Origin of the sequence: Psychromonas sp. (genome assembly GCF_047632995.1) — a bacterium.
Taxonomy (GTDB): Bacteria; Pseudomonadota; Gammaproteobacteria; order Enterobacterales; family Psychromonadaceae; genus Psychromonas.
In genome coordinates, this window is sequence record NZ_JBLIEK010000006.1 from 1 (window position 1) to 57671 (window position 57671).

Genomic DNA, 57671 nt, shown 5'->3' on the forward strand with positions numbered 1-57671 from the left:
TCCTACTGATCATACTGCTTATAATAAATTTGCTGTTTGTTACAGTTGCCTTAAAAAGTGGTGTCTATGAGCAATACATCTATATATTGCACGGTCGCTTACTGGAATTTCTGTTCGCCCTATTTTAATAAACAACCTTTTTACCCTTTCTAAATTCGTAAACGACAGTACACAGGTCAAGGGCAATGCTAAATTGTCACTAGTAAGCAATTAACCGTTAGCTTTTACAAAGCCAATAACAAACTTGGCAATCGCCTCAATATTATTAAGATCCAATAAGGGTAATTCACAACCCGCAACTCTGACATCACACGCCACGGCAATAATCGATTCATCTCTTATAAACATAAATGGCTTATTCAGCGCACTGCGATGTAATTCAATTTTATTAAATGGCTGATCGCGAAAGCCCTCCACCAGCACCAAATCCAATCCATCAGTTTGTAATAACGCCAATTGATCAGCCAGTTTGCTCTCTTGCGGCTGTGCATATTCGCAAAACAAAATAGAGCGCTGTGGCCCTGCCAAAACAACCTGTGACGCCCCCGCCTTGCGCAGGCGATAACTGTCTTTCCCCGGTTTATCTAGTTCAATATCATGGTGGCTGTGTTTCACTAATGCCACCTTTAAACCTTGCTTGATTAATAAAGGAATTAACGACTCTAAGAGCGTTGTTTTGCCTGTACCGCTAAAGGCAGAAAAACCCAATACCGGAACAGGAAAGTGAGAAAGATATGTCATAATGCCACCTCTTATAAAACAGCGAATAGGAAAGTGTATCTTAATTAATTATACTCTGGCCTTGAATAATTTAAGCTTAAATACTTTTTAGGGAAAATAATGATCGCACCTTATATTAATGAATTTGCCATGATCACTTTAATTCACTTACTGGCGGTGATCTCCCCAGGCCCGGATTTTGCTGTAGTGATCCGCCAAAGTGTTAGTTTCGGCCGCAAAACAGCGATTATAACAAGTTTAGGAATTGGCGCGGGCATATCAGTACATGTGTTCTATACCCTACTTGGTATCGGCTTTATTCTTACCCAATCAGCAAACGCATTTATGATTGCCAAAATTGTAGGCGCATTGTACTTAACTTATCTTGGCGTGAAGCTCTTATTTAGCAAAGCGCAAACAGCAACGGATACAGAGGTAAAACTCGACAGTAACAAAAATCATAACAGACGCGCCTTTCTACTGGGGTTTATGACCAACCTGCTCAACCCTAAGGCAACGCTTTTCTTTCTGGCTGTATTCACTTCGATTGTGAGCATCGACACGCCACTCGCGATACAGAGTATTTATGGTATTTGGATAACGGTGACCACCGCGCTATGGTTTTCGCTGGTCTCATTTTTCTTTTCACAGGATAAAGTGCGGGCGAAATTTGTTAGCCATGGATATCTATTCGAGCGAGTGATGGGCACTGTATTGCTGATTTTCGCGGCGAAACTCGCGGTTGCTTTTATTTAAAAAAGTTATCTGACAGATAACGCTCCCCAGCTTCAACCGGGGAGTCTTATAACCTCAATCTGTTGGCTTTACGGCACAGCAAAGCCTTTTGATGCCACCCAGACGCGATACCACTGCTCAGTATTCATCTGCAATGCTAACGCAGCGACCGCCTCTTTTACGCGCTCTATCTTACCTGAACCAATTAACCCCACCGGGTTAGAGGGATGTTTTAATACCCAGGCAAAAACAACCTGCTCGATTGAATCAGCCCCCAACTCATCAGCGAGCTCGGTTAACGCGCCGCGCAGTCGTCTTGCCTGATCGGTTTGTTCACTGAAAATACCACCACCGGCTAAACATGACCATGCCATAGGGCGCACGCGATATTGCTGCAGTTGATCACACGTACCATCTTCAAGCGCAGAGAAGTTGATTGGATTGATTTCAACTTGGTTGGTTATTAAGGGTTTATCTAAACGTGACTGTAATAGATCAAACTGAGAAGCTGTAAAATTAGAGACACCAAAATGTTTCACTTTACCGCTTTGCTGCAATTCACCGAAAGCGTCGGCCACTTGATCGGCATCCATTAAAAAATCGGGACGGTGTACTAATAAAGCATCTAGCTGCTCAACGCCGAGCCGTTTCAATGAGTTTTCAGTTGAAGTTAAAATAGCTTGTTTGCTGCTGTCATAATGTGAAACACGTTTTTCACCCACAGTCTGCTCAATACCATTGATACCAAATTTAGAAACGATTTCAATTTTCGAGCGCATAGCAGGATCAAGTCTTAACGCTTCGCCAAACAGCGTTTCACAATGACCTGCATCATAGATAGCCGCATGATCAACCGTAGTGATCCCCATTTCAACATGTTGCTTAAGGAAAGATAAACGCGCTTGTGGATCCATATTCCACGCGCCTAAACGCCAATAACCTTGCACTAATTGAGAAAATTCAGGGCCTTGCGGGGCCATTAAAACTTTTTTAACACTACTCATAACAAACTCCAAATAAGGGAACTTTATCAATGGTTCAAAGAATTAAGTCTAGCACTAAGAATTACAATAAAATGATAAGCAAATAAAAGAGTTACATTTAGATACAAAAAACAGCTGATTATATGATCTGCACTTATTCTTTATTTACCTTCCTAGCAACAAAAAGGTGGGTAAGGTAAATAACTACCGTTGAGGGTGTTACATTCAGGAGTGCTGATAACCAATCATTGCCGCTATATTGACAGCGATTAATATCCAGCAGTGAGACATTCATCTTTTTGACTTTTTTAATTCATACATAAGCATGTCACCATCTGCGAGTAATTCTTCAATAGTAGCGTGTTTTTTGTGAGTGAATTCGACGACACCATATGAGAACGACACGTTGTACGCGCATTTTCTTTCCTGATTGTACGTCTTTAAAGACAGCCTAAATTTTTCGATGGTTTGTTCCGCCTGTTTTTTAGAGGCAGAGTTAAGTAATAAAACAAACTCATCTCCGCCCAGCCGGGCAAAAAGGTCTGAATCTCGAAATGTACTCTTTATCAGATCAGCAAAGGCAACTAATACCGAGTCACCTTCCGAATGCCCAAAATTATCATTAATAGATTTAAAATGATCCAAATCCAGATAAACAAGTGTCACTGGAAATTTATTTCTGACACTAAAATTTAGGCTACTCTGTGCGAGAGCGAGAAAGCCCCGTCGGTTCGATATCCCCGTAAGCTCGTCAAGTGTCGCTAATTGTACTGCTGCAAGTTCGCGCTCAACCATGGACGCCAAATCTTTTAACGCTTCAATATCCTCATTGTCAAAATTTCTTGGTATCTTGTCAATAATGCACAGTGTTCCAAGTCTGTAGCCATGCACAACAAGTGGACACCCGGCATAAAAATGGATATTAGGTTCGTTCAAAACTAAGGGGTTGTCCGCAAATCGTGGATCTTCAGTCGTATTGGGTACGATGAATACATCGTTATCGAGTATGGCATGACCGCAAAAAGAAATTTCTCGAGAGGTTTCGCTTGCGCTCAATCCGACGCAAGACTTGAACCATTGGCGGTTCTCATCCACAAGGCTCACCAGCGCAATCGGCACTCTGAACATACGTTTTGCAATTCGAGTCAGTCGATCAAAACGTTCTTCAGCCTCAGTATCTAAAACGTCAAGTGACCTCAGCGTCTCAAGTCGTTTTTTTTCATTTAGTGGGATGTCAGGTTTTTTCATTGTAATATCCAAAATATGATCTAATCATGCAGCTAACTTGGTATACGTCTAACATCTCGAGTCAGGCTGCAGGCATGTTACTCGCCTTCTACCGCTTTACATGCAACAACTTGCACAACCGCACTTTCTCCCTGATGATATTTTCCTTCAGAAATATTTCTTTCTATTTCAGTTCCAATAATAAATTTTAGTCCTTTAAGCTCAACCTGCAATGCATCGAGAGACATAAACAGAGCCCCTTGCGATGGAGGCGGTCCGCCAACGCCATCCATCTCAAGCTGACGCTGGGTGTATGCTTCTAAAATGAATATTCCATCACTGGTCAGCGCGTTGGCAATCTGACCATGAACTTTCTTGCGCAATAAAGGCGGAACGTGTGCTGCAATTGATACTATCCCCTCCCATGCTTTGCAACCCAGATCATAGTCGTTCAAGTCAGCGACTTCTGTTGATATTTCTACGCCGTACTCAAGCGCAAGGATTTTTGCTTTCTGAAGACCTACCGCAGACTGATCGACAGCAGTGACCTGATAGCCCTGCATCGCCAAGAAAACAGCATTTCTACCTTGTCCCTCTGCTAAACAAAGAACTCGCCCTCCCTTGGGAATTCGCAAAAACTCCTGCTTTAGGAAATCATTTGCAGCGCTTCCATATGCAAATTCCTCTTCGTCGTATCTTTGGTCCCACATGGGCACTCCTCTACTTTAGTTGACCAGCATAAACTGTATCGACTCCGTTGCAGCTATTTTATTTGTATGTATGACTAATGATGCTTTAGTTTCTCCTCGCTTTCTCGAGCTTTTGACAAAGCGGATGCAACTAAACCAGTGGGAATTGCAACAATACCTAAACCGATAGTTAAAATAAAAAACGTAAATAATTTGCCCCCGGCAGTTATAGGATATATGTCCCCATACCCGACGGTAGTTAGCGTTGTTACTGACCACCAAAGACTGTGAAAAACCGATTTAAATTGTTCCGGCTGGGCAGCATTCTCACAATAATAAATACCAACAGCAGACAAATAAAGCATTATTACCGCTACAAAACCGAATAGGATCAATTCCTCTTTAGCGATCACTAATGCACGATGAAATCGATTTATTGCCTGATTATATTTAAACAGCTTTAGTATCCGCACCAGACGAAGAAATCTAAATATCCTAATCGCACGGAGGTCAAAACCAGAAGCGATGTAAAAAGGTAGGATTGCCAACAAATCCACCAGTCCATAGAAACTAAATATAAATTTTAATTTTCTTTCCGCGATTATGAGCCGCAGTAGGTATTCAAGAGTAAAGACCCCAACCGTAACCACCTCGATAATATTAAGAATATTTTTAAACTCTGGCGATAGATCGGGCAAAGTATCAATTGAAAATGTGATAAGTGAAACAACAATTAAAAACTGAACTGTGAATGTAAAAAGTTTACCCAAAAAATGATCCGTACTCACCACCATTTTTCTTATAGTTTCTTTATTGAGCAACAGCGCCCCCTTAAAAGCATAACCGCTTTATAAGCATCACTGCACGAAAAGCAGTAATACCTATCTTATTGAAATTAATCATCACAACGTATATTAGTCTTTATGCAGTCAATATGTTCACTACAATTTCGGGAAGTTGTGATTTGCGATGGATGATACTTATCTGCGCGATTAATTATCAACTGCCAGGTCAAATTCGAGCAGCCTCACACTGCAGTTATTACACGACTAATAGGTAGGATAAAGGCAGATGCAGTGAGCAACCACCTTGTCGATAATGAACGAAGGTTGTTAAATTTTAATACAAGTCATCAAATTCAAGAGCAAATAATCACCAGCATGATGCTACTGCCTTGTTTCTTTACTGATCACTAAAATCACTTCACCCACGGTAAAGCCCCACTTTTTAATATAACTGCGGTTAATCACCACTTGTTGATCAATTTGATACAGCCAATCATCAAAAGTCACCTGATAACTGCTGCCATCCACCAGCAGATCCAGCTGGTAATCCCAGTGCAGTGCAAAACCGGCGCTTTCACCTTGTGCTTCACCCACTATGTCACCTGCGCGGCCGGTATAACGCCCGTCCTGCAACTTATTGATTATCCAGGTTCGCTCACTTTTTTCGCCGTCATCAAAAACAAACCACTCTTCCAGTTTGCCTTGGTTTTCTTCCCAGCTGCCGATCATCTCTACAGTGAACCGGCGCGTTACTGTGCCTGTTCTGTCTAACACTATCCCTTTAGCCTCTAGTGGCCCATTAAAAAAGGTTTTAACATCAAGCTCAGGCGCCGTGCTTTGGTAGTCATTAATGCTTTGGTTACTGCAGGCTAATAAGCTTAAGCTTGCGAGCAATACAAATAATGATTTCATTTTATTCTCCTAGTAACTGTTTGCGCAGCTTCGGTTCACTGCTGTTTTTTGATAACCAAATGGATAAAAATGCGGCGGAAAACTGATCGCTATTAATGCCGCCTAATAGCTGATTATTATGGTAAAAGAGTCCACGTCCATCGGCTTCCACCCTAAACAGTAACTGATCGCCTTTTTTAATATCGGGCCACAACTGCGTTAATTCTGTTAGCCAATTCTGGTATTGCTTGTTATTCAAGGAAAGTTTTCGCCACTCTTTTTCAGTGGCGCTGACTAAATCCTCTTTATCGATATCTTGTTGATAAACGATTTTTAATGCTTGCGGATAAACCTGCTCTTGGTATTCACCGCTTTGGCTATAAAAAGAGGCATGATAAAGGTTGATAAACAGCCAGGACATTTCACCTTGACCGACCATTTTTAATGGCGCAGTGAGTTGATTGCTGGCGTTGGCTAAATTAACCATCAATAACAAGCTAATGGTTAACAGCAAAACTTTAGGGTAAGTGAGTAGTGCCTTTAATATCGTCATCACAGCGCATCCTATTTAATGAAGCTAATAATGTATATACGGGTAACAGAGTCGCCCAGATCACACTCAGTGCAAATAAACTTAATAACAGATTACTGTGCAGGGTAACCGCGCCCATTTTATAACCTGCGTAATAACTTAATGTGCCAAAAACGGCGCCAAAGAGAATGCGTGCATAAAGCGGTAATTTCTCTAGCCAGCTCAGGCCATGATTTAAGGTCACGGCAAAATGCGTCCACAATAAAATTAACCACAGAGGAATAAAATAATGGTCAGTGAAGGTGAACACACCTATATAGGTGAGAAGATAATCTCCAGCGCAGCCGAGAAGAGTGATCGCTAATAGATTTAATAGATCGCTTGCTCGGGTCGGCGATACTAAAAAGTGTGCAAACAAGGATAACAGCAATAATAAAACAGCTTGATCTGTGTAAACGACAGCCAAAAGCCAGATCGCCTGAAACCAAATAAAGCTGACCCAGTAAAACTTCTTTTTGCTAAATTGCATCTTCATAGGATACCTACTCTACCGATGCGCGGTAGCCTGGTTTATCAGCAATCAAATGCACGGCGCTGATATTACGCTCTAAAAAGGCCCCTTCGCAGTAACTAAAATAAAACTTCCATAAACGGATAAAGGTATCGTCATAACCCATGGCTTTAATTTGTGCGAGGGCATCATCAAATCGTTGCTGCCAATGATTTAATGTTCTGGCATAATCTTGGCCTATATCGTGTAAACCGGTGATCACCATGTCGGTTTTATTGGAAACATTATTGGCCATCACACTAACAGAAGGCAAACAGCCGCCGGGGAAGATATAACGCTGAATAAAGTCGACCCCTTTACGGTAACTATGATAACGCTGATCGACAATGGTGATCGCTTGAATAAGCATTTTACCGTGCGGTTTAAGATGGTTATTACAAGTAGCAAAAAAGCTCGCTAAATATTCATGACCGACCGCTTCAATCATCTCAATAGAGACTAATTTATCGTACTGCCCGGTTAATGTGCGATAGTCTTGTTTTAACAAGGTTATTTGATCGGTTAAGCCAAGAGACTCAATGCGCGCTTGCGTATAATCATGCTGCGCATCGGAGATGGTCGTAGTGGTGACATGCACCCCATAATGCTGGGCGGCATAAATGGCCAGCGCTCCCCAGCCAGTGCCAATTTCTAACAGGGACTGCCCTTTTTTTAAATCTAAACGCTGACAGATAGTTTCAAGTTTATGCAGTTGCGCCTGCTCTAAATCGGCATCTTGATCGGGGTAAATGGCACTGGAGTAGAGCATCTCTTTATCAAGAAACTGCTCGTACATCTCGTTGCCTAAGTCATAATGTGCCAATATGTTTTTCTTAGATCCTGCTTGGGTATTTTTGCGCGCCTTATGATAAATCCAACTGGGGATTGCCATAAAACGCGCAAAGCGTTTCTCTAATTTATCCAGTACCGCTTGCTCACGCCCTAAGACCTGAATCACTTTGGTTAGATCGGGGCTGCTCCATAACCCTTGCATATAAGCTTCGCCAGCACCAATACTGCCACCCAATAACATTTTTTTATAACAACTTGGATCATGAATAATGATCCTGCCATGCAAATCTGCAGCAGTATTGCCTAACTGCAAAGGTTCGCCGCCCTCAACAAAGGTTAAACATGCGTTTTTCATATTCGCTAGCAGTGCGACAATCAATTTTTTTGCCATTTTATCGACGATGCCAACGCGCTCACTCACGGTATTTAATGATACATTTTCAACTGACATGGTTTTCTTCCTTTTTTGAATGGCCGATATAAGGCACGCCTTTGAGATATAATTTAAGTGCCTGCCAATAGATGCCGAGCACAGTTTTTGCGCTCATCATGGGGATCGCCAAGAGATTTTTTAAGAGGTTTTTATTAGTGAAAGGCTGCCGCGTCATAACAATGCTGGCACGAAAAAGTTTCTCTTGCGCTTTATCTTGAGTGCAATTTTCAATACTCAAATTTAGATGATCAGCCGGTGCTTTAATGCGCCAGTGATAGTTCATGCCCATATCCATAAAAGGCGAAACATGAAATGCTTTTTCACACACGGGCTTATTGTTTAGATCAATCAAATAATAGTGGCGCTCATTCCAGGGCGTATTGCTGACCTCCGCAAGCAAATAACTTAATTGCCCTTGTTGGTCGTAGCAGTAATAGCTATTAATTGGGCTAAAATAGAGGCCAAAACAACGCATTTGACCGATAAATAAAACCCGCCCCTGCTTATTTTTCCCACCTAATTCGCTCACTTTATCCCATACATCTTTTGTAGTGATAGTGCTTTTATGCTGTAGATAATCGGGCGCAAAAAAACGCAAGGGCGCAAAGCGTCCGGTTTTAAAGTAAGGTCCCATTTTGTTTAATAATGGCAACTCATCAAGATCAATGGCCAAAAAGAAAATCTTATAGCTGAATTTATGCTCGCGAGGGGTGAAACGCTGATGAAAAACCTCCCCCCGATAGATAGATGAATGGATCACTTGATCATGACTCATAAACTTGCTCCAAAACGTTTACACACATCTAAGGCGCTATTAACGCCATCTTCATGGAAGCCGTTATACCAATAAGCGCCCGCAAAATGGGTGTGTTGCTGGCCGCAGATAAGGGCGCGTTGTTGCTGCGCCGCAATGCTTTGCGCATTAAAAACCGGGTGTTCATATTGATAGCGCCCTAATATTTTTTTACTATCAATTAACTCCGTTTGATTGAGAGTCACACAAAATGTCGGCGCATCTTTTTTAAGGCACTGCAGAATATTCATATTATAAGTCAGGGCAGTTGGGCGTTTGTTGTCGCTATTAAGATGATAATTCCACGCGGACCAGGCGCGTTTTTTATTCGGTAGCAGGCGAGTATCTGTATGTAATACCACTTCATTACTCTGATAGGTTAAAGCCGCCAACACGTTCTCTTCATCAGCACTTATATCACTGAGCATCTGCTTGGCCTGAGTACTATGACAAGCTAAAATAACTTCATCAAAGTGCTGCCACTGGCCATTATTCACTTGCAGACGAATACCGTTTTCCAGACGTTCAATGCTTGTTACCGGTGAATTTAAAGAGATTTTATCTTTAAAGCCTGCACAAAGCGGCGCGATATATTGCTTTGAGCCACCGGGAATCACATACCACTGCGGACGATTGCTGATGCTCAATAAACCATGGTTATAAAAAAAGCGGATAAAGAAATAGAGCGGGAATGCCTGCATATCATGTAAAGTGGATGACCAGATAGCAGCGCCCATCGGCAGGATATAATGGTTGGCAAAGTAATCATTAAAATTATGCTGCTTAAGAAAGCCGCCGAGGCTTTGTTTGCTATCAATACTTTTATTTAACCAGGCATCATTACATAAGCGGTTGAAACGTAAAATTTGTTTAATCAAGAGTAAAAATTTGGGATTAAACAGATTACGCCGCTGGGCAAACAAGCTATTAATATTGGTGCCGCTATATTCCAGTCCACTGTCTTGATTGCTGACACTAAAACTCATTTCCGAGGCTAAACGCCCGACGCCAATCTGTGCTAATAATTTTTCAAAATTAGGATAGGTGCGATCATTAAAGACAATAAAGCCCGTATCAATTTGCCAAGACTGCCCCAGGGCTTGAACCGTTTTAGTGGCAGTATGTCCACCAATATAATCACCCGCTTCAAATAGGTTAATATCATGTTTTTCATTGAGTAAATAGGCACAAGTTAAACCTGAAATACCACTGCCGACAATCGCTATTTTTTTCATTTTTGTAAGATCCTTGTAGAGATCAAGCGCCACCAGCTGTCGGGCAGTAATGACAAGGTTTTTAAGATCAATGTGAATCGTTTTGGGAAATGGATATCAAACGTTCGTTTTTGTAAGCCAGTTACTATCCTTTTAGCCGCTTCCTGCGCACTAATCTGCATCGGCATAGCAAAATCATTTTTATCAGTTAACGGGGTTTTTACAAAACCTGGGCTCACCAAACTCACATCAATATGCTGACTTTTAAGATCTAACGCTAAACTGCGTGCTAAATAAGCCACAGCCGCTTTGCTTGCACCATAAGCCTGCGCCCGTGAAAAAGGCAGATAACTGGCACTCGAACCGACCAAGGCTAACTGCCCGCCTGCTGGAATCTGTGGCAATAAAGCCGCTAAACAATATCCCATGGCAATTACATTGCTATTGATCACCCGGGCAAATAGTTGTCCGTCAAAATGCTTTACATCATCCATATATTCGCAGCTCCCGGCATTTAAAATAACTAAATCCAGGCTGCCGAGTTGCTGCATTTTCTCTGTCACCTGTTGCTGATCACAAAGATCAACGGCAATAGTCGACACATTGTTATAGCTCTCTAGTTGCGCTAACTTATCCGGCTTTCGGCCACAGGCGATAACGTCATAACCTATTGCTTGATAATACAAACATAATGCCTCACCAATACCTGAGGTTGCCCCGGTAATAAGTACTTTTTTCATTGGCTTGCTCGCTTTTTAATGGTTTTAATCACCGGGCCAATCAGGGGTAATTGCTCATATAGCATCTGCCCGAGATCTAAATAATCACGATGACTGTCTATTTTTTCTGAAAACTGCAGATGCGAGGCGCCATCGACCACAATACGCTGCCCTTTTTTAATTTTTTGATGGGCATATTCCATGCGCCAGACAATGCAGGCCTGCCCCTCCTGTTCAATCACTTGCTGTATATGAAAATTGCAGTGCTCCATATTTTCATAAAGATGAGTAAAATATGCAGTTAACGCGGTAATACCTGTGACTTGATGCATAGGATCAACAAAGACCACGTTATCGCTGTAAATTTCTTTTAATAGCGCCAAATTGTCCTTGTTAAGAGATTGATAAATAGTACAAAACTTTTCTAACAATGGCGTTTTCATAAATGGTCCTTATTGAACACTGCAAGTTATTAACCTTTAACCTTTAAAACCGAAAAAGCCAGCAGTGCGCGTTGTCTGGCAAATTGATGATCAACAATAGGTCTAATGGGTTGATGCAGCGCTTTACCACTGAGTTTATCTCTGTCGTGTAGATAGTTACGAATGAACTCACCATCTGGATCAAATTTTGTGCTTTGTAAGGTAGGATTAAAGATCCGAAAGTAAGGTTGCGCATCACATCCCGTACTGGCAGCCCATTGCCAGCCGCCATTGTTAGAGGCAAAATCGCCATCGATTAAATGTTGTTTAAAATAACGCTCCCCCCAACGCCAGTCGATGAGCAGATGCTTGCTTAAAAAACTGGCACAGACCATACGTAAGCGATTATGCATCCACCCGGTTTGCTTAAGTTGCAGCATCGCCGCATCGACAAGCGGGTAGCCTGTTTGTCCATCACACCAGGCTTTAAAATCATCCTCGTCATTTGACCAGATAATATTATTTGCAGATATTTTGTAACTTGCCCCCCTTCCCAGCGCGGGGTTGAGCACCATAATATGGCGGTAAAACTCTCTCCACAGCAATTCATTAAGCCAAATCACCGGCCCGCCATCACTGCTATCCAATAACCGTGGAAACGCCTGTAGCAGATAAAAAACAACCTGTTTTACGCTGATGATGCCTAATGCTAAAGAGGGACCTAACTGTGATGTTGCCGGCAACGCAGGAAAATCCCTTTGTTGATCATAATCCTCAATATGAAAATCGATAAACTGCTGCAATAGATGATAGGTCTGCGCTTCGCTGGCGGGCCAGCCTACACTGCTTTTTTTAGCCAGTGGCAATTTCAGCAATGGATTATTAACGGTGCTATTTTGTGCTTGTGGGGCGGGATAAGGTTGTAAATTAATCTCCTCTCTTAATATTTTTAAACAGCGATTTTTAAACGGGGTAAATACTTTAAACATCTCACCTTGTTGCGTCTGCACTTGCCCGGGATCTATCAAGCAATCAGCCTGATAAAGACGCAGTGCTAATCCGCTACTTTTCAGTGCCTTATCGACCTTAATATCACGCTCAATTTCATTGATTTCAACTTCACTATTGGCATATACACCGGTGATATTTAAGGACTGGCAAAATGCTAATAAACGCTCAGGTATCGCGTTAAAATCATCGACTTCAATAATGTGGAATTGGATGCCTAATGATCCTAAATCTGCACTTAAATGGTTTAATGCGCGTTCCATCAGATCTATCTGGATCGGCGCAATATCATGTGCCTGCCATTGCTTCGGCGTGACAAAATAAACCGCCCTACAAGGCCCATCTAAACAGGCTTGATAGAGCGCGGGGTTATCATTGAGTCGTAAATCTTTACGAAACCAGACAAGTTGCATTGTCGCTCCCAGGTTAATTAATAAGTTAATGGCTATAACGTAATTTCAATTGGTCAGGATGCGGGTGCAGGTAGAGTTGCTTCGCTAAGTAAGGATCGGGATAGATTTTTAAATAGTGATTTATTAATGTCAGCGGTGCCATCAGTGGTAATAAGCCTTGTCGATACTGATCAATGATGTTTGCTAAATCAACACGTTGCGCGCTATCTAAGTGTCGCTTAAAATAGCCTTGCAGATGTGACAAGGTATTGCTGTGACTCTTACGGTTAGGTAAACATCCGATGGTTTGCATAAATAGGTCAATATATTGAGGCGCTATTTGCTCCGCCCGTTCGCCGGTTCCCGCCAGCATTGGACCAAGCTGATAATAAAGCTTGGCGTTATGCGCCATTAACAGATACTTATACTGAGCGTGGAAGGCGATAAGCTTGGCCATGCTGACACCTGATTTCATTAAAGATTGCCATTGATAATAGGCGAATACGCGGGTAATAAAGTTTTCACGTAACAAGGGATCGTTTAAACGTCCATCTTCTTCCACGGGTAATAGCGGGTGATCTTTCATTACTTGCGCTGCAAATACGCCAACGCCATTACGCTGACCATTATTGCTGCCAGCGTGATAAAGCGTGACGCGCTCCATACCGCAACTAGGTGATTTAGCACAAAAGATATAACCGCTTAAATGGGCTAATTTACTACTGCTTTGCACTGAAAAATCATTTAACTTTTCAGTGACATCAAAACTACCATCACTGGCCACAACGCGGATCAGATCTTTATCTTTTACTAAACGGATTGCGCGGCGAGGCGTACCTAAACCGATTGCCATTTCTGGGCAGAGAGGCTCAAAATCAAAGTAGTTTGCCAATATTTGCTGACAATATTTACTCTGTTTATGTCCGCCATCAAAACGTACTTTTTGCCCGAGTAAACAACTACTGATACCGACTTTAATATCTGAAATTTTTTCCTCTACCATAATGAAATTCCTTAAAAATTAATAGATAAGCTTGCCCAACGGATTTAATACCTTGCTCATACCTCGGGTAAAATGTAATGGCGCATCCTGCACCGTATAACATAAACAGCCTTTATCTGTTTTGGGAGAATGGTTAACGTCACCCTGCAATAAAATAAAATCACCTTTGTTATAACTGCCCTGTTCATCACTAAAGCGGCCATCTAGTAGCAAGGTTAGTTCATAGCCTTTATGCTGATGGGCCGGGATCTCCCCGCCTGCGCTGATATGTAACAAACTGGCGCGGACATTTTTCTCATTACGAATAACTCTTGCTCGATTGACAGGGCCAATCCCCGACCAATTAAAACCGTTAAAAGAGCGAAACGCATGAGGAAGGGTAAACTGCTCACCCGCTAACGCTATACTTGCTGCTGGCTTAGCTATTGTCTGCACAGGATCGATGGGCGTCGCTAAAATACTCTGAAGCAGATCGCCAAGATCCACCGTTTCTGTTTTAATTTCATCCCAGATTTGCGTCGCTTGTTCAGCCTCTCGTTGTTTTTCGCTCGTTTGACAGTGCGGGCACATCTCAATATGCGCACTGAGTGCAATGGATAATGAAAAAGGTAGTTCACCAGCACAATATTGCGCTAACAAGGATTCACTTGGATGATGTTTAATCATGTTCAATCTCCAATATTGCTTTTAATTTCGCGAGCGCCAAACGCAATCGCGATTTTACCGTTCCCAAAGGAATGCTTAACAAACGAGCGACCTCCTGCTGATTTAACTCTTGAATATAGAGCGCTTCCACCACCTGTTTTTGCTGCAAAGGAAGGCTTTCAATGTGCGTTAATAGATGACGAGACAACAGATGATCATCCTCTGTCGTTTGCTCCTCTTCCAAAAAAGGCCATAGATCATCACTGACCGGATCCTCTTTTTGAATCTGTTTTTTTCGCAACATATCAAAGCAGAGGTTACGCATCAGCGTATATATCCAAGTACTTGCTTTACCTTTATCAGCATTAAATAAAGAGGCCTTGCGCCACACCAATAACATAGTTTCCTGCACCAGCTCTAATGCTTGCGCTTCTTGCCCAAAGCGCTGTAAACCAAAAGCGCGAACTTTTGGTGAAAAATGGTTAAACAAAAGTTCAAACGCTTTTTTATCTTGCGTATTAGCAACGGCAGATAACGCACCTTGAATATTACTTTCGCCATCATTGGGATCACTATAATTTGAATTGTTCAATCTGTTGTCCGTAATCATATTGGCAATACTAACCATTTATAAACCCCAAGTAGTATTTAGACAACGCGTAAGGTCCAATACGCGAGGAATACTACAAAGGATCACTATTATTTAAATAAAACCTAGCCTTAACAATAATCCATTAACCTTAAAAAGGTGACAAACATTCTCATAAAACATTCTCAATACCCTTGCTATCTCACAAAAAAATCATTTTATACCATTTGCCCCTAATCCACTGTTAATTTGGATTATTTTCCTGTCGCACTGGTGGGATAAATGACCGAGTCAGCATCTTCTGATGAACTACCTATTCTCTTGATATCATAATTGTCATTATGTTGTCACGCACCTGTAACCTTACCCCGTTATTTTCAACTAACTGTACTTAGCAGTTAAAAACATTTTCAATGGAGTGACGAAATGAATATCCGAAAAAGCTTAATATCTACCTTGGTCGCGATAGCGATTAACTCAAACGCATCGGCTGGGGTGCTACCGTAAAATCAGAAAAATAATATCTGGTTTCAAAGTGCTAATACTGAAATAACCCAAAAACTACAGCAAACTTATAAAAACAGAGCAAAAAATGTCATCTTATTTGTTGGTGATGGTATGGGGATATCAACCAGAACAGCAGCACGTATTTTGGAAGAGCATTATCGACAAAGAGGCTCTTGCCCCTTTAATTATTTAAGGAGTCTCTTTTGAAACTATCTATTTTGAAACTAATGACGCCCTCTTCTCTCTTGCCGTTTCTATAACGGCTCACAGTTCGCAGCTATACTAGGAAAGCTTCCAAAAAATCGGCGCGATTTATGAAATTACCGAGAGTCAATTAGACAATGAATCTGCACATCAAAAAAAACAAACCCTCGAATTTTGGCGCCCCCAAACAGGTACTTTATAGCTATCCAAAGCAAAATATCAGCGAACAATGGCGTTTACTTGGCAATCAACAGATACAATTGACACGCTATTTTGAGCAATACCAACGCGGTATTGAATACCAACCCGCGGATATGCCAAACATCAAGCAAGATGGTAAACTCTGGCAGAGTAAGTACCAACTTATTTCGCCAGCATTATTGGCACAATTACAGCAGCTACAAACTATCAATACAGGCTGTGCTGAAAGCATTATTTATCAAAGTCAGCCAACAGACGTAAAACAGATACTTTTACACTGGAACCCGCACTATCAGTTACCGATCAAGCTAACTATTAGGCAAGGCAAGCAGCTTATTGTCTGGGAGATGACAGAATTAATTACCGATCCACAACAGCTACAACTCAATCACGATAAACACGATCACTACCAATTAACCGATTACAGTGATATTGGTGACAGCGAAGCCGATCCGTTTTTGGCAAAGATGATCAATCAAGGATTTATCGAGCATCCACATGGAGGTTTCTATAATGCAGATGGCCAGCATATGTGAGAATGACTAAGTATATTACGCAGGATGAATCAGTCTAAAAAAAAATAAAAGTCTTTTTTCTGCTCAGTTACATTACTTTGGAGACTAATAAATTACTATATTCAATAGTGGCAAGCGATAACGTGGTCTGATTAACAATCAGTATTTATTAAGCAACGCCTCAAAATCATAAATTGGTACGGGCTTACTAAATAGATAACCTTGATAATGCATACAGCCGTTATCAAACAGATATTGTCTTTGTTCTACTATCTCTACACCTTCGGCAATAACGCTAATACCTAAGCTATGCGCCATAATAATTATGGTGTCTACAATCGCCTTATCATTGGAATCTGTGACAAGGTCACGCACAAATGACTGATCTATCTTTAATTGATCGATTGGCAATTTTTTTAGATGTTGTAAAGAAGAATAACCCGTCCCAAAGTCATCTAATGAAAAACAAATACCTATTTTTTTCAGTGTGTTCATTTTAGTAATGATGCCGTTGATATTTTCCAGCAACATACTTTCGGTTAGTTCTATCTTGAGTAGTGCAGGGGTAATCTCATGCTTTTGTAGAGTTTTTTTGACTTGTTCTACAAAGTCTTCTTGATGAAATTGCCTAGCACTGACATTGATGGCGAGTACAAGGTCTTGTGTCAGTGGGTTTTGTTGCCATGTTTTAAGTTGAGCACAGGCAGTGTCTAATACCCATTGCCCTATCGGTAAAATAAGTCCTGTTTCTTCGGCTAAGGGAATGAAGTTAAGTGGAGAAATCAGACCACGTGCTGGATGCTGCCAACGGATTAAGGCTTCAGCCCCTAATGCTTGACCAGAACTGTTAACTTGTATTTGATAGTATAATTGGAATTGATTGTGTTCAATCGCTTTGCGTAGTTCTATTTCCATGTCTGCACGGAAAGTGAGAGCTTCTTGCATCGTTTGATTAAAGAAACGAAAGTTGTTGCGTCCTGCGGCCTTGGATTGAGACATAGCAATATCTGCTTGCTTTAAGAGTTCCTTTGATGCCGATTCATGCCCACTCAATAGTGTTGCGCCGATACTGAAGGCTCCGTGATACGGGTGCGTATTGAGCGAGTAGGGTTGAGTCAGTGAAAATATTATTTTTTTGGCCATCTCTTCTGTTTCGGCGGCTGCTTCAATGGCTTGCTGGCTCAGGTTTTCTAGCACCACCACAAATTCATCACCGCCGAATCGTGCAACGGTATCACCTTCTTTTACACCTTTAGTTAAGCGAGCGGCTACTTGTTGTAAAAGTAAATCTCCCGCATCGTGGCCGTGGGTGTCATTAAGGGTTTTTAAGTGGTCTAAATCAATAAATAGTAATGCACCACGCTGATTGCTGTGCATGCTGGTAGTTAGGGCTAGATCAAGCCTATCAAGCAATAGGCGGCGATTGGGCAATTGAGTGAGCAGATCAAAGTAGGCGAGGTTATTGATTTTTTCTGAGGCAGCTTTTCTTATCGTAATATCTGCGAGCGTGGCAACATAATTAGATAACATCCCACTCGCGTTTTTCACTGCAGTAATAGTGAGGTGCTCAGGATATATTTCACCGTTTTTGCGGCGATTCCAGATTTCACCTTCCCATGTGTCGGTGGTGTTGATACTGTCCCACATAGATTTATAGAACTTTTTTCCTTGAATACTTGAGCTAAGTAGCTTAGGTGACTGCCCAATAACCTCTTCAGCACTGTAGCCTGAAATTCTGCTAAAGGCCTTATTCACACGAAGAATACGGCTCTTGGTATCTGTAACAAACATGCCTTGTTGAGATTCAAAGACGATGGCGGCAAGACGAAATTCATGAGCAACGACTAACTCGGCAGCCAGCTTTTCTTTTTCTTGATTAGCAACGACTAACTCGGCAGCGAGCTTTTCTTTTTCTTCATTGGCAACGACCAACTCGGCAGCGAGCTTTTCTTTTTCTTCATTGGCAACGACTAACTCGGCAACCAGCTTTTCTTTTTCTTCATTTTGAAAAAGTAATTCTTTATTCGCGTATAAATTCAAAGTATTAACCTTTCTTTAGGTTTTAGCATCATGAAACAGTATCTGGTTACGCCCGACATTTTTAATTCTTACGGTAGTACTTACTTGTGTGGTTCTTTTATTCGCAATGCTTAAAATATTATGATGAAAGATAAGGGAGAGCAACCCTAATTATTAAGTATTCTCAATAAATGCTATCTGCTTGTCGTGGTTCAGTAAATTTAGTGACATACGGTCTATTGAACACACATAATAACTCGTCAAGTAGGTTGTAATAAACGCCTGATGATTCGTGTTCCTTCTGCCTTCATTTACCATAACCGCAAGGTCAGCCAACCAACCAGCCTGGAGGCTACCTACTAAATGGTGGCCTTTTTTGTATCTATCATCTTTTCTGAATTTTTAACGTAAAAAGTCGATCATATTATGCTCGCTTTTTCCCGAAAGTAAGCAAAATCTCCCGCAAGAGGCGAACAAAGTTGTCAAACCTATTTGTGCCCTTTCTCAAATACGAACATAGAGAACCAAAGCTAATCCAGACAACTTGTTAATAACCGTTCCATTAATCAACTTCAAAATGGGTCAATAAACAGTGACCACAAACCATAAAACCACAAACTCAGAATGAGCACCTAAATTAGACCGTAAACTTTCAAAATTAACTGCAACTGTCGATGCTGATACATAGCCCAACGCTTTGAAACGTTACGGGCTTTTCTAAATATGGTCGGTCGTCGCAGGCTCCTTATCCTTTCAGGGCCGCCGTCGTTCCTCCTGCGTTGTCTCGCGGCGCTCGGCTCGAACCAATAAACAAGTCCCACTGGTCCAACTCTTTTCTCAAATTCAGAGGCGCGCTATCAAGCTGCGCTAATTTCCGAGAATCTTTTTTTTACATCTGAAAAAGATGGGGCGAATGACGGGGATTGAACCCGCGACAACCGGAATCACTGTACTGTTGGCTCCAGCCAAATAGATTGAAAGTCAAACCAACCCAGATTATTCAAATGGATCCCTTGAGCCTGTTCCGGTCCTTTCAAGCGCATCCAATGATGAAATAGAGGCTGCAACCAGCCTGATTGTATCACTTGCCAAACCAGTACTTGCGAGTCTAACTCACCCGCACGCCACGCTTTATGTAACTGATCGAGTTGCGGGAGGTCTCCACCGGTTATCGACTGGCGAAGTAACTGGGTTCCGAGCAGCCAGGCGCCGACATGCCAAGTCTCGGGTACGGGGAAGTTAACTGTGCCTAACCAAAAATCCACATCAGCATCACCCAGTGCCCACTCTTGGTAATCGAGCTCCACCATTACCAGCTCTATATTCTCACTGGCTAAGATCGTTTTCATCACCTTCGCCAGCATTGGGAATTCGGGGTGCTGTTGATGATAGGCTAAACGGAGTATGGCTCTTGGCTTCTCACTAAAGTCTGCTGTTTTAAAAGGATTCTCAGGTACGCATGGCTCTATACCGTGACACCATTCCGGTAAAACACTTGCGGCAGGAACCCATAAATGGCGGATCGATGCGCTTATGTGCTGGGCAATAAGATAAGGATTAAGCAATTCATGCAACCAACGGCGTCGTTCTAATGATTGCCAGTGCGGCGAGCGGCTGTCACAGAGTAAAAAATAACCGCCTTTTTCTAGAAACATCTCCTTAAATAGATCAGAAGTGCGACCCGCAATACCTGAGGCGATGCCTGATGCATACTCGGTATCACTAATACTTGAACTTAGCCACGTTGTGCTGCCGCTATTAATGATCGAGTTTGTACCTGTTGAAGCTGAAGTAGAAGAATTGCCCGACGTTTTTTGAGCGGCATGATCAGGAATATGGGGCAGATCCGGCCACATTAAGACTTCGACTTCATAGAGCAAAGCGCGCAGGCCAAAATAACCATCAAAGGCTTTAAGACGCAGATGCCATTGATCATTATCGACCACACGATAAGGGCCTGTACCCACGGGAAATGAGGCGAAATTGGCGCGACTGGCATGATCTGCAGGCAGAATAAGGGCGGACAGGCTAGCCAACAGCGTGGGAAATAGCGGATCCGGCTCCGATAACGTGAACTCAACGATCAACGGACCCGCTGCCTGCACTTTTTGCAGATGAGAAAAAAGGGGCAGTTTTGCCGCCCGGGTCAGTGAAACAACCACATCGTTTGTATTTAGCTCTTTACCATCGTGAAATTGTACCGCCGGGCGCAGATAAAAACGCCAATTCAATGCATCTAATTGCCGCCAGTGGTGTGCTAAACAGGGCTCGACTTCCTCCTTTTCCTCTTTTATCCGTGTCAGTCCATTACATATTTGGCGCAGTAAATGGCGCTCCGAACGGCGTAAAGGCGTGCCGGGATATAAGTTTCGCATGGCTCGGTAATAAGGTACCCGCAGCACCTGCTGATCAGACCGAATACTAAAACCCAATCGCCCTTTAAGAAGCGGTGCAATCAGATATTTTTCCTCGCCAAGCAGTTTAACTGCATCGGCAAAACGCCCTGATTCCAGTAGCTGATCGGCTTTATCACTGAGTAATTGCTGTTCATTTTGCAACAACTGTAAAGTAGATCGCCGTCCTCTACCCGTCTGGGCTTGCCAAGAGATCCAGCCTTCCTGCTGCATTTTCAATAGCAGATTGCGCATGTGCCGTTTACTGCAGTAGAGCTGATCTGCGAGTTCCTGCAGGGTGATAGCTAGCGGCTGAAAACCATGGCGATGCAAAAGTTTCAGATACTGTTGCTCCAGACGTTGAGAATACATAAAAGAGGAACTCCTTTTTCGTTAAGACAGCAATTTTTAATTACCTCAATTTAGTGCATTGTCACTTCGCCAGCAAGTTTTATCACTTAAGTTGCATCATGATGCTGATAATATTCCAAATAGAGCAGAGTCTCGGCGGCTGCACTGAACGATGCAGCAATATTATTTAAGGAGTTCCAGCAATGAGTAAAGTAATCAATAAAGACACCAAAATATGTATGTCCCTCGCCGCTAGACCGAGTAATTTTGGTACCCGTTTCCATAATTATTTATATCAGGCGCTTGACTTGGATTATCTGTACAAAGCGTTTACGACCAAGGATTTACCCGCCGCTATTGGTGGCGTGAGAGCCCTTGGTATCCGCGGCTGCGCCATATCTATGCCGTTTAAAGAAGAGGTTATCGCTCTGGTGGATGAATTGGATCCGTCAGCAAAAGCAATCAATTCAGTGAATACAATAGTCAATGAAGATGGCTACCTTAAAGCCTATAACACCGACTACATTGCCATCGCTACTTTGTTATCACAATACCAGGTAAATAAAGATCTGGTCTTCGCATTAAAAGGCAGTGGTGGGATGGCAAAAGCCGTTGCCTGTGCGCTAAAAAATGCAGGTTTCTCTCACGGTTACATCGTTGCCATTGAGGAAAACACAGGTAAGCAATTAGCGCAATTGTGTGGTTATCAGTGGGTCCGCGATACACAAGGTCTGCAAGCCGAACTACTGATTAACGCAACACCGATTGGCATGTCCGGCGGCCAGGATGAAAACGGCTTCTCTTATACTGAAAATGAAGTTGACAATGCACAGTTTATCTTTGATGTCGTTGCGCTGCCCGCTATTACACCAGTGATCCGTTATGCCAAATCACAAGGGAAAACAGTGATCACTGGCAGTGAGGTTTTTGCATTGCAGGCGGTAGAGCAATTTGCCCTGTATACCGGTATCCGCCCTAGTGCGGAGTTATTTGAGAAAGCGGCAAAATATTCTAGAATAAATCTAAGTCATGAGGATTGATAGAATCCATATTGGGAGCACATAAACACTATTTTTTGGGGAGGATAAAGATCCTAACTCGTTTGAAAATATTATTAAAAGCATAAATTTTAGAACATGTTAATTAACAAGCTTTCAATATATCCCATGAAATATGTTTGATTTAAGATATCCATCTATTTAAGGAGATTTTTAAGATGAAGATAGCAATTATTGGACTTGGTGACATCGCCCAAAAGGGCTACTTACCCGTTCTTACTGAAAAAGAAAATATAGAGCTTATACTCTGTACTAGAAGCAAGGAAACTTTAAATAAACTATCAAAAAAATATAGAATTACACAATGTGTGCAAACGGTTGATGAATTAATAGATAAGGGAATAGATGCCGCTTTTATCAGCACTACCACTGAGGTTCATTTTGAAATAGCAGAAAAGCTTCTTGAAAATGGAATTAATATCTATGTAGATAAGCCAATTTCATTAAATTTTAATGAAACTAAAAGGCTAGTAAAACTTGCTGAGGAAAAAGGTTTAGTTGCTATGGTAGGGTTTAACAGAAGATTTGCCCCTATGATAAATCAATTAAAAACGCATGGTAAAGCAGATATTATAATCATGCAAAAGAATAGATTTCAGTTTCCTGACCACACTAGACGGGCTATTGTGGAAGATTTTGTGCACGTTGTTGATACTCTTCGTTTCCTTATGGATACTGAGGTGAAAGAAATTCAGGTTAAATATTTAGAGAAGAATAATTTACTACATAACGTGGTTATTCAACTAATTGGAGAAGAGTGCACTGCTATCGGAATTATGAATCGAGATAATGGGGTGACTGAAGAAATAATAGAATACATGACTGCTGAAAATAAATTTATAGTCGATAATTTTATTGAGACAATTCATTTACATAACAAAGATAAACAAATATCTAAGTTTGGTGATTGGGAGTCGACCCTCTATAAACGTGGGTTCTATCAAATAGTAGATCATTTTATTAGTTGTGTTGAAAATAACAAAACACCGTCTCCGTCTATTTCAGATTCTTTAATTACTCATGAAATCTGTGAAAAAATTGTAATGATGATTACAGAATAAAAGTAAGGGATTGTTGATACTAAAATGTCAACAATCCCTTGCCAATAAACATGTGAGGGACAATAAATATTTTTGCAACTACAAAATACGGGGATGTACCAGTATCTTAAAGCATTACTACCTATGACGAAGCAGATGGCTTTTTGATATTTGTTGTTATTAACCTAGATTAGGAAGATTCGATTGAACTAAAGCTTGGCCTTAAGTAATTTTGCGATCTGGAAGTTGTGGGACATCATGTATTAATGAGTGAAAATTTGTTTACTGATAACACTTTTGAAGAACCTGAGAAGATCATTTTTTTTTGAGGGGTCGATATTAGTGGATTAAAAATTTCAACCTCTCATTGCCCAAATGCTCATGGTACATGCTAATATCAAAAATATTTAATAGATACTGATCCTGGATAAAAAAACTGAAATCTAATGAGCTAAAGTAAGCGCCTAATTCAGCCCACATACCAATGAATAGTAGATTTTGTCATGCTTTCCTTTTTAATTAGAGCATCATTATGACAACTGAACGACACACTTATTGGAAAGGAATTATTGGTTTAAGAAAATCAATACTCAGGCAAAAACACACCGTAGCCATATTCTGCCTGTAGTGATCACACCTCATTCATCTAATATAAACCACAAACTCAGAATAACTCCCTAAATCAGACCGTAAACTTTCAAAATTAACTGCAACTAATCTGCAACTGACGATGCTGACACATAACCCAACGCGTTAACTTTTATTAGCACTCATTTGCTTTATTTTGAGTTCTTTGAGCACAGGAGCAATTTATGATTAAGATATTTTTCTTCTGGAAAAGTGTTCAAATAATATGATGAAGAAGTGCTTTCTGGAATAGATAATATTAGCTAGGAGAAGTAATACAAGTAGCTGATTGTAGTAGGCTTAAAAGCAAAAAGCCCGTAACGCTTTGAAACGTTACGGGCTTTTCTAAATGTGGTCGGTGATAAAGGATTCGAACCTTTGACCCCCTGGTCCCAAACCAGGTGCGCTACCAAGCTGCGCTAATCACCGAAAATTGTATTTACAGTTTACATCTGTGGGGTCATACCCCCTGGTCCAACTCTTTTCTCAAATTCTGAGGTGCGCTATCAAACTGCGCTAATCACCGAATATCTTGTTTTACATCGAGAAAAGATGGGGCGAATGACGGGGATTGAACCCGCGACAACCGGAATCACAATCCGGGGCTCTACCAACTGAGCTACATCCGCCACTAAAACTAATTTACGCTATTAACTTTACCTACCGAAAGATGGTGCACCCGACAAGATTCGAACCTGTGACCTTTGCCTCCGGAGGGCAACGCTCTATCCAGCTGAGCTACGGGTGCTCATGTCTTTAGCGTGGCGCGAATGTTACTGTTAGTTGATAATTCTGTCTACTGTTTTTTTACTATTTTAACAAAAACAGCTGCAATAGACGATTCTCTGAACAAATTGCTCAATTAATCATTAATCGATTGAATTTATTATTAATACACGGCGCTTCTTGTTTTCAGATATACTTTAATTAATTTCCTTATAAAGAGCATTCAGCCATGACACTAGATCCTATATTAGATCGCGAATCACAACCCTACGAGCATCCAGTTCCAAGCCGTGAGTTCATTTTAGAACATATGAGAAATCACGCCAAGCCTATTAGCCGTGATGCACTGTTCAGCGCTTTTTCATTAGAGAGTGAGGAGGAAGCGGAAGGTTTACGTCGCCGTTTAAAAGCGATGGAGCGCGATGGCCAATTAGTTTGGTGCCGTAATGCCACTTACGCCCTACCTGAAAAGCTGGATCTGAAAAAAGGTAAAGTAATTGGTCATAAAGACGGTTTTGGTTTCTTAAAAACCGAAGAGGAAGGAGCCGATCTTTTCCTACCGGCGCATCAAATGCGTTTATTATTTCACGGGGATAAAATCCTTGCACAACCGGTAAAAGTAGATGCACGCGGTCGCACTGAAGCACGTTTTGTGCGTTTACTGGAAGCTCGCAAAGAGGCCATTGTTGGTCGCTATTTTGTTGAAGATGGTATTGCGGTTGTAGTACCTGATGACTCGCGCATCAATCAAGAGATCCTGATCAGCCAAGATAATAATGGCGGTGCACGTCACGGACAAATAGTCGTTGTGGAAATTATTCAACGCCCCAAACCGCGCTTTACGGCTACGGGTAAAATTACCGAAGTGCTTGGTCAAGAGATGAAGCCGGGTATGGAAGTGGAGATTGCACTGCGTACCCACGATATTCCCCATCAGTGGCCTGAAGGGTTGGAGAAAGAGCTAGAAGCCTTTAGCGAGTTTGTGCCAGAGCATGCCATTAAGGGCCGTGTCGATCTGCGCGAGCTGCCTTTAGTTACGATTGATGGCGAAGATGCACGCGACTTTGATGATGCAGTTTTCTGTCAGCGTGAACCCGACGGCGGCTGGCGCTTATGGGTAGCCATTGCCGATGTCAGTTATTACGTGCGCAACGATACCATTATAGATAAAGAAGCGATTAACCGTGGTAACTCTGTGTATTTTCCTGATCAAGTGGTTCCGATGCTACCGGAAATACTGTCTAACGGTTTATGTTCGTTAAATCCGCAAGTGGACCGTCTATGTATGGTCAGCGAGATGGTTATTTCCAAAAAAGGATTGTTAACCGACTACAAATTCTATGAAGCGGTGATGAATTCTCACGCGCGTTTCACTTATACAAAAGTAGCCGCCATTTTAGAGGGTGATCAACCGCTCAGAGAGCAGTACAAACCTTTAGTCCCACACCTTGAAGAGTTAGAGCATCTTTACAAAGCATTCAAAAAAGCACGTCATATCCGTGGTGGTATGGAGTTTGAAACAGTTGAAGTGCGTTTTCTGTTTAATGAAAACCGCAAAATTGAATCGATCGTACCCTTAACGCGTAACGATGCGCATAAGATCATTGAAGAATGTATGATTCAGGCCAACGTTGCCGCAGCGCGCTTTATTGAAAGCGCACAAGCAGCAGCGCTGTTCCGCGTTCATGAAACGCCAAGTGATGAAAAGCTAGTAAACTTCCGTTCATTTTTAGCCGAGCTAGGTTTAAGTCTGGGTGGTGGGGATAAGCCGGCACCGCGTGATTACGCTGATTTAGCAGAAACATTTGCAGGTCGTGAAGATCAAGAACTGCTGCAAACCATGCTACTGCGTTCCATGAAGCAAGCGGTTTATCAAAATGAAAACCTTGGTCACTTTGGCCTGGCCTTAGATGAATATGCACACTTCACCTCGCCAATTCGTCGTTATCCAGATTTGATTCTGCATCGCGCCATTAAATACTTGGTCGCAGAGCAGGACAAAGGTCAGCAAAAATCGAAATGGACCAGCACCGGCGGTTATAATTACCAGCATGATGAGGTGGGCTTCTTAGGTGAGCATTGCTCTATGACAGAACGTCGCGCTGATGATGCAACCCGTGATGTGGGTGATGCGCTGAAATGTGAATATATGCAGGATCATGTTGGCGATCAAATGACAGGTACTATTGCTGCCGTGACAAATTTTGGTTTCTTTGTACGTCTCAATGATATTCATATCGATGGTTTAGTGCATGTCACCAGCCTACTTTCTGATTATTATATTTTTGATGCCGGCAAACAGACCCTTAAAGGTGAGCGCACTGGCCGTACATACCGTATTGGCGATGTATTGCAGGTAAAAGTGCTGTCAGTTAATTTAGATGATAAAAAAATCGACTTTGAGTTGGCAGACCAAGCAGCAGCAGGACAACGTAAACGCGCACGCACAACCGCAGGCAAAGAGAATGCCCGTCCGATTGATAAACGAGCAGGTGCTAAATCGAGCGGCAAAGCCAAGGATAAAAAAACGGATAAGCCGCAAAACAGCAATAAGCCGAAAAATAAAAGAAAAATAAAACAGGGTGAAAAAAACACCCCCACATCTCAGAAGAAAAAAGTGACGCCGAAAACGAAACGTTAAGGTCGTGCCGAACTCGTACTAAGGCAAAAACGTCAGAGAGCTAGACGCTCTAAGATACTCAAGCGAGCAGAATATGCATATTCTGATAGCTTGGGTATCTGTAATCCGTAAATAGAATGAGAGAAGAACAGATAATGAGTAAAAGTGAATTAATCTATGGTATTCATGCGGTTGATGCCCTGCTAGAAAAACAACCGGAACGGTTTATTGAAGTTTACGCACTAAAGGGCCGTGATGATCAGCGTTTAAACAGCATTATTAGCAAATTAAATGAATGGGGAATTTCGGTTCAGTTGATGCTGCGTAAATCAATGGATGAAAAATCAGAAGGTGAGCAGCATCAGGGCATTATCGCGCGCGTAAAAACGCTGAAAGTACTTAACGATAATGACTTAGATCCGATTCTTGATGCATTAGAGGTCGCGCCGTTTTTATTGATTTTAGACGGTGTCACAGATCCGCATAATTTAGGCGCATGCTTGCGTAGTGCAGATGCGGCGGGCGTACATGCGGTGATTATCCCCAAAGATAATTCTGTAAGCCTGACACCTGTGGTGCGTAAAGTGGCTTGTGGTGCAGCTGAATCGGTGCCCTTAATTCATGTCACTAACTTAGCGCGCACCATGCGTGCACTGCAGGAGAAAGGGATCTGGATTTACGGCACGGCGGGTGAAGCCACAGAAGATATCTACGACTGTAAATTAGCCGGCGGCATGGCCTTGGCAATGGGCGCCGAAGGGAAAGGGTTGCGCCGCTTAACGCGTGAACACTGCGATCAGTTGATTAAACTGCCAATGGCAGGTGCAGTATCAAGTTTAAACGTATCGGTAGCCACAGGTATCTGTCTGTTTGAAGTAGTTCGCCAGCGCCGTTAGCAGAGCTTTGCAAGCGGCCATACGCTAGACAATAAGTAAAAGGGGCTAATCAGCCCCTTCTTTTTGTCTCTAAAATGCGTACAGTAGTTTGAGCCCCGTAGAGACCTCTTTATTTAAGGTGTCAATCGGCACGTTTTGCATATATTTATAGTCAAAATCAAAGATTAGATACAACTCGCGATAGATTTTATTCTGCGCTTTAAGATTCACGCTATAAATACTGTTTTCCTTGCCCATCTCCCACACAGTGCTAGCCATCAACTGCAACGATTCGGAAACCACACGTTCATAATTAAAACGTGTGCGCACGATAAACTCATCAACGGATAGCGCATTCTTGCCATCATTTGGCACAGCCATGCGGTAACCCGGTCCAATTTCCATATTAAATTTATGTCTGTTCTCATCAAACAGGATGCGACCATAACCGACAGTATAAATATCCTCTTTTTCATAACTGGCAAATTGATTGCGTTTAATATCGCTACGCGCAAACACCAGGTTACGCAGATCTAAATAATAATCGCCTTGCAACTGCCAGCGATATTTCTCGGCGGACTTCTCACCATCCTCGTCAGACATTTCAAACTTGAAATTACTATTGAATTTATAGCGACTCGCTTGCTCATAATCCAAAACAAGCCGCCCATTAATTGCGCGCGTTACTTTATTATCCTGCTCATATGAAAAGCCGAACTCTACAGAGCCCGAAAAATCATCCGGCTGTGCAACGATAATGATCGGCAGATTCTGTTCACCCGGCGGATCTTTTTTCTCCACCGATTTATGCTCAATCAAATCAGGTTGGCTTTGAATAGTCGTTTTTAGTAAATCGATATCTGAAGCAATTTCCGCCGGCTTTTTACGTATGCTTGTTTGTAGTTCGCGGTTGTTTTTTTCCAACGCGGCTATCTGACTGCTTCGTGTTTCCACCTCGCCTTCAAGATGATTTATCTGCGCCTCTAATCTATTATTTTGCTGCAGGGCTAAAGCCAATTGTGCTTGTAACAACCCTCTCTCTTCTGCGCTTTTCTGTTTTTCTTGCAAGAGTCGTTTTATCTCTTGTCTATTTTCTTTTTTTTCTATGACTAACGGTGGCGGCGCTACGGGGGTAAATTGAAACTCAATAGCAGAGCGGCTATTTTCAGCAATAACGACTGCTTGAGTATCGTTTTCTATGTTTGCCCGCTCATCGTTTATTATTTCAGCCACACTTTCATCATCCACAAATAACGCAGTGCCAAGCGTAAATAGTGTGAAATTAGTAAATAAAATGAGAAGTAATTGCGAATTAAACAAGGCACGCTCGTAAGTGGTTAAATAGATAAACAAGGTCAATATAGTACACTCTTTATATCGTTCTAATCGAGTAGATGCAATACTTACCGCTTTAGATATAAATATCTTCCTTTATTATTGCAATCATCACTTGCGCCGCTTCACACTAAACTGTATTATTTCTCGCCTTAAATCAGCCACCCTTTTTTGTTCCTTGCTTCTATTTGGTACGGCTGAGCCAATCTAAGAAGCTACTAACCCGTAAGGAGCGATTTTTATATGCGTCATTATGAAATCGTATTTATGGTTCACCCAGATCAGAGTGAACAAGTTAATGGTATGATCGAACGTTACACAGCATCTATTACAGAAGCTGGCGGTATAGTTCATCGTCTAGAAGACTGGGGCCGTCGTCAATTGGCTTACCCAATCAACAAACTACACAAAGCACACTATGTTCTTATGAATATTGAAGCTGAACAGAACGTAATCGATGATTTGGAAACTGCTTTCCGTTTCAACGATGCAGTGATCCGTAACATGATCATGCGTACTAAAACTGCTGTGACTGAAGTTTCTGTAGTGGCAAAAGCAAGAGAAGAACGTGTTGAACGTGCTCCTCGAGCTCCTCGCCCAGAAGCACCAGTAGCACCAGTAGCAGCGGCACCAGCCGAAGCCGAAGCAACAGCTGAAGCATAAGCTACTTAGTGACTGATAACTTTTTGCGACTTGCTGGTGTAGTGACTGAAAAGCCTACATTCAAAAATAGTCCTGCAGGTATTGAACACTGCAATTTCGTGATTGAACATCGTTCAATGCAAAAAGAAGCTGAGTTACCACGCAACGTTTTTTGTTATATGCCCGTTGCAGTAAGTGGAACATTAGCTGATCAGTTAAAAAATAAATTATCGAAAGGTATGCAGATAAGAGTAAGTGGTTTTATCACTTATCACCAAAGTAAAAATAACCTTGGTAAATTAGTTTTGCATGCTCAGTACATAGAACAAATTTGAGGAAATACCATGGCTCGTTACTTCCGCCGTCGTAAGTTCTGTCGTTTCACCGCAGAAGGTGTTAGCGAAATTGATTACAAAGACGTTGTTACGTTAAAAAATTACATCACTGAAAGTGGTAAAATTGTACCTAGCCGTATTACTGGCACATGTGCTAAATACCAACGTCAACTAGCGCGCGCTATCAAACGTGCACGTTACTTGTCACTTTTACCATACACAGATTTACACAAGTAAATAGGAGCTATATATTATGGAAATTATTCTACAAGATACAGTTACTAACCTTGGTAAACTTGGTGATAAAGTTGAGGTTAAATCAGGTTACGCACGTAACTTTCTTTTCCCACAACAAAAAGCTGTTCCAGCAAACAAAGCAAACTTAGCTGCTTTTGAAACACGTCGTGTTGAATTAGAAGCTAAACAAGCTGCAAACCTTGCTGCTGCAGAAAAACGTGGCGCAACATTAGCTGCATTAGAAGCGATTGTAATCACTTCTAAAGCGGGCGATGAAGGTAAATTATTTGGTTCAATCGGTACGCGTGATATTGCAGATGCAATCACTGCTGCTGGTGTTCCTGTAGTTAAAAGTGAAGTTCGTCTTCCTGAAGGCGCGCTACGCAACACTGGTACTTACGAAATTGCTGTAGCAGTACACAGTGACGTATCTACTATTGTTAACATCGAAGTTACAGCTGCAGAGTAATCTCTCGCTGACAATTTAGATGACAAAAATACCTGCTTTTAAGCGGGTATTTTTTTGCCTGAAATTTACAACCAGGTAATACAAAACTGCTATAGCCTATTTGCAGACACTGGCTCTGATGTATCTACTATTGTTAACATCGAAGTTACAGCTGCAGAGTAATCTCTCACTGACAATTTAGATGACAACTCCTTATGACAGGACAGCCTGCTTTTAAGCGCTTATTTTGTAACGAAAGTTTTTTGCCTGAAATTTGCAGCTGCAGAGTAATCTCTTGCTGACAATTCAGATGACAGCTCCTTATAACAGAACAGCCTGATTTTAAGCTGGTATTTTTTTGCCTGAAATTTACAACCAGGTAATACAAAACTGCTATAGCCTATTTGCAGACACTGGCTCTGACGTATCTACTATTGTTAACATCGAAGTTACAGCTGCAGAGTAATCTCTCGCTGACAATTTAGATGACAACTCCTTATGACAGGACAGCCTGCTTTTAAGCGCTTATTTTGTAACGAAAGTTTTTTGCCTACAATTTAGATAACAGCTCCTTATGACAGGACTGCCTGCTTTTAAGCGCTTATTTTGTAACGAAAGTTTTTTGCCTAAAATTTGCAGCTGCAGAGTAATCTATTTAGATGGCAGCTCCTTATGACAGGGCAGCCTGCTTTTAAGCGGGTGTTTTTTGCCTAAAATTTACAGCTGCAGAGTAATCTATTTAGATGACAGCTCCTTATGACAGGACAGCCTGCTTTTAAGCGGGAATTACATTCCCAAATCGTTTGCGGATATTATTGTAAAATAAGGCGATAACCCGCACCATAAACGGATTGGATTAAATCTTCTCCCTGACTAATATCCGCCAATTTTTTTCTTAACTTTTTAATGTGGCTGTCAATGGTTCTATTATTAACAATACGGTAGTCTGAGTACATATTTTGCATAAGCTGCTCACGTGTAAATATGCGGCCGGGTTTACCTGCTAAGGGTTTCAATAATTGAAATTCCACGGATGTGAGTGAGACTTGCAGAGCATTAAAGCTCACCAGCAAACGATCTTCATCAAGAGTAAGAGCGAGATTAATAATATCTGTTGATTGTGCTCTTCTTAAAACGGCTTTAACTCTCGCCACCACCTCTCGAGGACTAAAAGGTTTACAAATATAATCATCAGCGCCTAGCTCTAACCCCAATAGCCTATCTATTTCATCAACTTTTGCGGTAACCATCAATATTGGCACATTTGAAAATTGGCGGATCTCCTTACATAGTTCAATACCATCTTTCCCGGGCAGCATAATATCAAGTAGAATAACGGTAGGTTGATGCGCTTTCACCCAGGCAATGACTTCATCTCCGTGATGAATTTGATAAGGCTCATACTCAGTCAATTTGAAGTAATCCGTTAACAGATTAGCCAGTTTTATTTCGTCTTCTACAATCAGTATTGAATTTGACATGCTACATTCTCTTAGTTATTTACTTAACGGTAGTTCGATTACAATAGCTAATCCACCTAAGCTGGACTGCTCAGCTGAAATTTCACCCTGATGTGCGGCGACAATATGCGCGCATATAGATAACCCAAGTCCTGATCCACCAGTTTTACGATTTCTGGAGTTTTCAACGCGATATAAATATTCAAATAAATTCGGCAAATTCTGCTCTGCAACACCCACACCATTATCTTCCACTTTTACTCTTACCAATGGTTTGATTGGCGTTCCATCTACTGCAAGAGATATTTTGACCAAACTTGCATCTGCATATTTAATGCAGTTGTTAATCAGGTTATCAAACAGTTGGCTTAATCTAATAGTATCCGCAAAAACCTCTGCCTGTGCGTCTTCTATTTCAACCACCAGCTTGATGCCTGCATCTGCCAGATAGCTGCTATATTTCTTAACTTCCGAGCTAACCCATAAGGTCAGATTATCGGTTTTCTTGTTATAATGCATGCCGCCGATATCTGCGCTGGTTAGTTGATGCAGATCATCGATAAGATACTGGAGGTGTTTAACCTCATCATTGGCTGAATCTATATTTTTTTTACTCAGCGGTCTGACATCATCGAGCATCGCTTCCAACTCACCGCGTAAAATGGCAACTGGTGTGCGCAATTCATGCGATATATTGGCCAGCCAGCGTTTCCGAGCGCTTTCATTTTCATGAAGTGTTATCGCTAACTCATTAAAATCACGGCTTAGGTCACCCAACTCATCCTGCCTCTGCAAATTAATATGTTGCTGATAGTTACCTTGAGTTAATTTATGCATCCCCACCATGATCAACTTAATAGGTCCAACTAAATGGTGTGCAAGCGGCAGAGTTATCAATACAACTAAGATCATGGCGGTTAACGCAATAATCCACAAATAACTCCTCTGCTGCTCGATAAAATCCAATGCATAACCATCGGTTATTTGATTGCGCTTCGGAATAACTAACCAGCCAACATTTATATTATCAACAGTAATCGCAATGTTAGTGTATTTAAAATTTTCACGATAGCGTCCGGCAATCAGGTTTTGCTTATTATCGAGTAATGCATAACCTGCTCGATCTCTAGGCGGTCGATGTGGCCCTCTCGATTCTGCGGGTGGTGGCCTAAATTCTGGGGGATCTCCAAATTCTACTGGCGGCGGCTTCCTAAATTCATCTGCTGGCGGCGGTGGCTGTATAAACGCACTATCTTTAAGCTTTAAAAACAGCAAATCTGCAAACTTTTTATGCTGTCCCTCTATTGTTGACCAGCTGTTTACTTTTTGATATTCACTTGCAAGCTCTACAACTAAGGGTTTTAATGTCTCAATCTCTTTGCTATTCACATATTCAATCATGCCCTTGCCAATACTCCATTGTATTAACAAAACCAAGGCAGTCACTAATAACAGACTGAAGCTAAACAGTATCAAAAAGAGTTTGTTGTGAATTTTCATTGCAATCAATCCCATCATATAAACCTGAAAGTATTACGAATGTAGTCATAACAATCATACTAACTTTTTTACGACTTTAACGAAAAACATTACTCATCAACACGCATGTTAATGACCAATAATTAATTTAGTTAGGAGCGAAAACAATTAAGATCTATCCCCAAAATATTCAGGCAATAGATCTTAATTCAGCAAACAGCTATATCACACGGGTAAACTATTGATATAAATAATCATCTGTAGCAATCTGACGATCAATAACATGCTCTTTTAGTGCGGCAATCGCCTGATTAAAATCATTGATTCCATTTAGAAACGTATAACCTTCTACTTCATTCTCTGCATAGGCTACGACTAAAGCTGCATAGTTGTCGTATAAAGATTCCATCGTCCCCGCTTCAAAAGCATCTGAAATAACCTCTAATAGATACTGATCGTATTGTGCCTTGTACACATCATCAGCCATTATCTTGGCAATTAATGGCCAATCATTGCTTTCAAGATTTGAAAAATCTAATGCTAACGCACCACCCATTTTTCCTTCCTGCAACGCTTCATTATTATCCCAAGGGATCCAGGTAAGTTTAGCTGTGCTGGGATCATTATATAAATAGAAGTTATGGGTCATGCGGCCATAGGTATCCCAATTTTGTATCACACCGTTAACAGCGAGGTATTTCAAAAACAGGTCAACATCAAAAACGGCATTCAAATTTGCTCGCCATATTGCAGGAGAGCTTTGATCATCGTGTAATGCGCTAAATAACGCCTGAATATCCGACCAATCGCTATCATCTTCATTGGTCTTTTTCTCAAAATCCGTTTCGTTAAAGGTGCCATCGATAAAACTGGCTCCATCACCTTCAGGTTTATAAAGGTTGCCCTCATCGCTAGCAAACTGAGTATCAATCACAGTGTCATCAACCTCTTCGACCAAGGTATATAATCCGAAATAGACCGGCCCATTTCCATGGTCAACATACAAGGCATAAAAAGCTGTATGTGATACAGCAAGGCCGGCATTGGCAAAAACGTCAGCGGCAACTTTTTCCCGCAAAAATGATTTGTCATCATAATTGTTTTTTAGGCTTAATTTTTTAAAGCCATAGAAACGTTGATTATCTATCTGCGGGTAATCATCTTCATACTCATCAAAATCAAGTTTAAAGGATAGTTTCAATATTCCTTGCTCCCAGCTGCTTTGCAGACTTGAGTTGCCCTTGAAACGTAATCCGACCTTATACCACTGCGTGTCATTGTAAAAAACATCTCCAGGCACAAAGATAGGATTGTCTGAGTCCTCAACACTAGCAACTGCCTCGGTCCCACCAGCAACTGGCGGCTCTCCCCCCACAACGGGCTGGTTAACATCAGTAGTGGATTGACCAAATTCACCGTACAGGCTAGTCATATCATCTAACATGCTCTGCCAATGCGCTTCACTGATCACCAGATCGAGACGTTTAACTTGGGTATTATCAAATACTTCATCAAAATTAGGCTCAGCACTTTTACTGTGCGTTTCGTCGCTCCAGTCAGAGATTTCAAAGTCAGCGTCAGTACTGGTATCAACACTAGTATCAACCGCATCTTCTGTCTCTGAATCACCGCTTCCACAAGCTGTAATCATTAACACCGAGCTAATGACTACCCCTGCAAAAATAAATTTTCGTATTATAGATGAATCGGAAAATGGCCGAGGTTTGCAATTAAAGATCATAATAACTTCCTATGTAGTTGAGTTGAATTAATTGAGTGGAATGACGCTGAACTGGTCGCCAATAATCATCAGTAATGTAATAAAACAATGTGCAGAAAATGTGCAAAAAGAGTGGAAAAACAATGAAAGATGGAAGCGTGACTATCGACGATTGCTTTTAGCTCCTGCAATCTGATTATTTGATGCCTTCGCATCGGTGTTCAGAAATATATTATCCTTTCCTTATTTAATCCTTACTTGTTCCTTATTTCTTACACAATTAACTATTAATCTATAGCTGATTTAGCGAACTCATCATTAGGCAGGTTGCTTTTTTAAGACCGAGTTAATCAGCAGATTAACGATACAAAAGAGGCAGTGTTTTATGTATTTACACAGTATTAACAAGGTGTTATCACACATCGAGCCCTATGGATTGAAGGATTTGAAAAATGCGAATTTAATGAATCGTGTTGACAGTAAATTTTTATTGCCAGTCTCTGGGCTTGCGAACATTTTGACTCAACTACAGCACTCATATCGCGTATTAGAAATAAATGGTCAGCGGATTTCGAATTATAATAACCAGTATTACGACACACTGCCGATGAAGTTTTATCACGACCATCACAATGGCAAACTGAGTCGCTTTAAAGTTCGTCACAGACAGTATGTCGATACACAAACTTCATTTTTAGAAGTGAAACATAAAACCAATCAAGGCCGCACCCACAAAACACGTATTAACATTGCTAACGATCTATCCCAATCTCCAGTGGCGGATGACTTTATTTTTGACTCTGTGGGTATCCCCTTAAAAGAGATGCAAGTATCTCAATACAGTGGCTATCAACGCATTGCCTTAGCTAATGAGGAAACAGCCGAGCGTTTAACTATCGATTTTAATTTATGGTATGCACTGGATCTAAATTATAAAATTAAGCTACCCAATATCTGCATTGCTGAACTCAAACAGGCAAGAAAATCGAAAGATTCTCCGTTTTATTCGCTGCAAGAAAACACACCAATGTCGCCCCTTTCTTTCAGCAAATACTGCATAGGCTGCGCGCTTTTACATCAAACAGAAATAAAATCAAACCGTTTTAAACCAACCCTAAATAAGCTCAGCAACATGTTGCAGCAATACAATTCCATTAACACTCACTTACACACAATCTAGGAGTATTTACACTATGTCAGTCTTCGACTTTGCTTTTGTTATTCGCTTTTCCATTACACTGTTTTTCATCGCATTTCTGAGCTACGGATGCTATTTTCGGATCACAAAAAATGCCGACTTTGCAGCATCCTTTATGTTATTCGGTACAGGTGTTTTTGTTGTAATCTATTTCCTTCACGGAGTCGATATGTCGATGGGGTTTGCATTTGGACTGTTTGCCGTATTTACCATGCTGCGTTACCGAACAGAATCGATATCGATAAAAGAGATGACTTATCTTTTTCTGGTAATTGCGATTGCCCTATTAACAGCGGTTACTAAAACTAGCATAGCGCAACTGATAGTCCTTAACGCCATGTTATGTGCTGTGGCATATATTATCGACTCCGGTTTATTCGGTCATCGCTATCCCGAGCAGGTAATACAGTACGAAAAAATCAAAAATATCAAACCTGAAAATATCAATAACCTAATTTCAGATTTGGCGATGCGTACTGGACTTGATATCGTCAATGTTAAAGTTAACCGCATCGATTTTTTAAGAGATAGCGCAGAACTCAGTGTATGGTATCGGCCAAGTAGCAAGAAAAAACAACAACGTTTACAAGCCGCAATTATTGACCGTATTCAGACAGAGTAGGCATACTCTCAGTTAGTCCCCTTACAATGGGGCAAAGCACCCCTCTTTTTTATTTATAAGTGGACTGAAGTCCACGCCCCAAGTTCTTTAAGCAAAAGACAACGTATACTCTTATTGCCTGAGTAAAGTACATAAGCATATTATTATTTATGTCATTCAAGAGCTTGTTAATGTACTAACACAAAGCAGTAAAGACGCGGAAGCTGTTAGCCTTAATGTTTCAAACTAAGGTGCGAAACTTAGGCAACTGGTAAGCAAATTTAGGATATAAACGAATTGAAAAAACACCCACTTTCGAGCGGATATTTTTTTGTCTGATATTTATTGGTTATGAAAAATCACTGCAAAATGCTACCGAGTTAATTTTTCTAACCTCAAGAATCCCTCCTGAACTATCAGTACCCAAGCTACCTCAATATGCAGGAATCGACATATTGAGCTAGTTTGGTAATAAAAGAGGAGATAAAATGAGGTTATTGAATATTATGCTGTTGTATTGATAATCGAATCTCCCTCTTCGATGTCAAACTTTTCCATCACTTGAGAATAGATATCTTGCCTATCTTGATCACTTAGTTCACTTCCATTAATAGATGCAAGCTTTTCTTCTAAGAGTGAGCCCAAATAACTTACCATAGAGCTTATTTCTACTGAGCTTTGAGGTGGTGGAGGTGGAGCGGGTCTATCACCCCCCTCAACATTGGCTAAATCCCCAATTGTTTTTCCGTCAAAACCAAGTTCAGAGATTGCAGACTCCATTTCATTTCCTGGCTTAATCCCCGCTTCAGTAAACGCTTCAACGATACTGATTGCATCTGCTTGGGTTAAATTGTCAGGATCAAACTCTGATAAAGTATCAGAAATCAATGTCTGCTGCTGCTCACTTAACTTTTGCTCTGAACGTGGTGGCGGCGGCGGTGGCATTGACATGCCAGAACTGATTGAACTAACCATATGAACTCCTTTATTAACGTTTTTGGGGACGAGGTGGTTTATGATCGCTGTACTCTTGATTACTGATAACACCATCACTGTCTGTATCTATCTCTGCAAAAACAGTTTGATGATCACCATGAGGTAGCTCTTGTAACGAAAACTCATCAAAATCAATTTCGCCGTCACTATCACTATCAACCTCTTCAAAACTAGGACGAGGAGGTCTTTTTCCATTTTCCTGAACGCTATCTGCGGCATAAGTCTGGCTGGCAGCGACAGTAAAGAGCGCTAGTACAATTATTACATTGGAACGAATATTCATTAATTTCTCCTATTTTTCTAAACATTCGCCATTAGATTAACAATAGAAAGTGTAAGAATTGTTCAAAAAAAGAGAAAGATGCATAAATTGCTTAAAAAAATAAAAAAGGCAGAATTAAATACGATCAATACTTCTTATACCAAAGGAATTAATGAAGTGATCAAGTATGGCGCAGGAAAAATTAGCACTAACAAGGCGTGAGTTGCAGGAGATAGTTACTCTCACTTCAAAACTCACAACGCAGTTAGTGTGGATTTTAACAAGCTAGACTGATCACCTTTTTAGTTCCTTTGGTATTATAAACCTAAACTGTCGTTTAATTCGCGCCATGATTTCCCTTGCTAAGATTGTTATTCGTATAAAAAAAGCATAAACGTAAATTGCGTGGCCATATCGATTTGGTGAAATGAATGCAAAAAGCAAGACGCGATCCCATTATTTTTTCAAGCAAGAGTAATTCCCTCATCACTAATAACAGGGTGTGTTAACCTTTCGAAATTGTTTTTTCAGCCATATACTGATGATTATACAAAGCAGAGCCGGTTTGCTTTGGTTGTTACCCATAACCAGGCGATAAAGAAGTAAACAAAACAAACTAGGATAATTAAATCCAATGGCAAAACCTTATACTTATAGTGTGACAGTGATAAGTTTTTTCATCCTCTGTGTAATTGCTCTCTTATACACTGCGCAGCGCGGCGTCACGAATATCCTCTCTATCCAAGCAAAAAACGGCGCTATTGATATTTCTACTGCCATTGAAAAAGATCAGTCTGTAAATTTAAACGGTGAATGGTTATTTTTCTATAATGAATTTTTATCTATTGAGCAGATAAAAGCGCGTCATTCACAGGGGCAACCGATCAATGTGCCTGCATACTGGAATCTTGAACAATTCGATGCACAAGCCAACTCAGATCAGGGTTATGGGACTTATTATCTGCAGGTTACGATAGGAAAAACAGCTGAGCCGCTGGCAATCAGTTTACCAACTATTGGTACCGCCTACCGTTTATATGTAGATAATGAATTATCACTCTTCGTCGGTGAAGCGGGGCGAACTAAAGCGCAGACAACAGGCGCTTACCAGCCACAAATTTTGCTGTTAACTACAGATAAAACGGTCATTGATCTCACCTTTCATGTCGCCAACTATGATTACAACACGGGAGGGATCTGGTATTCCATAAAAATGGGCAAGGTACAAACACTTTTTCAAGAGCAAAAACTAAGTTCAATGCACAGCATGTTGCTCGGCGGTTTCTTATTAGCCATCGCCTTGTATAACCTGATCCTCTTTACGCAGAGAAAGTCAGATACACTGCCGCTAGTTTTTGCATTACTCTGTCTTACCCTTGGCTTACGGGAGTTTTTTGTACAAAACTATCTTATTTTAAACTATCTGCCTAATTTGACGCTTGCTCAGTTAGTTAGAATCGAATATTTCACCTTTTTTCTCGCAGCCCCATTAATCATACATTTTAATTATCTCATTTTTTCAGCCTATTTTAATAAACGGGTAGTTATCGCAAGTTATGGCACAGCGCTGCTGTTAACTCTAATGCTGGTCATTCAGAAGCTTGAAAGTACCTCTACTATCTTATTAGTGATGCAGTTATTAACCCCCCTATATATTGCCTATGTTCTTTTGATTACAGCGCAAGCCTGCCATGCACAACAAAAGGGAGCACAGGCCTTATTGTTCGGTAGTTTTGTTTTCGCATTCTGCGTTATAAATGACATCTTATATGCTCATGAATTTATTCAAACCGGTTACTTTTCCAGTCTTGGCTTAACCATTTATGTGCTCTCACAAAGCTATATGACCGGCATAAAATTTAATCAGGGCTTTGTGCTAAGCAATCATCTAGGTAGGCAACTTAAAAGGCGTAATCTGGCGCTAGAAAAAATGATCCTTTATTTTGAAAAAAGAGTTATTGAGCGAACTAACGCACTCGCTCAAGCGAACACCCATTTGCAACAGTTAGCACATACTGATTCCCTTACCCAAACGGCTAACCGCCACGGTATTTACCCAGTGATTGAGCAAGAGGAAGCGCGATTTAAACGTAACGGCATCCCTTACTCGCTAGCAACGCTAGATTTAGACCATTTTAAAGACGTCAATGATCAACATGGCCATGAGGCTGGCGATATCATGCTTAAAGAATGTGTATTGACCATTCAAAAGCACATTCGCGATCAAGATAAACTCGCTCGCTGGGGAGGCGAAGAGTTTATTGTGTTATTACCTGAAACAAAGCTGCATGGTGCAGCCATATTGGCAGAAAAAATCCGCAAGGCGATTGCCCAGTTAGAGATTAAAGTCAACGGCACGCAAATGGCAATCACAGCAACGATTGGCGTTGTTGAAGTAGAACCCGGTGAATCTTTTGATGCCACCCTCAAGCGCTCAGATATTGCTTTGTTCAAAGGTAAGGCGCAAGGGAGAAATAAAGTAGTATGGTAGTGTTGGAACAAAGCTAACACTTAATTACCTGAGTTAAGGTTTTTGCAGGTAACAAGTCATTAATCACAATATTTTACTCCCTTACCAACATTACTAGAGCCCTATCACTGACGCAGCATTTACTAAAGTATAAGCTAACAATTCATTCTAATTGTTGTGAGTTCCGCTATGCCTAAATTTAATCTACTTAATAAATTACTATTACTTACACTATTGCCTCTCCTTATTATTCTAATTTCGATTATGTCAGTCTCTTATACTGTTGAAGTTGACGCACTTGACCATGATATTGCAGAATTTCGCAGCGCTTTAATTAAGGAGAGAAAACAACAACTCAAAGAGGTAACTGAAGTGGCAGCGAGTATCGTTTCCTATCAAACATCCCTCGCAGATAAGGGTGATATTAAAGGGGCATTACGTGATATTACCTTTGGCAATGCAGGCTATTTTTATATTTATGACACGCAAGGTGTTAATGTTTTTCATGCTCTTAAGCCTGAATTGGAAGGAAAAAAACTATTAGATATGACCGATTCTAAAGGCAACAAAATTATCGTCGGCTTACTTAATGCGGCGCAAAAAGGCGATGGTATTTTTTCCTATTTTTATCAAAAACCCGGTTCACCAATTAACATTGAGAAGCTCGGCTATGCAATCATGTTACCGGGCACTAACTGGATGTTAGGTACGGGTGCTTATATTGATGATATTGATGCAGTTATCAATAAGTATGCGCTAACAGCACAGCAATCTTTACAAGAGCAGATGATGAAGATTTTACTGCTATCAATTGTGTTAATCATTGTAACTGTGATTATTATCTTCATTGCAGCCGCAAAGATGGTTAACCCAATTCAACGTATGGCTGATAACCTCAATGATATAGCGCAAGGTGAAGGCGACTTAACGCAGCGTCTTACGGTGCACGGCAGTGATGAAATTGCGCAACTCGGTCAGTCATTTAATCTGTTCATCGATAAACTGCAACATACAATAGGGGAGATCAACTCAGCAACAATTGAAATTAATCAAGCAGGCTCAGATATGAACCGGCAAAGTCAGGAGATCTCTTCGCAGTTGCTGAGTCACAATAATGAAACAGAGCAAGTTGTTTCTGCGATCACTGAAATGTCTTCAACGGCTCATGAAGTGGCCAGCAATACCAATCAAGTCGCCGATGCCACGCAAGCTGTCACCGAGGATGTTGTCCGCGCTCAAGGGTGCGTTGATACCTCATTATCTGAAATTTCAGCGCTCGTAGAAGAGATCGATGGTGCTGCTAGCAGTATGAATGCATTGAGTGAGCAATCGCAAAAAATCAACAATGTCCTCTCTGTGATTGGCGCCATCGCGGAGCAGACTAATTTACTCGCATTAAATGCAGCCATTGAAGCGGCACGTGCGGGTGAACAAGGCAGAGGGTTTGCCGTGGTTGCCGATGAAGTACGTAATCTTGCCAGCCGCACACAAGCCAGTACTTTAGAGATTAATGAAATGCTCACTGAACTGCATCGTTTAGTTGCACTTTCAGTTAACTCTATGGAGCTCAGCCAAGAGCGAAGCATTCGCTCTATTGATTCATCTCAAGCGATTTCTGAAAGTTTAGGCTCGGTCACAACGGCAATAAATTCGATTAATGATATGAGCACACATATTGCCACTGCGGCCACGGAGCAAAGCTCAGTAACGGAAGAGATTAACCGCAATATTTATGCCATTCAAGAGATTGTGAATGTACTAACACAGAGCAGTAAAGAAGCTGAAGCTGTTAGCCTTAATGTTTCAAACGAAGGTGAAAGACTTAATAAACTGGTAAGCCAGTTTAAGATATAAACAGCGATTGATTATCCTTCTGTAAAATTAAAACAGCCACTTACCAGTGGCTGTTTTTTGTCTGCTATTTATCGCATTCTCTTTTGCAAAACCTTCAAACTACATAGCTAATTTGGTTTGTTTGCAGGCTTTCGCTTGCAGCTGATGGTTTAACTTTCTTTGTTTGGGGTTTCGCCCTGTCGGCGAGTAGACGATGAGAAACCGAAACGCAGTTTCGCAGTTCGAGGAAGTCATGATCTCTCAACAGCAAGAGAAGCTAAAGTAAAGATAGCTTTGTTCGTGCCACTATTTCTCGTTCCTCACGCTCCGCGTGGGAATGCATATTCAGATCAGTATTTTTTGAAGAGCTTTAAATACGTCATGACCGAATAAATCTCTTTGTAGGTTGCCGCTTGCAGCTGATGGTTTTACTTTCTTTGTTTGGGGTTTCGCCCTGACGGCGACTTTGTCTTAAAAGACACATTACTGATTTGGTTTGTTTGCAGGCTTTCGCTTGCAGCTGATTGTTTAACTTTCTTTGTTTGGGTTTTCGCCCTGTCGGCGACTTTGTCTTAAAAAACACATTACTGATTTGGTTTGTTTGCAGGCTTTCGCTTGAAGCTGATGGTTTAACTTGCTTTGTTTGGGTTTTCGCCCTGACGGCGTGTTACTTTTCTCTCAACAGCAAGAGAAAAGTAACCAAAAGAGTGCCGTTCCGAACGTTTTTTTATCTTATCCGCCCAACAACTTCTTAACGCACCGACTCGGAATGCACATCCCTGTGCATGCCGAGCCTAGTGAAATCATCCCTGATTTCCCTTGCTAAAGTTATTGTTCGTATAAGAAAAACGTAAACGGAAAATTTCGCAGCCGCATTGGTTTGGTGCATTAAGGAAAATATAAAACAGCACCGATAATTTAATGAAATTATATCTTTATTTTGTTATGATAATTGTTTGATAACTAAAATGGATTTTCTCTAATGTTAAAAATATTCACCACACTATCTCTCATTCTCATCACTAACTGTGCATTCGCATTTTTCCCTCCATTTGAGCAAAAACCATTGCCTTATGAATACGGCTCTATCACGTATGATGTAAAACCAAATGCCACTCTAATGAGTGCGTTTGGCGCTACCAATAAAACAATCGTATTGTTTAAAGATTATGGAAAAAGAGCGGTATCACTTTTCTATAAGGATGACAAATTACTTTCTCGTATGGTTACTACCCCCACTGAAATCTATTCATTTTACCCCACAGAGAAAAAATATAGCCTTGATACAATAAAAATAGATTCTATATTAACGGGGTTTCAAACTATTTATAACGGATTAAATAAGACACAAAAAATAAATTATCAGCGTTATATTGAAGCAGATGAGGTTATTAACGCTTTTGAAAATGAAGCAGAAATCTTTATTCCTGCTTATCATTATCAGGACAATATTTGTAAGCTGGTTATTAATAGATCGGTTTTACAAGATAACAATTTGGCATCTGCGCATGATTACAATTGTTATTTAGGTGATAAATTGATAATTCTCTCTAATACTCAACCAATCAAAAAAATGAATACAGAAAAAAAACCCGCTGAAAAACTTTTTAATATTTCCGTTCCTGCTGATTACACAAAAATCGATTCAATGGCGCAGGCAATGACACGTTCAATAGAACAAGACGGGAGTATGCCAGAGCAACAGAAAATGACCCCTGATGAATTTAAAAGGACAAAAATACATTTATTAAATCTGCTAAATAACGAACCTAAACTCAAAAATATGGAAGCTAAAGCGGAGAACATTATCAACAGAATTAAACCACAGATGGAAAATTATATGGATATGGTACTCAATAGCAACCGCACTCAAAACAATAGCATTGATAATCAACAGGAAAATGAACAGAAAAATAAATATGAAAATAATGCTGATGCAACTTCAAGCTTAGAAGAAAAAGCAATAGAAGTAGGCTTAGATGTCCTTGGTAGCTTTTTTTGATCTGTAAATAATTGGCGCTGTTGTAGTTAACTGTTATCAACGGTAGGCAGCGAGCAAAATGAGGCTATAAATAAAACTGTGTAAATGCCCGTTTGATATGCAAGCTAATTCTCCTCAAATTCGATTATAATAGAGGGGAAATAGACAAGAAAAATCGGGTATCTACATCTTTTTTACGAATAATCCAGCCAATGCGGCTACGAAATTTTCCGTTTGCGTTTTTCTTATCCGAGAGGCAACTTTAGCAAAGGAAATCATGGATGATTTCATTAGTCTTTGCATGCACAGGGATGTGCATTCCGAACTGCTGCGTTAAAAAACGCTTGGGCAGTGCGAGATTAAAAAATGGCTAGGGGTGACGCTTTTTGCCTACTTTTTTTCGGCATTTAGAAAAAGTAGGATCGCCGTCAGGGCGAAACCACCAACAACAAAGGTTAAACCCAAAAGCCACAAGCGCAAGCTTACGACAAGCCCAATCGGCTATCCCCAACAACTAACACACAACTTAACCGGATAGGCCTTCCCACGCAGAGCGTGAGGAAAGAGCGAAACCCACCAAATAAAAGTGACTCGCCGTCAGGGCGAAACCACCAACAACGAAAGTTAACACAAAAGCCACAAGCGCAAGCTTACGACAAGCCCAATCGGCTATACCAAACACTTAGCCGGATAGGCATTCCCACGCAGAGCGTGAGAAACGAGCGATACCGTAGCGGAGAAACAACAGACAAAAAAAAGCCCCACGGTTAAGTGAGGCTCAGTAACAATAAGCGACGGTTATTAGCTTAAAACTTGTAACCTGCGGTCAGTGCGGTTTGTACGAAATCTATATTCTCTAACGTATAAAAATCCATACTCAGATCGGTATAAAAATGACTGTATTGAAAACGCACGCCTAACCCAGCAAATATACTACTATCATCGAATTCAGAACTGTCACTACCAATAGAAAAATCTTCTGAATAGGATACAAATCCTATCTTGCCGTAAGGTTTAAGAAAAACATCTTGAATAGGAAAAGCATAACCGATATCGGCGCCAACTTTAATTGCTCTACCTTCAAGTTCACCATTAAAGAAATTGTCATCATTATTCGTTTCATAGGAGACACCAAGGCCAACAATTTGGTTGAAATCGTAACCGTACTCGAATTTAAAACCATCTCCATAATCGTAATCTTCAGATCTATATTCATAATACCCGTCTGAAACTGATGTTTTGGATAATCCGAGCCCGAGCCGCGAGCCAGAAAAATCATTGGCAGCCATTGAATTGGCCGAAAATAAAGCAAGCAGTAATGACGTTCCAAACAGTAAATTTTTCATAAAAATATCCTTATTTAACAATAACTAAAAATTAACTGTGGATATTATGTTTTTGTGAGAAGATACGCAACCACTATCAACTCAAAATCAAAATAAGCTACTTATAAATTTCTAGTCTGGCTGAATTTCAATAAACAATCGGTCAGGCCGTCTTTTAATGGCAAGGCTGTACATCATACCAAAGGAACTAAATCACAGACAAAAAAAGCCCCACTGTTAAGCGAGGCTAAATTTTTATCAATAAGGATAAATCCCCATTTTCAGCATTATTTTGCTTGTGGACGCATATGCGGGAATAACAATACATCACGGATAGTGTGGCTATCAGTAAACAGCATAACCAGACGGTCGATGCCGATACCTTCACCGGCTGTTGGTGGTAAACCGTGCTCCAGTGCTGTGATGTAATCTGCATCGTAAAACATCGCTTCATCATCACCCGACTCTTTCTGTTCCACTTGCGCTAAGAAACGCTCTGCCTGATCTTGTGAATCATTAAGCTCAGAGAAACCATTAGCAAGCTCACGACCACCGACAAAGAACTCAAAACGGTCAGTAATAGTTGGATCTTGATCATTACGGCGAGCCAGCGGTGAAACTTCAGCTGGGTAGGCAGTGATAAATGTAGGCTGCAGCAGTTTGTGCTCTGCGGTTTCTTCGAAGATCTCAGTTAAGACCTTACCTTCACCCCAGTTATCTTTCAGATTAACCTGTAAACGCGCGGCTAATGCTTTAAGAGATTCCATGCTTTCCAGCTCAGAGGCTTCAATACCTTCATTGTATTGCAGTACCGCTTCCTTCATGGAGATGCGAATAAAAGGTGCGCCAAAATCAAACTCTTGTTCACCGTATTTAACAATGCTTGAACCCAGTACATTTTCAGTGATCGTACGTAACATGTCTTCTGTTAAATTCATAAGATCGATGTAATCTGCATAAGCCTGGTAGAATTCAATCATAGTGAATTCGGGGTTGTGGCGTGTTGATAACCCTTCGTTACGGAAGCTGCGATTGATTTCAAATACACGCTCAAAACCACCAACCACTAAACGTTTAAGGTTTAGCTCTGGCGCGATACGCAGATACATAGGCAGATCTAATGCGTTATGGAAAGTTTCAAATGGTCTTGCTGTAGCACCACCTGGAATCGCTTGTAACATTGGCGTTTCCACTTCCATAAAATCACGATCATTTAAGTACTGACGGATAGCATTAACGATTTTATTACGTAAAATAAATGTCTTACGGGAGTTATCATTGGCAATCAAGTCAAGGTAGCGCTGACGGTAACACGCTTCGGTATCGGCAAGACCGTGGAATTTGTCCGGTAACGGACGCAATGCTTTGGTCAATATACGGATTTCACTGACTTTAATACTTAACTCATTGGTTTGCGTTTTAAATAAAACACCTTTAGCACCAACAATATCGCCTAAATCCCATTTTTTGAATTCAGTGTTGTAAAAACCTTCTGGGAGATTATCGCGCGTAACGTAAACCTGAATACGCCCGCCCATATCTTGAATCGTCGCAAAGCTTGCTTTACCCATCACACGGCGCATCATCATACGACCCGCTACGCTGACCTCAACCGCTAACTCTTCTAACTCTTCTTTGCTTTTGTCATCGTATAACGTATGTAAATTATCAGAGATGTTTTCACGGCGGAAGTCGTTCGGGAATGCCTGTCCCTTTTTACGCATCGCATCAAGCTTAGCCAGACGCTGTGCCAGCATTTCATTTAATTCTTCTTTAGGTGCTTCAGTTTTTTTCTGCTCTGACATGGTATTCCCTATTTCCTAATGTTCTTCCCCACGCGATGCATGGGAAAACTAATTTTAAATTTTTTGCTCTATAATCCCGACTTCAGGCTCGCCTCGATAAATTTATCTAGACCACCATCTAATACAGCTTGCGTATTGCGACTTTCAACACCCGTTCTTAAATCTTTAATCCGTGCATCATCTAATACGTATGAGCGAATTTGACTGCCCCAGCCAATATCTGATTTGCTATCTTCACTGATCTGTTTTTCAGCATTCTGTTTTTGCAATTCATATTCATAGAGCTTGGCTTTGAGCTGTTTCATTGCTTGATCTTTATTCTTATGTTGCGACCGTTCGTTTTGACACTGCACCACAATATTGGTTGACAGATGGGTAATACGCACCGCAGATTCGGTTGTATTAACGTGCTGGCCACCCGCGCCCGAAGCACGGTATACGTCAATACGCAGATCGGCAGGATTTATCTGAATATCGATATCATCTTCAATTTCAGGATAAACAAAGGCAGAGGCAAATGAGGTATGGCGGCGACCTGATGAGTCAAAGGGCGACTTACGTACCAAACGGTGCACACCTGTTTCGGTGCGTAACCAGCCAAAAGCATATTCACCGGAGAAACGAATCGTCGCACCTTTAATGCCGGCAACATCGCCTGCGGAGACTTCCATCAACTCGGTTTTATAACCGTGCGCCTCTCCCCAGCGAAGATACATACGCAGTAACATATTCGCCCAATCCTGCGCTTCTGTTCCACCTGAGCCGGATTGGATATCTAAATAACATGAGCTAGCATCATGTTGGCCTGAAAACATGCGTCGGAATTCAAGTGTTTGTAATTTTTTCTCTAGCGCATTTGCTTCATTGTTCGCTTCATCAAAACTATCTTGATCTTGCTCTTCAACCGCCATTTCCACCAGCATCTGAATCTCTTCTGTACCTTGGGTTAAGGCATCAATGGTTTCAACCACTAATTCCAAGGCACTGAGTTCTTTGCCTAATGCCTGCGCGCGGTCCGGTTCATTCCATACATCTGGCGACTCTAGTTCACGGCTAACTTCTTCTAAACGTTCAGATTTGGCTTCATAGTCAAAGATACCCCCTGAGCAGCTCGGCGCGCTCAGTTAGATCTTTTACTTTATTTAAAATAGGGTTGACTTCAAACATCACAAATCTCAGTTAGATAGATAATAAAAAGAGACGAATTTTAACCAATATGAAGGGAAATATATAGTGCAGATAGAAAATAAAAATCATCGGCAAAGCGATGCTCAGCCTTTTTGTTTTAGCCGGGAATAAATAAGGGCGTTATTAACAGCAAATGGCTGGAGTGGCACATTTTGTTACGCTGCCCCATAGTTTTGTAAGCGCCACCTCCCTTTTTGTGCTCTTCCTGCTAATGTTAAGCAAAAACGCCGTAATTTTATCGTTTTATTGGTGCAATTATTTTTGAATACACGTAAAGTTAACAGGCATTGATTTTAAAACAAGGTTCACCCTCACCCGATACAGGTGGGAAGTGACGCAATTTACCAATTGTATAAAAGGAGTATTATTATGGAGATGTTATCTGGCGCCGAAATGGTTGTCCGTTCACTACAAGACGAAGGTATAGAGCATATTTTCGGTTACCCTGGTGGTTCAGTATTAGATATTTACGATGCAATTTTTCAATGCAGCGATATTGAACATTTCTTAGTCCGTCATGAACAAGCTGCCGTACATATGGCTGATGCTTATTCAAGAGTAACGGGAAAAGTGGGCACAGTACTGGTGACTGCAGGACCGGGCGCTACAAACTGTATTACCGGCATTGCAACCGCGTATATGGATTCAATTCCACTGGTGGTTATTTCAGGACAAGTCCCCACCGACTGGATTGGTGATGACGCATTTCAAGAAACCGATATGATTGGTGTTTCTCGACCTGTTGTAAAACACAGTTTCTTATGTCGCACGGCAGAAGAGATACCCGTTGCGATTAAAAAAGCCTTTTTCCTGGCATCAACTGGCCGCCCCGGTCCTGTTGTTGTCGATCTGCCAAAAGATGTACAAAATCCACTGCTTAAATTTCCCTATAAATACCCTGACAGTATTGAATTGCGTTCATATAACCCCACACTACGCGGTCATAAAGGGCAAATAAAACGCGCATTAACCGCTTTATTAGCTGCTAAAAAACCGGTTCTCTATGTGGGTGGCGGCGCAATTATTTCCAACGCATCCAAACAAGTTATTGAGTTAGCTGAAAAACTCAATCTGCCCGTGACCAACACCTTAATGGGGTTAGGCGCATTTCCCGGTCAGCATAAACAAAATATTGGTATGCTCGGGATGCACGGTACCTATCAGGCAAATAGGTCGATGCATAATGCGGATCTTATTTTCGCAATTGGCGCCCGCTTTGATGATCGCGTAACCAATAATGTCGATAAGTTCTGCCCTAACGCAAAAATCATGCAGATTGATATTGATCCGACATCCATATCTAAAAATATCCACGTTGATCTACCGATTGTCGGTTCAATCGAAATTGTATTACAGCAGATGCTGGAGCTGCTTGAAGAAACCCAGGCAAGCAATGACAGTGAGAAAATCAACTTATGGTGGGATCAGATAAATGAGTGGCGTGCAAAAAACTGCCTTACTTATAAAAAATCTGATAAATATATCAAACCACAACAAGTTATTGAGAGTTTATATAAAGTAACTCACGGTGATGCCATTATCACCTCTGATGTCGGCCAGCATCAAATGTTTGCCGCACTTTATTACCCCTTTAAAGAGCCGCGTCAGTGGATTAACTCAGGAGGGTTAGGCACCATGGGATTTGGTCTGCCAGCGGCTATCGGGTGTAAAATTGCGCGTCCTGAAAAAACTGTTTGCTGTGTCACCGGTGATGGTTCCATTCAAATGAATATCCAAGAGCTTTCTACCTGTATGCAGTACAAGATTCCCGTTATTATTGTGCTGCTCAATAACCGCTCTTTAGGTATGGTTAAACAGTGGCAGAAGATGTTCTACGGTGGTCGTCAATCACACTCCTATATGGACAGCGTGCCCGATTTCGTCAAACTTGCCGAAGCTTATAATCATGTCGGTATTAAAGTTGATAAAATTGAAGAACTTGAACCCGCATTATTGCGTGCTATTGAACTTAAAGATCGCGTCGTCTTTATTGATGTTCTCGTTGATCCGGAAGAGCATGTGTATCCTATGCAAATCAAACTCGGCAACATGGAAGATATGTACCTAAGCAAAACGGAGAGAACCGATGCGTAGTATTATTTCTGTATTACTTGAAAATGAATCTGGCGCATTGTCCCGTGTTGTCGGTCTTTTTTCTCAACGTGGTTATAACATTGAATCACTCACTGTTTCCCCTACCAATGATAAAACATTATCGCGCATGACTATCACCACTGAGGTGACAGATCTTGCCACGCTTGAGCAGATGATGAAGCAACTGCATAAATTGGTGGATGTATTGCGCGTTACTGAATTAACAGAAGGTCCGCACGTTGAACGAGAACTGATGCTCGTTAAAGTGCGCACCCTGAATGGTACGCGTGAAGAGGTTAAACGTTGTGTCGATATTTACCGAGGTCAAATCGTTGATATCACACAAAACCTTTATACCATTCAACTCAGCGGCACCTGCTCTAAATTAGATGCTTTTATTGCAACTCTTGAAGATACCAGCGAAATAGTAGAAGTGGTTCGCTCGGGTGTTTGTGGTATTGCACGTGGCGAAAAAGCGTTACGCGGTTAATCAGCAGCAGGGCAAATAATTACCATTAAGAATTTGTCCTGCTATCCGCACAATGCAAAGTACCCTGTGCATTGTGTATAAGGAGTTTTTATGCTTGAAATAGGCGCATTGTTACTCTGCGCATTGGTATTATTCATGTTTGGTGTCTCTGTGCTTAGCTTGACCGTGATTGCACTCATTATGATTTTAAGCTTTATTTTAATGAGCACATTAACCTTCATTTTTAAATTTGGATTTTGGATATTACTTGCCATAGCCATCTACTATTATTTCTTCAATAAAAACAGGGATTTCCAATGAAGTCTATTTTATCGTTATTGATAGCCGGCTTTCTGTTTATAAGTAACACAGCGTTTGCCAACTTGACCATAGAAAATGCTTACGTGCGCGCCACGCCACCCCATGCAAAAAATAGCGCGGCCTTTATGGTTATTCACAATAGCAATAAAGAAGAAGTTAAACTTATTGCAGCCAGCAGTGATATTGCACAGCGCGTGGAGCTGCACAATCATCTAATGCAAGATGGTTTGATGAAAATGCGCCAAGTTAAACAGATCAGCATCAAAGCAAAAAATAAAACAGCGTTACAACCAGGCAGTTACCACGTTATGTTTTTTGAATTAAAACAACCGCTTAAAGACGGTGAATCCGTTGCTCTGAAATTATATTTTGATAATGGTGAAGAGATCACGGTTGACGCGCCGATAAAAAAGATCACTATGCACAAAAACAAAACAGATTAACAAATAAATAAAATAGGAATAACAATGAAAAAACAGATCTGCGCAGCCGTTGTGGCGGGCGTTATTAGCATGCCGACTATGGCCGATTTTTTAGGTGTATATGCAGGAGTTGATTACCGCACCACAGCAACGAGTCATACAGCCAATGGTTACACGGGCGAATTTGATGACACCAATAATTTTTCAGGTTATCTGGCATTCGAGCATTTTATGCCGCTTATCCCCAATGCAAAACTTAAATACTCAGATTTAAGCAGTGAATACAGTAGTGATGCAACAGAAATTAAAAGCTCCGCTAGCAATGCCATCTTGTACTACGAGCTACTTGATAATGACTTGGTTGAGTTTGATTTAGGTCTGGCTTACACAGATCTAGAAACTGACTATAACAATTTAAGTGCGACTCTCGGACAAGGCTACGCTGCAGCTAAACTGCATATACCAGGTGTTCCTATGCATGCTTTTGCTGAAATCATTGCCGGCTCTATCAACGATGATAATGCAACAGATGCCGAGATGGGTGTTGCTTATACCTTTAATCCAGACTCGATGCTGTTAAACCTCTCTGTACGTGCTGGTTATCGCCATCAGGAAGCTGAAATCAGTAACTTTAAGCAAGAAAACAAAGGGCTATTTGCAGGTCTGGAAGCACACTTCTAGCCTCTGCGATTATTTACAAAAGGGATCTGCAAAATTAATTTGCAGGTCCCTTTTTTATTAGTGGGTATGACTCATTAAGTTACAAGCAGGGCTTGCTAATACTTTGGCAACCAACTCACTTTGCCGCCTGGTGTCTGTTTTTTTCATAATACGTTTAATATAAGTTCTGACGGTTTCATAACTTAAATAAGTGTTTTCCGCTATTTCAGCAGGTGAACGGCCACTGATTAACTCACTACAGACTAAAGCTTCCTTGGTTGATAAATTATAGAGTTCGCATAAGACTTGTTGATTAACCGGTAGCAGATTCTGACTATAGATAAACACTGCGATCCCGCCCCCATTATTATTTTTATGAACTAAAGGTACAAATGTTAATACTATGGACAGGCCTTTCGGCATTTCCAGCTGCAGATGATGCGTGGTCTGCTCGCGTAGACATTTCTGTATGGCCTGCTGAATTTGTCGATTACTTCTTACGTTTATCCAGTGCAGGCTTTTATTGATTTTTTTCAAATATTGATGTTGAGCAAAAAACAGTTCGGCCTGCTGGTTACAATGACTTACATAGCCTTGCTCATCCAATAAAATAACGGGTAACAGAATCTGATCGAATAACAACTCGCTTAAAAAGTGTTGTTTATCGCTCTTTAATTTTAAATGATAAAGCTGCATCGCATGCTGAATATGGGGAATAAGCTTATTCAGCAACAAACACTCTTCTGGAGAAAACTCCCCCTGCTCTCTATTACGCTGAAAATAAACTCTACTGCTCCAACAATCATCACTGGCCAATACAGCTGCTGCTGCATAATAAACATCAAGCGCCTGTACAGCGAGCATACATTCAGGATCAGATAACATACCTTGATCCATTTCATATTCACCTAAGACAATTAATTTACCCGGTGGGGCTTGCAGCAAACGCTGTGCCAGACCATCCCGTTCTCCATAACGCTTACCGTATTCTGCAGTCTTAATCAGATCCAGTCCCTTAACCCAAACAATATCAGCAGATTGCAATTCATTATTAAGCATAACAACCGCCCCCGAACGTAGATTTAAACGCAGAGTTAGCTCATTTAAAAAGTCTGTAAAGCCGTTTGGCAGCACCAACGCGCAATACAAGGATTTTATCAAATCATCAACAAGACCATCTTCCATCTGCATCTGCATCTGCATCTCCCTATGAACAAATGTGCTCAACTAAAATAGATCTATATCAATATATATAAAACTTACAACACTATTGTACCCAAATGGGGATGGTTTTAGCTTGCTAGCTATCATACTTTTCATCTATCTGCATAAAATAAAAAGGAATTCATTATGAGACTTCATCCACTTGTCCTTGCTTTAACCCTAACCCCGCTAGTTGGCTGTGGTGGTTCCAGCTCTTCAACACCGGAATCTATCTTAGCGACAGCTTCTGACACAAAAAGCTTATCGGGCAAGGCTGCTGATGGTTATTTAATCGGGGCAGAGGTCTGCTTAGATATAAACGGCAACAAAGACTGTGATAGTGATGAGCCAAGTGCAACAAGTACCACAGGAGGTGAGTTTACTCTCAAAGGAGTGACTCAGTTGCAGATTGACACTTACCCGTTGTTAGTCAAAGTCATCGCCAATGAAACAATCGATACCGATAAGCCCGGTGAAGTTTTAAAGGCTTATACTCTCAGTGCGCCGGCAGGTTATACATTTGTCAGTCCGCTCACCACCATGGTACAAAATGAGGTAGAAAAAGGAAGATCTGTTGTAGAAGCAGAACAGCTTCTACAAACTAAATTGGGAACAGAGATAGCTCTTAATAAAGACTATGTGGAAGCTAAAACAGATAAAACACTCAGTGATGAAGACAAAGCTGAATTCGCAAAACTACACCAGATTGCCCAGATAACGGCCAAAGTGATGGCTGCAAACATGGAAACATTGCTGGACACATCAGAGGAAGTCGGCATCCCGCTAGATCAATTAATAACACTGATCACAGATAAAGTTTTTGCAGCGCTTGTGGAAATTAAAATCCAAGTTGAAGTAGCTGATCTTGAGGTTGAATTTGATGCAGCCTCTATTGCTAGTGATATAGATAACAATTTCATCAAACTGGATGCAGATAAACTTGAAGATCAGATTACGCAAAATCAAGCAGAAAATTCAGCTATTGTCGCGAATCTAATTGAACTGCTGACAAGTGATGGCCTAAATTGGTTTTGGGGAGATACAGACAATGATGGCACTGCTGAACTGGAATACGGATCACTTAAATTAGCCGGTGATATCGTAGAAGATCAGTTTAACGAATTTGATTTTTCTAGCGGCGAATTTGTAAGTGAAACAGCATACTCTACAGACCCCGTTGAAGAATCGGCTGATCAAGAAACATGGGTGCTTTCGGAAAGTGCAGGCTGGATCCAGAATAATGAACTGATCTCATCGATCACAGCAGCAGATAACGCCATCACATTGCATTATTCGATAGGAGATGGACAGTTCGATGAAACAATTACCGGCAGTAAAATTGATTTATCCGGTTTAAATATTGCTTTGGTGCTCAATAAAACAGATGGTGACGGAACTTGGGCTAAGAGCATCGCCGCTGATGCAACCTTCGATGACGGATCTTTTGGCTACAAAATAACGGGTACTCAAAACATCCGCTACAGACTGGAATCTCTTGATCCGTGGTGTGATGATTATACTGGAACATATACTCAAGAGCAGATTAAAAGCCAATTAGGTGAAATATGTAACCATATCCAACCTCCGTCTGCAGTTCCTGGAGAAGCATATATTCAAACATTAGCGGAGCTGAAAACGGCGACCTTACTGGTGGATTGGCATCACCTTAGTGGAAATGATTACAGCGAGATAACAGCCAAAGCAAATGACGACGGAAGCGTTAGCTTTTGGGAAGATTCAACTCCGTTAGCATCAGGCGTTTGGAGCGAGATCAGTGCTTATGGACAAACATTAATAAAAGTAACGGCTCCGGCATCAGTTGAAAGCATGGGGAATCATTTTGCTCATGACGGCACGCTTTACTTTGCTGAGTTTGAAGGGTTTGTTAGACAAGTATGGGCGGAACAGTTTGGAATTGATGAAATAATCTTTGATGCATCCGCAAGAGACACTATCCTAAATCGTTTTAATGCAGGCAGATTACCGCCGTTAATTGGCAGTTGGAGCAACGGGGATATTTCATTTCAATTTAATAATGATATGACCTATACCATGGAGCAAATAATAGATGATGGTGAAGCCTCTGATTCTTGGGCAGGTACTGAATCGGGTGCTTTTAGCTATGATACAGCTACGGGCAAGATCACTGTTACCTCTATCACCGAAGATAATAATGGCACTTCGGGTCTTTCTGATTACCTGAATAATTCAACGAATGAGTTTGTGTTAAAATCATTCGAAGCCAACAGCAGTTTAACTTTCTCCTATATCGATGGCGATGAAATAGGTGAATTCACATTAACAGACAACACTAACACACCATAATCAATCTAAACTCTGATTATTATCTTAAGACCTGTCAGTTAAAAACTGACAGGTCTCTTTTACACGACGCCTTGCATTAAAAACAATTTCACCTACTTCAGTTAACTCGCGATTAAATAACAAATCAAAGCAACAACTTTAAGCAAGTTTGCAGATCTACAAGCACACTTCATTCTCTATTCATCTAATGAGTGGATTTAGTCTATATAAGGGATCTGCAAAGTTAATTTTCTGATCCCTTATTTAATGTTCGGATCCCCTCTTCGAGTAACAGTATCTGCTCTTTACCAAGATCGGTGGTAAAGAGCTTTATTACCGCAGTCATCTGCAGCATGCCCTGCTGGATCACCTGTTCGGTAACCTCTGACTGCAAATGCATAGATGACTGATAGCTAAGCCAGCTGAAAATAATCAGATGCAAGTTGGTGATAATCGGTTGTATCTCCTCTTCTTTGAGAGCGAAAAGTTGCAGATCGATAAATGTTTTAAAGATGCTTTGTAAGTTTAGTTGCGAGATCTCCTGTACTGCCAGATATTTCTCATGCAGCACCCTATCTTGTTGCAGAATTTGCGCAAGATTGGCGTAGAAAAAACGGTATTTCCA

At 41.1% G+C, this 57671-nt stretch carries 51 protein-coding genes, 3 tRNA genes and 1 pseudogene (1 of these 55 running past the window's edge); 22 read left to right on the forward strand and 33 right to left on the reverse strand.

Annotation, left to right across the window (positions count from 1 at the left end; all coding sequences use genetic code 11):
• Positions 1-210: 210 nt before the first annotated feature.
• Positions 211-741, reverse strand: coding sequence for a molybdopterin-guanine dinucleotide biosynthesis protein B (gene mobB / locus ACJAT7_RS02095; RefSeq protein ID WP_415225141.1), 531 nt, complete (start codon positions 739-741; stop codon positions 211-213).
• A gap of 99 nt (positions 742-840) precedes the next feature.
• Between mobB and ACJAT7_RS02100 the strand changes: the two genes are divergently transcribed.
• Positions 841-1476, forward strand: coding sequence for a LysE family translocator (locus ACJAT7_RS02100; RefSeq protein WP_415225142.1), 636 nt, complete (start codon positions 841-843; stop codon positions 1474-1476).
• Between the two features lie 68 nt (positions 1477-1544).
• Here the strand turns inward: ACJAT7_RS02100 and ACJAT7_RS02105 are convergent, their stop codons facing one another.
• The 16 genes from ACJAT7_RS02105 to ACJAT7_RS02180 form a co-directional block, all read right to left on the reverse strand.
• The gene (locus tag ACJAT7_RS02105; protein ID WP_415225143.1) at positions 1545-2459 is read right to left on the reverse strand and encodes an aldo/keto reductase; all 915 of its coding nucleotides are present in this window, start codon (positions 2457-2459) and stop codon (positions 1545-1547) included.
• 270 nt (positions 2460-2729) lie between these two features.
• On the reverse strand, positions 2730-3686 hold the full coding sequence (locus tag ACJAT7_RS02110; protein ID WP_415225144.1) for a sensor domain-containing diguanylate cyclase: 957 nt from the start codon (positions 3684-3686) through the stop codon (positions 2730-2732).
• 77 nt (positions 3687-3763) lie between these two features.
• Positions 3764-4375: a class I SAM-dependent methyltransferase gene (locus ACJAT7_RS02115; RefSeq protein WP_415225145.1), complete on the reverse strand. Its 612-nt coding sequence runs from the start codon at positions 4373-4375 to the stop codon at positions 3764-3766.
• 74 nt (positions 4376-4449) lie between these two features.
• Entirely contained in the window at positions 4450-5175 is a 726-nt protein-coding gene (locus tag ACJAT7_RS02120) for an ion transporter (RefSeq protein WP_415225146.1), read from the reverse strand.
• Between the two features lie 345 nt (positions 5176-5520).
• A complete protein-coding gene (locus ACJAT7_RS02125) occupies positions 5521-6051 on the reverse strand; it encodes a DUF3833 domain-containing protein (protein WP_415225147.1) in 531 nt (176 codons plus the stop codon).
• 1 nt (position 6052) lies between these two features.
• A complete protein-coding gene (locus ACJAT7_RS02130; protein ID WP_415225148.1) occupies positions 6053-6583 on the reverse strand; it encodes a chalcone isomerase family protein in 531 nt (176 codons plus the stop codon).
• Positions 6549-7097, reverse strand: a complete 549-nt coding sequence (locus ACJAT7_RS02135) for a DUF2878 domain-containing protein (protein ID WP_415225149.1) — start codon at positions 7095-7097, stop codon at positions 6549-6551. The genes ACJAT7_RS02130 and ACJAT7_RS02135 overlap by 35 nt, the downstream gene beginning before the upstream one ends.
• A gap of 7 nt (positions 7098-7104) precedes the next feature.
• The gene (locus ACJAT7_RS02140; RefSeq protein WP_415225150.1) at positions 7105-8355 is read right to left on the reverse strand and encodes a class I SAM-dependent methyltransferase; all 1251 of its coding nucleotides are present in this window, start codon (positions 8353-8355) and stop codon (positions 7105-7107) included.
• On the reverse strand, positions 8345-9112 hold the full coding sequence (locus ACJAT7_RS02145) for a DUF1365 domain-containing protein (RefSeq protein WP_415225151.1): 768 nt from the start codon (positions 9110-9112) through the stop codon (positions 8345-8347). Before ACJAT7_RS02145 ends, ACJAT7_RS02140 begins: the two co-directional genes overlap by 11 nt.
• On the reverse strand, positions 9109-10365 hold the full coding sequence (locus tag ACJAT7_RS02150; protein ID WP_415225152.1) for an NAD(P)/FAD-dependent oxidoreductase: 1257 nt from the start codon (positions 10363-10365) through the stop codon (positions 9109-9111). The genes ACJAT7_RS02145 and ACJAT7_RS02150 overlap by 4 nt, the downstream gene beginning before the upstream one ends.
• Entirely contained in the window at positions 10362-11084 is a 723-nt protein-coding gene (locus ACJAT7_RS02155; protein ID WP_415225153.1) for an SDR family NAD(P)-dependent oxidoreductase, read from the reverse strand. The genes ACJAT7_RS02150 and ACJAT7_RS02155 overlap by 4 nt, the downstream gene beginning before the upstream one ends.
• Positions 11081-11506 (reverse strand): nuclear transport factor 2 family protein, encoded by a 426-nt coding sequence (locus ACJAT7_RS02160; RefSeq protein WP_415225154.1) that lies wholly within the window; start codon positions 11504-11506, stop codon positions 11081-11083. Before ACJAT7_RS02160 ends, ACJAT7_RS02155 begins: the two co-directional genes overlap by 4 nt.
• Before the next feature lie 29 nt (positions 11507-11535).
• Positions 11536-12906, reverse strand: a complete 1371-nt coding sequence (gene phrB, locus ACJAT7_RS02165; protein WP_415225155.1) for a deoxyribodipyrimidine photo-lyase — start codon at positions 12904-12906, stop codon at positions 11536-11538.
• 25 nt (positions 12907-12931) lie between these two features.
• Positions 12932-13888: a YbgA family protein gene (locus ACJAT7_RS02170; RefSeq protein WP_415225156.1), complete on the reverse strand. Its 957-nt coding sequence runs from the start codon at positions 13886-13888 to the stop codon at positions 12932-12934.
• An 18-nt stretch (positions 13889-13906) separates the two neighbouring features.
• Positions 13907-14554: a ChrR family anti-sigma-E factor gene (locus ACJAT7_RS02175; protein ID WP_415225157.1), complete on the reverse strand. Its 648-nt coding sequence runs from the start codon at positions 14552-14554 to the stop codon at positions 13907-13909.
• On the reverse strand, positions 14547-15125 hold the full coding sequence (locus tag ACJAT7_RS02180) for a sigma-70 family RNA polymerase sigma factor (protein ID WP_415225158.1): 579 nt from the start codon (positions 15123-15125) through the stop codon (positions 14547-14549). The genes ACJAT7_RS02175 and ACJAT7_RS02180 overlap by 8 nt, the downstream gene beginning before the upstream one ends.
• A 579-nt stretch (positions 15126-15704) precedes the next feature.
• Here ACJAT7_RS02180 and ACJAT7_RS02185 point away from each other — a divergent pair.
• A pseudogene (locus tag ACJAT7_RS02185) lies at positions 15705-15836 on the forward strand (alkaline phosphatase); the annotation flags it as partial.
• Positions 15837-15970: 134 nt separating this feature from the next.
• Positions 15971-16570 carry a hypothetical protein gene (locus ACJAT7_RS02190; protein ID WP_415225159.1) on the forward strand — a complete coding sequence of 200 codons (600 nt, stop codon included), beginning with the start codon at positions 15971-15973 and terminating at the stop codon, positions 16568-16570.
• A gap of 138 nt (positions 16571-16708) precedes the next feature.
• On the opposite strand, the gene ACJAT7_RS02195 is transcribed toward ACJAT7_RS02190, so the two are convergent.
• Entirely contained in the window at positions 16709-18589 is a 1881-nt protein-coding gene (locus ACJAT7_RS02195) for an EAL domain-containing protein (protein ID WP_415225160.1), read from the reverse strand.
• Between the two features lie 923 nt (positions 18590-19512).
• Positions 19513-21333 carry an SgrR family transcriptional regulator gene (locus tag ACJAT7_RS02200; RefSeq protein WP_415225161.1) on the reverse strand — a complete coding sequence of 607 codons (1821 nt, stop codon included), beginning with the start codon at positions 21331-21333 and terminating at the stop codon, positions 19513-19515.
• A 182-nt stretch (positions 21334-21515) separates the two neighbouring features.
• Between ACJAT7_RS02200 and ACJAT7_RS02205 the strand changes: the two genes are divergently transcribed.
• Together ACJAT7_RS02205 and ACJAT7_RS02210 are read left to right on the forward strand one after the other, a co-directional pair.
• Positions 21516-22352 carry a shikimate 5-dehydrogenase gene (locus ACJAT7_RS02205; protein WP_415225162.1) on the forward strand — a complete coding sequence of 279 codons (837 nt, stop codon included), beginning with the start codon at positions 21516-21518 and terminating at the stop codon, positions 22350-22352.
• Positions 22353-22528: 176 nt separating this feature from the next.
• Positions 22529-23431, forward strand: a complete 903-nt coding sequence (locus tag ACJAT7_RS02210; protein ID WP_415225163.1) for a Gfo/Idh/MocA family protein — start codon at positions 22529-22531, stop codon at positions 23429-23431.
• Positions 23432-24389: 958 nt separating this feature from the next.
• On the opposite strand, the gene ACJAT7_RS02215 is transcribed toward ACJAT7_RS02210, so the two are convergent.
• The 3 genes from ACJAT7_RS02215 to ACJAT7_RS02225 form a co-directional block, all read right to left on the reverse strand.
• Positions 24390-24466 (reverse strand) — tRNA-Pro (locus ACJAT7_RS02215).
• Positions 24467-24590: 124 nt separating this feature from the next.
• Positions 24591-24666 (reverse strand) — tRNA-His (locus tag ACJAT7_RS02220).
• Between the two features lie 42 nt (positions 24667-24708).
• Positions 24709-24785 (reverse strand) — tRNA-Arg (locus ACJAT7_RS02225).
• Positions 24786-24992: 207 nt separating this feature from the next.
• Here ACJAT7_RS02225 and rnr point away from each other — a divergent pair.
• Positions 24993-27404 (forward strand): ribonuclease R, encoded by a 2412-nt coding sequence (rnr, locus tag ACJAT7_RS02230; RefSeq protein ID WP_415225164.1) that lies wholly within the window; start codon positions 24993-24995, stop codon positions 27402-27404.
• Positions 27405-27538: 134 nt separating this feature from the next.
• On the forward strand, positions 27539-28279 hold the full coding sequence (gene rlmB, locus ACJAT7_RS02235; RefSeq protein WP_415225165.1) for a 23S rRNA (guanosine(2251)-2'-O)-methyltransferase RlmB: 741 nt from the start codon (positions 27539-27541) through the stop codon (positions 28277-28279).
• A gap of 69 nt (positions 28280-28348) precedes the next feature.
• Here rlmB and ACJAT7_RS02240 read toward each other — a convergent pair whose 3' ends face one another.
• Complete coding sequence (locus ACJAT7_RS02240) at positions 28349-29617, reverse strand: DUF481 domain-containing protein (protein WP_415225166.1); 1269 nt, start codon at positions 29615-29617, stop codon at positions 28349-28351.
• A 219-nt stretch (positions 29618-29836) separates the two neighbouring features.
• Between ACJAT7_RS02240 and rpsF the strand changes: the two genes are divergently transcribed.
• The 4 genes from rpsF to rplI are packed head-to-tail and all read left to right on the forward strand — an operon-like array spanning position 29837 to position 31276.
• On the forward strand, positions 29837-30256 hold the full coding sequence (rpsF, locus tag ACJAT7_RS02245) for a 30S ribosomal protein S6 (RefSeq protein ID WP_415225167.1): 420 nt from the start codon (positions 29837-29839) through the stop codon (positions 30254-30256).
• Between the two features lie 8 nt (positions 30257-30264).
• Positions 30265-30570, forward strand: a complete 306-nt coding sequence (priB, locus tag ACJAT7_RS02250; RefSeq protein WP_415225168.1) for a primosomal replication protein N — start codon at positions 30265-30267, stop codon at positions 30568-30570.
• 9 nt (positions 30571-30579) lie between these two features.
• Complete coding sequence (gene rpsR / locus ACJAT7_RS02255; protein ID WP_011771657.1) at positions 30580-30807, forward strand: 30S ribosomal protein S18; 228 nt, start codon at positions 30580-30582, stop codon at positions 30805-30807.
• A 16-nt stretch (positions 30808-30823) separates the two neighbouring features.
• Positions 30824-31276, forward strand: coding sequence for a 50S ribosomal protein L9 (gene rplI / locus ACJAT7_RS02260; protein WP_415225169.1), 453 nt, complete (start codon positions 30824-30826; stop codon positions 31274-31276).
• A gap of 791 nt (positions 31277-32067) precedes the next feature.
• On the opposite strand, the gene ACJAT7_RS02265 is transcribed toward rplI, so the two are convergent.
• From ACJAT7_RS02265 to ACJAT7_RS02275, 3 genes are all read right to left on the reverse strand, one after another.
• The gene (locus ACJAT7_RS02265; protein ID WP_415225170.1) at positions 32068-32736 is read right to left on the reverse strand and encodes a response regulator; all 669 of its coding nucleotides are present in this window, start codon (positions 32734-32736) and stop codon (positions 32068-32070) included.
• Positions 32737-32751: 15 nt separating this feature from the next.
• Complete coding sequence (locus ACJAT7_RS02270; RefSeq protein ID WP_415225171.1) at positions 32752-34215, reverse strand: ATP-binding protein; 1464 nt, start codon at positions 34213-34215, stop codon at positions 32752-32754.
• 217 nt (positions 34216-34432) lie between these two features.
• On the reverse strand, positions 34433-35935 hold the full coding sequence (locus tag ACJAT7_RS02275; protein WP_415225172.1) for a CotH kinase family protein: 1503 nt from the start codon (positions 35933-35935) through the stop codon (positions 34433-34435).
• A gap of 364 nt (positions 35936-36299) precedes the next feature.
• Between ACJAT7_RS02275 and ACJAT7_RS02280 the strand changes: the two genes are divergently transcribed.
• Both ACJAT7_RS02280 and ACJAT7_RS02285 read left to right on the forward strand, forming a co-directional pair.
• Positions 36300-37094, forward strand: coding sequence for a polyphosphate polymerase domain-containing protein (locus ACJAT7_RS02280; RefSeq protein ID WP_415225173.1), 795 nt, complete (start codon positions 36300-36302; stop codon positions 37092-37094).
• A 13-nt stretch (positions 37095-37107) separates the two neighbouring features.
• Positions 37108-37734 carry a DUF4956 domain-containing protein gene (locus tag ACJAT7_RS02285; RefSeq protein WP_415225174.1) on the forward strand — a complete coding sequence of 209 codons (627 nt, stop codon included), beginning with the start codon at positions 37108-37110 and terminating at the stop codon, positions 37732-37734.
• Positions 37735-38217: 483 nt separating this feature from the next.
• Here the strand turns inward: ACJAT7_RS02285 and ACJAT7_RS02290 are convergent, their stop codons facing one another.
• On the reverse strand, positions 38218-38688 hold the full coding sequence (locus tag ACJAT7_RS02290) for a hypothetical protein (protein ID WP_415225175.1): 471 nt from the start codon (positions 38686-38688) through the stop codon (positions 38218-38220).
• Positions 38689-38701: 13 nt separating this feature from the next.
• Positions 38702-38992 (reverse strand): EF-hand domain-containing protein, encoded by a 291-nt coding sequence (locus tag ACJAT7_RS02295; RefSeq protein WP_415225176.1) that lies wholly within the window; start codon positions 38990-38992, stop codon positions 38702-38704.
• A gap of 613 nt (positions 38993-39605) precedes the next feature.
• On the opposite strand from ACJAT7_RS02295, the gene ACJAT7_RS02300 reads away from it, so the two are divergent.
• The 3 genes from ACJAT7_RS02300 (at position 39606) to ACJAT7_RS02310 (ending at position 45276) form a co-directional block, all read left to right on the forward strand.
• A complete protein-coding gene (locus ACJAT7_RS02300; RefSeq protein WP_415225177.1) occupies positions 39606-41462 on the forward strand; it encodes a diguanylate cyclase in 1857 nt (618 codons plus the stop codon).
• A 168-nt stretch (positions 41463-41630) separates the two neighbouring features.
• Positions 41631-43295 (forward strand): methyl-accepting chemotaxis protein, encoded by a 1665-nt coding sequence (locus ACJAT7_RS02305; protein ID WP_415225178.1) that lies wholly within the window; start codon positions 41631-41633, stop codon positions 43293-43295.
• A 961-nt stretch (positions 43296-44256) separates the two neighbouring features.
• Positions 44257-45276 carry a hypothetical protein gene (locus tag ACJAT7_RS02310; protein WP_415225179.1) on the forward strand — a complete coding sequence of 340 codons (1020 nt, stop codon included), beginning with the start codon at positions 44257-44259 and terminating at the stop codon, positions 45274-45276.
• Positions 45277-46061: 785 nt separating this feature from the next.
• Here the strand turns inward: ACJAT7_RS02310 and ACJAT7_RS02315 are convergent.
• The 3 genes from ACJAT7_RS02315 to prfB form a co-directional block, all read right to left on the reverse strand.
• Positions 46062-46601 carry a porin family protein gene (locus ACJAT7_RS02315; protein ID WP_415225180.1) on the reverse strand — a complete coding sequence of 180 codons (540 nt, stop codon included), beginning with the start codon at positions 46599-46601 and terminating at the stop codon, positions 46062-46064.
• A gap of 266 nt (positions 46602-46867) precedes the next feature.
• Positions 46868-48385: a lysine--tRNA ligase gene (lysS, locus tag ACJAT7_RS02320; RefSeq protein WP_415225181.1), complete on the reverse strand. Its 1518-nt coding sequence runs from the start codon at positions 48383-48385 to the stop codon at positions 46868-46870.
• Between the two features lie 68 nt (positions 48386-48453).
• Positions 48454-49552, reverse strand: a protein-coding gene (prfB, locus tag ACJAT7_RS02325; RefSeq protein ID WP_415225182.1) for a peptide chain release factor 2 whose coding sequence is annotated in 2 segments (ribosomal slippage) — positions 48454-49476 and positions 49478-49552 — 1098 coding nt in all. Because the reading frame shifts where the segments join, the coding sequence is not laid out codon by codon here.
• Between the two features lie 390 nt (positions 49553-49942).
• Here prfB and ACJAT7_RS02330 point away from each other — a divergent pair.
• From ACJAT7_RS02330 to ACJAT7_RS02350, 5 genes are all read left to right on the forward strand, one after another.
• Positions 49943-51667, forward strand: a complete 1725-nt coding sequence (locus ACJAT7_RS02330; protein ID WP_415225183.1) for an acetolactate synthase 3 large subunit — start codon at positions 49943-49945, stop codon at positions 51665-51667.
• Positions 51660-52157 (forward strand): acetolactate synthase small subunit, encoded by a 498-nt coding sequence (gene ilvN / locus ACJAT7_RS02335; RefSeq protein WP_415225184.1) that lies wholly within the window; start codon positions 51660-51662, stop codon positions 52155-52157. Before ACJAT7_RS02330 ends, ilvN begins: the two co-directional genes overlap by 8 nt.
• Positions 52158-52247: 90 nt before the next feature.
• The gene (locus ACJAT7_RS02340; protein ID WP_415225185.1) at positions 52248-52457 is read left to right on the forward strand and encodes a hypothetical protein; all 210 of its coding nucleotides are present in this window, start codon (positions 52248-52250) and stop codon (positions 52455-52457) included.
• Positions 52454-52900 (forward strand): copper chaperone PCu(A)C, encoded by a 447-nt coding sequence (locus ACJAT7_RS02345; protein ID WP_415225186.1) that lies wholly within the window; start codon positions 52454-52456, stop codon positions 52898-52900. Before ACJAT7_RS02340 ends, ACJAT7_RS02345 begins: the two co-directional genes overlap by 4 nt.
• A gap of 24 nt (positions 52901-52924) precedes the next feature.
• Positions 52925-53560, forward strand: coding sequence for a TIGR04219 family outer membrane beta-barrel protein (locus ACJAT7_RS02350; RefSeq protein WP_415225187.1), 636 nt, complete (start codon positions 52925-52927; stop codon positions 53558-53560).
• A 57-nt stretch (positions 53561-53617) separates the two neighbouring features.
• On the opposite strand, the gene ACJAT7_RS02355 is transcribed toward ACJAT7_RS02350, so the two are convergent.
• A complete protein-coding gene (locus ACJAT7_RS02355) occupies positions 53618-54736 on the reverse strand; it encodes a LuxR C-terminal-related transcriptional regulator (protein WP_415225188.1) in 1119 nt (372 codons plus the stop codon).
• Between the two features lie 153 nt (positions 54737-54889).
• Between ACJAT7_RS02355 and ACJAT7_RS02360 the strand changes: the two genes are divergently transcribed.
• Positions 54890-57067 (forward strand): hypothetical protein, encoded by a 2178-nt coding sequence (locus ACJAT7_RS02360; RefSeq protein WP_415225189.1) that lies wholly within the window; start codon positions 54890-54892, stop codon positions 57065-57067.
• A gap of 223 nt (positions 57068-57290) precedes the next feature.
• Here ACJAT7_RS02360 and ACJAT7_RS02365 read toward each other — a convergent pair whose 3' ends face one another.
• Positions 57291-57671: the 3' portion of a TetR/AcrR family transcriptional regulator gene (locus ACJAT7_RS02365; protein WP_415225190.1), read on the reverse strand. Its footprint extends 267 nt past the window's final position; only the last 381 of its 648 coding nucleotides appear in the window; the start codon falls outside the window, past its right edge; it ends in the stop codon at positions 57291-57293.

What these genes read in the sequence shown, in the direction of transcription:
- ACJAT7_RS02190 (WP_415225159.1), top strand. Translation starts at nt 15,971, where the DNA reads ATGAATCTGCACATCAAAAAAAACAAACCCTCGAATTTTGGCGCCCCC.
- ACJAT7_RS02210 (WP_415225163.1), top strand. Translation starts at nt 22,529, where the DNA reads ATGAAGATAGCAATTATTGGACTTGGTGACATCGCCCAAAAGGGCTAC.
- ACJAT7_RS02265 (WP_415225170.1), bottom strand. Translation starts at nt 32,736, where the DNA reads ATGTCAAATTCAATACTGATTGTAGAAGACGAAATAAAACTGGCTAAT.
- ACJAT7_RS02270 (WP_415225171.1), bottom strand. Translation starts at nt 34,215, where the DNA reads ATGAAAATTCACAACAAACTCTTTTTGATACTGTTTAGCTTCAGTCTG.
- ACJAT7_RS02175 (WP_415225157.1), bottom strand. Translation starts at nt 14,554, where the DNA reads ATGATTAAACATCATCCAAGTGAATCCTTGTTAGCGCAATATTGTGCT.
- ACJAT7_RS02330 (WP_415225183.1), top strand. Translation starts at nt 49,943, where the DNA reads ATGGAGATGTTATCTGGCGCCGAAATGGTTGTCCGTTCACTACAAGAC.
- ACJAT7_RS02170 (WP_415225156.1), bottom strand. Translation starts at nt 13,888, where the DNA reads ATGGTAGAGGAAAAAATTTCAGATATTAAAGTCGGTATCAGTAGTTGT.
- ACJAT7_RS02345 (WP_415225186.1), top strand. Translation starts at nt 52,454, where the DNA reads ATGAAGTCTATTTTATCGTTATTGATAGCCGGCTTTCTGTTTATAAGT.
- mobB (WP_415225141.1), bottom strand. Translation starts at nt 741, where the DNA reads ATGACATATCTTTCTCACTTTCCTGTTCCGGTATTGGGTTTTTCTGCC.
- ACJAT7_RS02110 (WP_415225144.1), bottom strand. Translation starts at nt 3,686, where the DNA reads ATGAAAAAACCTGACATCCCACTAAATGAAAAAAAACGACTTGAGACG.
- ACJAT7_RS02280 (WP_415225173.1), top strand. Translation starts at nt 36,300, where the DNA reads ATGTATTTACACAGTATTAACAAGGTGTTATCACACATCGAGCCCTAT.
- ACJAT7_RS02295 (WP_415225176.1), bottom strand. Translation starts at nt 38,992, where the DNA reads ATGAATATTCGTTCCAATGTAATAATTGTACTAGCGCTCTTTACTGTC.
- ACJAT7_RS02130 (WP_415225148.1), bottom strand. Translation starts at nt 6,583, where the DNA reads ATGACGATATTAAAGGCACTACTCACTTACCCTAAAGTTTTGCTGTTA.
- ACJAT7_RS02135 (WP_415225149.1), bottom strand. Translation starts at nt 7,097, where the DNA reads ATGAAGATGCAATTTAGCAAAAAGAAGTTTTACTGGGTCAGCTTTATT.
- ACJAT7_RS02360 (WP_415225189.1), top strand. Translation starts at nt 54,890, where the DNA reads ATGAGACTTCATCCACTTGTCCTTGCTTTAACCCTAACCCCGCTAGTT.
- ACJAT7_RS02300 (WP_415225177.1), top strand. Translation starts at nt 39,606, where the DNA reads ATGGCAAAACCTTATACTTATAGTGTGACAGTGATAAGTTTTTTCATC.
- ACJAT7_RS02315 (WP_415225180.1), bottom strand. Translation starts at nt 46,601, where the DNA reads ATGAAAAATTTACTGTTTGGAACGTCATTACTGCTTGCTTTATTTTCG.
- phrB (WP_415225155.1), bottom strand. Translation starts at nt 12,906, where the DNA reads ATGCAACTTGTCTGGTTTCGTAAAGATTTACGACTCAATGATAACCCC.
- ilvN (WP_415225184.1), top strand. Translation starts at nt 51,660, where the DNA reads ATGCGTAGTATTATTTCTGTATTACTTGAAAATGAATCTGGCGCATTG.
- ACJAT7_RS02105 (WP_415225143.1), bottom strand. Translation starts at nt 2,459, where the DNA reads ATGAGTAGTGTTAAAAAAGTTTTAATGGCCCCGCAAGGCCCTGAATTT.
- rpsR (WP_011771657.1), top strand. Translation starts at nt 30,580, where the DNA reads ATGGCTCGTTACTTCCGCCGTCGTAAGTTCTGTCGTTTCACCGCAGAA.
- lysS (WP_415225181.1), bottom strand. Translation starts at nt 48,385, where the DNA reads ATGTCAGAGCAGAAAAAAACTGAAGCACCTAAAGAAGAATTAAATGAA.
- rlmB (WP_415225165.1), top strand. Translation starts at nt 27,539, where the DNA reads ATGAGTAAAAGTGAATTAATCTATGGTATTCATGCGGTTGATGCCCTG.
- ACJAT7_RS02285 (WP_415225174.1), top strand. Translation starts at nt 37,108, where the DNA reads ATGTCAGTCTTCGACTTTGCTTTTGTTATTCGCTTTTCCATTACACTG.
- ACJAT7_RS02305 (WP_415225178.1), top strand. Translation starts at nt 41,631, where the DNA reads ATGCCTAAATTTAATCTACTTAATAAATTACTATTACTTACACTATTG.
- rpsF (WP_415225167.1), top strand. Translation starts at nt 29,837, where the DNA reads ATGCGTCATTATGAAATCGTATTTATGGTTCACCCAGATCAGAGTGAA.
- ACJAT7_RS02155 (WP_415225153.1), bottom strand. Translation starts at nt 11,084, where the DNA reads ATGAAAAAAGTACTTATTACCGGGGCAACCTCAGGTATTGGTGAGGCA.
- ACJAT7_RS02275 (WP_415225172.1), bottom strand. Translation starts at nt 35,935, where the DNA reads ATGATCTTTAATTGCAAACCTCGGCCATTTTCCGATTCATCTATAATA.
- ACJAT7_RS02355 (WP_415225188.1), bottom strand. Translation starts at nt 54,736, where the DNA reads ATGCAGATGCAGATGGAAGATGGTCTTGTTGATGATTTGATAAAATCC.
- ACJAT7_RS02340 (WP_415225185.1), top strand. Translation starts at nt 52,248, where the DNA reads ATGCTTGAAATAGGCGCATTGTTACTCTGCGCATTGGTATTATTCATG.
- ACJAT7_RS02125 (WP_415225147.1), bottom strand. Translation starts at nt 6,051, where the DNA reads ATGAAATCATTATTTGTATTGCTCGCAAGCTTAAGCTTATTAGCCTGC.
- ACJAT7_RS02350 (WP_415225187.1), top strand. Translation starts at nt 52,925, where the DNA reads ATGAAAAAACAGATCTGCGCAGCCGTTGTGGCGGGCGTTATTAGCATG.
- ACJAT7_RS02150 (WP_415225152.1), bottom strand. Translation starts at nt 10,365, where the DNA reads ATGAAAAAAATAGCGATTGTCGGCAGTGGTATTTCAGGTTTAACTTGT.
- ACJAT7_RS02200 (WP_415225161.1), bottom strand. Translation starts at nt 21,333, where the DNA reads ATGTATTCTCAACGTCTGGAGCAACAGTATCTGAAACTTTTGCATCGC.
- ACJAT7_RS02115 (WP_415225145.1), bottom strand. Translation starts at nt 4,375, where the DNA reads ATGTGGGACCAAAGATACGACGAAGAGGAATTTGCATATGGAAGCGCT.
- ACJAT7_RS02100 (WP_415225142.1), top strand. Translation starts at nt 841, where the DNA reads ATGATCGCACCTTATATTAATGAATTTGCCATGATCACTTTAATTCAC.
- ACJAT7_RS02290 (WP_415225175.1), bottom strand. Translation starts at nt 38,688, where the DNA reads ATGGTTAGTTCAATCAGTTCTGGCATGTCAATGCCACCGCCGCCGCCA.
- ACJAT7_RS02310 (WP_415225179.1), top strand. Translation starts at nt 44,257, where the DNA reads ATGTTAAAAATATTCACCACACTATCTCTCATTCTCATCACTAACTGT.
- ACJAT7_RS02145 (WP_415225151.1), bottom strand. Translation starts at nt 9,112, where the DNA reads ATGAGTCATGATCAAGTGATCCATTCATCTATCTATCGGGGGGAGGTT.
- ACJAT7_RS02140 (WP_415225150.1), bottom strand. Translation starts at nt 8,355, where the DNA reads ATGTCAGTTGAAAATGTATCATTAAATACCGTGAGTGAGCGCGTTGGC.
- rnr (WP_415225164.1), top strand. Translation starts at nt 24,993, where the DNA reads ATGACACTAGATCCTATATTAGATCGCGAATCACAACCCTACGAGCAT.
- ACJAT7_RS02205 (WP_415225162.1), top strand. Translation starts at nt 21,516, where the DNA reads ATGAGTAAAGTAATCAATAAAGACACCAAAATATGTATGTCCCTCGCC.
- rplI (WP_415225169.1), top strand. Translation starts at nt 30,824, where the DNA reads ATGGAAATTATTCTACAAGATACAGTTACTAACCTTGGTAAACTTGGT.
- ACJAT7_RS02160 (WP_415225154.1), bottom strand. Translation starts at nt 11,506, where the DNA reads ATGAAAACGCCATTGTTAGAAAAGTTTTGTACTATTTATCAATCTCTT.